Genomic DNA, 57,671 nt, shown 5'->3' with positions numbered 1-57,671 from the left:
AGCCGCTCATGTTCCAGTGGGGCCAGGGCATCAGCACCACCGACGGTGATCAGAGCTTCGTGTTCGCCCAACCCTTCGACGGGCCGTGTTGGACGGCCCAGGTCAGCGCCGCACGGCCCAACGTGCGCTCGTCGTTGTCCGTCTCGTCCCGGGCCGCGGACCAGTTCGTGATCAACCGGGACAACGCGATCGACTACCACATGCCCCTCCACTGGGTGGCGCTAGGCAAGGCCCCAGGGGCAAGCGAACAGCTCGGCGACAACGACCACGTCGACATCGGCGACGTGCGGATCCAGTGGGGCAAGGGCGTCAGCACCAGCGATGGCGACCAGAGCTTCGCGCTGGCGGGCGGGTTCGGCAGCGGGCCTGTCGCGGTCGTCGTCAACACCGACGAAGCGGGGATCCGCAGCGCCCTCGCGCTGGCATCGATCAACGCGAACCAAGGCAGCTTCGTGCTCAACCGCGACAATGACGTCGACGGGGCCATCGACTTCACCTACTTGGCGATTGGCCCGGCCCCCGGCAAGACCCTCGCCCAGGGTCTGCTCCGCGCCAACAACATCACCTTGCAGTGGGGCGAGGCCACCTCGACGAGCGACGGCGAGGAGCTGTACGAGTTCCCGGCTGCGTTCGCTTCAATGAACTTCAGCGTGGTCAGCTCTTTCGTTCAGGCCAACGTCAAGAGCTCGCTGTCGATCAGTCGGGCCATTCACGAGGGCTGCTTCACCACCAACCGCGACGGGGCCATCGACGGCGCCGTGCCCTTTACCTGGATCGCCGTCGGCTGGTGACCCCCGCAGGAGAATCAATATGACAAACGAGCGATACATCATTCAACTGGGCAGCGGCGGCCTGCACTACAACGGCTTTCGCGCCTCCGCGATCGAGGGCAACCTCATGTTCCAGTGGGGCCAGGCCGACAGCACCAGCGACGGCGCGCAGAGCTTCAGCTTTCAGCGAGCCTTTGCCAGCCGCTGCTACGCGCTGCTCACCACCTGCTCGCGCGGCGACGTGCGCAGCGCCATGCCCTTCACCAGCCGCACCGCCAGCGGCTTCACGCTCGACCGGGACAGCGAGATCGACGGCCACTACCCCTTCTATTGGTTTGCGGTCGGGGACGCGCCGGGCTCGGCCCAGGCCGATCCCCGCAGCGCAACGCTGGGCGGGGACACCACGATGTTGTGGGGAGACGCGGTCAGCACCAGCGACGGCGATCAACACTTCACAACGCCCGTCGCGCTGGGGGCTGGCCCCTCGGCTGCGTTGGTGACCGTGGCCGAGGCGAACGTCCGCTCGGCCTTGTCGATCACCAACTTCGACGGGGCCGGCCGCAAGCTGAGCCTCAACCGCCACAACGACATCAACGGCTCGATCGACTTCAACTACGTCGCAGTCGGATCACGTACGGGCAACCAAAGCACCGGCGTCAAGCAGCTTGGCGAGTGCAAGCTGCAGTGGGGCCAAGGGATCACCGACTCGGACCACGAGCAGCTGTTCGAGCTGAACCAGTCGTTCGAGGACATGGACTTCGCCGTGTTCACGACCCTCGCCGCTGGCAACTTCAAGCAGGGCCTGTCGCTGACGCGGCCGGTCAACCCGCGCAGCTTCATCGTCGACCGCGACGGCTCGATCGATGGCGCGCGGGCCTTCAACTGGCTGGCGATCGGACGCTGAATTCGCCCGCGACCCCAGCAACGCGTCCGCCGTAGGGCGTGGAGCTGACGACTGGATCGGAGCCCGCGGTGCACGCACCGTGGGCTCCGATCACACCCAGGGGCCCGGGGTGCAGCGCCTGCCAAGACGCTGCACCCCGCGCCTTCCGTTGACCATGAATGTAAAATCCATGGCGCCGCTGCCCAGAGTGCTCTAGCGTGCCAACAATTGGATCGCCCCCTCTCGTGCTCGCGCTTCGGCGGCAGGACGTTTCGGGTGAGCTGCATGCTCGCGGCGTTGGCTATGTTCGCGTGGCCACGGACCGCGCTCGCGGCTGGGATCAGCGACCAGACCTTTCAGCGGATCATCGTGCTGTTCGCCGCGGTCGGCGTTGGCTATGTGATCACCCACCTCGCGGTCGAGCGCCTGGCCCGGCGGTTCAGCTTCGCGGGTGGCATCGAGTACATCGCGCTGGGCATCGTGCTTGGGCCGCTGCTGGGCCTGCTCGACGCCGAGCTGATCCGGGACATCCGCCCAGTGCTGCTGCTTGGCGCTGGCGCCCTGGGGATGCTCGCGGGGCTCGAGCTCGGCGAGCGTGGCGGCGAGTCCCGGGTTCGCGGTGCCTGGGCGGCGGCCCTGTCGATCACCTCGTTCACGGCGTTGGTGGTCATCGCGCTGCCGCTGTCAGTCGCGTGGGCGCTCGGGTACTCGATTGACGGCGACCACGCCTGGACGGCGGCCCTGCTGTTCGCGGGGGTCGTCGCGCTTGGCAGCGACGGCGCGCTGATCGGCAGCTTGGCCTACACGCTCGGCGCCAAGGGCCCGGCGCCCGCGATCGGGATCGCGGTCGCCAACCGGGTCCGGGCCCTGGCCGTGCTCGGGTTCGGGCTGCTCTACGCGCTGATCAACGACACCACGGTCCTCGACACGCGCCCCCTGGCCGGGGCTGGGTTGGCGCTGGGTATCCAAGTGGGCGCCGGCGTCGTGCTTGGGCTGCTGTTTGGGGTCGTCATCCACCGCAAGCTCGACGAGCGGACCCTGCTGACGGTGGTCGTGGGCATGGTGTTCCTCGGCGGCGGCTTCGCCTACGCGATGGACGTCTCGGGGATCTTCGTCAACTTCATCGCGGGGCTGACCTTCGCGCGGACCAGCCCCCACGCGGACGAGGCCACGCGGACCATGCGGTCGATCAAGCAGCCCTTCGTGATCGCCCTGTACTTTTTTGCCGGGCTCGAGTGGGTGGGCGGGCAAGTCTGGGTCTACGCGATGATCCTGCCGTTCTTGGCGGTGCGCTGGGTCGGCCGCTATCTCGGCGGAGCGCTCGCAGCTCGGTTTGGGGGGGTCCCGGCCAACCTGGGCCCCGCGACTGCAGCACCGGGCGGGCTGACCCTGGCCTTCGTGCTCAGCATCGGCCTGGTCTATCGCCAGGCCCCGGGGATCGTCGACGCCTACGGCCCCCTGGTCACGGCCTTGGTCCTGCTCGAGCTGCACTCGGTCCGCGCGGTCCGGCGGTGGCTGGCCGACACCGCCGGGATCGCCACGGAGGTCTCCAAGTCCCCCGCCGGGTAACCCGCCATGCGCCAGCTCCTCGTCCTCGTCGTGCTCGTGTTGCTGATGCAGGTGGTGATCCACCACGGCGTCACGACGAGCGCGGCCGTCGACTCGCTGACCCTGCTGACGACCGGCTTCATCTTGGTCGGGGCCTACACAATGGGCGAGCTGGCCCGGCGCATGCGCTTGCCTGCCCTGCTTGGCTACCTCGCGGCCGGGGTGTTGTTTGGGCCCAAGCTGGTCGCTATGACGCTGGGCGATCCCAGCTTGGCGCCGCTCGGGGACCAGGCGATCCGCGATCTCGGCCTGGTCAACGTGTTGGCGGTTGGGGTGATCGGGACCATGGGCGGCGGCGAGATCAAGCTGCCCGAGCTACGCGAGAACCTGGGCAAGCTCGCGGCGATCTGCGGGACGGTGTTCGTGCTGGTGTTGCCCTTGGTCGCTGGCGTCGTGCTGGCGCTGACCTTCGTGGTCCCGAGCGCGGTGCCGTTCTTGGCCGCGCTGCCGCTGCCCGGACGGATCGCTGGGGCCCTGTTGTTTGGCGCGCTCGCGGTCGGCATGAGCCCCGCGGCGACCCTGGCGATCTTGCAAGAGGTCCACGCGCGCGGCCGCTTCACCTCGCTGGTGCTGGGCGTGGTCGTGATCGGGGATCTGATCTTGGTCGCGACTTTCTTGCTGGTCCTGGCCCTGGCCAAGCTGCTGATCTCGCCCGAGGGCTTGTCGCTCGAGAGCCTGGGCGCGCAGCTGCCCCACATCGCCGCGGAGTTTGGTTGGGCGCTGGCGCTTGGCGTGGTCGTGGGGATCGCGTTCATCCTGTACCTGCGCTTCGTTCAGCGCGAGGTGCTGCTGTTCTCGCTCGCGCTGGTGTTCGTCACCGCGTTCGTGGCCAGCCGGCTCCACGCCGAGACCCTGCTCGCGTTCTTGGTCGCCGGGTTCATCGTCCAGAATTTTTCGCGCTACGGGCACACCTTGGTCGAGGCCTTCGAGCGCATCGCGCTGCCGGTGTTCGTCGTGTACTTCACGGCCCAGGCCGCGAACTTGGATCTGGTCGCGGTCACGGTGTACCTGCCGCTGACCTTGATCCTGGTTGTCCTGCGCTCGGGCCTGTTCGTGGTTGGCATCGGGTTTGGGGCGCGCGTCGCCGGTGTCGACGAGGCCACGCGCCGCCGCCTGCAGGTGTCGTTCTTCTCGCAAGGCGGGGTCGACCTGGTCCTCGCTGCGATGGTCGCCGAAGCGATCCCCGGCTGGGGCGCCCAGGTCCAGACCGTGACGATGGCGACGATCCTGTTCTACGTGGTTGGCGGGCCGTTGTTCTTGGCTCGCGCCCTCGACGGAGCCGGCGAGTCGGCGGCCGCGCGCGAGCGCGGGGCCGAGCAGCTGGCGTCCAGCATCGCGCACGAACAGGTCGCGCCCACGCAGGCCGAGCGCGGCACCGAGCTGGTCGCCCCCCGGGCCAGCGATCCAGCCCTCTCGCTCCGGCTCGAGCAGCTTCACGGCGTCGTCACGAGCGCGCAGACCGGACTGATCGAAGGCGAGGTCATGGCCCGATCGCGGCGACGCTCGGCGCTCGTCGAGGCGCTCGCCTCCACGATCAGCTCGGCGCTGGAGCTGGAGCTAGAGCCCGAGCCCGCGCCCGAGCCCGCTCGATCCGAGGCGTCGCTCGGCCGCGACGCTCGCGAGGCCTGCGCGCGACTCGACGCCGCCGTCGCCGAGGCCGGGACCGAGATCGACTACGCCAGCGTCGCGCCCTTCAACGGCCGAAGCTTGGTCGCGCTGTTCGCCGCGCTCGACCGCGCCCAGGACTTCAGCCAGAACTTTCGGGTCAGCCGCGGCGCTGCGTTGTTTGAAGCGCGCGGCGGTCGGTGGGTTCGGGCGATCCGCATGGTCCGACGGGCGCGTCGCTCGGTCGTTGGCCCTGGTCATCGAACGGTCCCGCTTGGCCGCCTGTGGCGTCACGACGTCGCGCTCGCGGTCCCCGTCGCGCTGTGGCGAAGCACCCGACCGATCGAAGCGCAGCTGTGGCATGCGTTGCTCGACCACTATCGCCTGACCCGCGCCAGCCTCGAGGCGATCGCGCGCGGCACGTGGGCGACCTCTGAAGCCGACAGCCACGGGGCGGACCCCCACGCTGCATCGCCACCGGCGAGCTCGGGGACACACGCGCGGGCACCGGTCAGCGTGGCGCAGTGGCTGAGCGATCAACAAGCCGAGGCCGCCGCGCGCGAAGCCGGGATCTGCGAGAAGCTCGAACGCAGCGACCGCGACCTCGAGCGCAGCCTCCTGACCGCGCTCGCCGACAGCTGGTCGACCTTCCTCGCGTCGGTCGAGATCGCGGGCACGCTCGAGCTGCCGGCCTGGCGGACCCGACCATCGAGGCGCTACGACGCGGCCCAAGCCGCGAGCGCCGAGCTGCTCGAGCGCAGCGCTCGCGACCGCGAGGCTGGAGCCGGCCGGTTTGACGCGCTGTTGGCCCTCGCCCACGCCGAGCATGTCGCAACCAGCATTCACCTGGCGGCGCACGAGTTCGAGCACAGCTTCACGACGATCCTCGCGGCGCTCGGACACGACTTCGACGACACCCTCGCGCGGATCGCCGCGACCGCGTCGGGGCCGTCAGCGGCTCCTGGCGCCGATCCTGGCCCGGATCTCGTTTCAGCTCGGGCGAGCGCTTCTCGCCCGCTTGCGGACGTCTTCGTGGACGGGTTCACCATGGGCAGCGAAGCGTCCGCGCTCGGGCGGGATCTGTCGCGAATGGGTGAACACGTCGAACGCCTGCGCTCGGAGCTCACGGCCCTCGCCGTCGCGCAGCCGCCCGCGTTGCTGCTCGCGCTGGCCACCGCGCCGGATCAACTCGCCCCCAGCGCGGAGCTCGAGCTCGGCGATCCGCTCAACCCCGATCCGCGACGAACCAGCATCCGCCTGCGCGGCTGGCTGGCCCAGACGCTGCTGCACGACTTTGGCGTCGCCCGAGCCAGCGCCGACGACGAGCTGGGTGCGGGGCTCGACAGCCTGCGCCAGACCTTGGTCCACATCGCCCGCGTCGCCGAGTATCACCTCGCCGGACCGGGCGCGGCCACCGGGCGCGGCGTCGCCCGCCCCGAGGCCGAGCCGGTCGACGCGGGCCTGAGCGAGCGACTGACCAGCCTGCTCGAGGCCGCGCGCGCGCAGGTCGAGGCGCTGGCCAAGCTGGTCCGCGAGCACGTCGAGGACACGATCGCCGCCGCCGAGCGGACCGGGCTCGAGCCGATCCGGAGCGCGCGCTGGGACGAGCTACGCCGCCGTCAGCGTCGCCTGGAAGAGGGCCCGCGCGCGGCGATGTCCGACTGGCTGCGCGAGCATCAGGCGGCGTGGGTCGAGCGCGCCCACACCCTGAGCCGCACGCTGGGTGATGAGTTCTCGGCGCTGTCGACCGATCGTCACACAGCCGCCGCGGTCGCGGCTTGGCGGCGGGTGTTGCTGGGCCCGCGGTCGACCATGCCCGAGCCCTACCAGCGGCTGTTCACGTCGGTGCCGGCCGAGACCATTGGCCTGTTGATCCCGCGCCCCGAGCTGGCGGTCTTGAAGGCTTCGGCCGACGGTTGGGTGGGCGATCGCCTTGGCGGTCGGGGCGGCGCCATCTTGGTCCACGGCGACCGTGGCGTCGGCAAGCGCACGCTCGTTCGCCAGCTGATCCAAGCGCTGGGCGACCGCGTGGAGGTCCACTGGCTGCGACTGTCGCCGGCCCTCGAGCGCGAGGCCGATCTCGCGCGGGCGCTCGCGCCGGTGCTCGACGTCGGCACCGCCGACCCGGCGACGGACTTCGCAAGCTTGCAGCAGCAGGTTCTGGCCCTGACCTCGACCGGGCTGACCGACGCCGCCATGGAGCGCTGCCCGATGATCGTGGTCGAGAACACCGAGCGCCTGTTTCGCCGCACCAGCGACGGCCTCCAGCGGCTCCGTCGGTTCCTCGAGCTGGTCGCCGCGACCAGCAAGCAGGTGCTCTGGGTGGTGCTGATCGCCGAACCGGCGGTGCCTCTGCTCGACGCGGCGATCGAGCTCCGCGCTCGGTTCTCGACCGCGGTGTGGGTGCCGGCCATGGACGCGCCCCAGCTCGCGGCCGTGCTCGACGGTCGCCATCGACTCTCGGGCTACCCGCTGCGGATCGCCGCGGGCACGCCTTCACTGACCGAGTGGGTTCGCGGGCCGCAGACCGCGTGGCGGCTGCGGCGGGGACTCGAGCAGGCCGCGTACGAGCGGCTGGCCCAGCTCAGCGGCGGCAACGTCCGCCAAGCGCTGCGCCTGTGGCTCGCCGCCGCCCACCTCGATCCGCGTGATGGCAGCGTCGTGGTCGGTCCGCTGCCGGGGTACCCCTGCCCGCTGACCGCCGCGCTGCCGGTGTCGAGCCGGGTCTTGCTCGCCGCGCTCATGCTCCACGGTCCGCTGCGGCGCGCGGACTTAATTGGCCTGCAAGGCCCGGAGCTGCTCGACCTCGACGCCGAGCTGACCCGCCTCGCCCACGCGCGGTTGCTCGTGCTCGACGAAGGCGGCGCCCCCGACTCGCGGATCATTCAGGTCGAGACCCGCTTGGTTCAACCCCTCACCGCGGAGCTGCGCGCGTGCAATTTACTCTGAACTCGGGGTGGGCAGTGGCCGGGCTGGTCGTCGCGGCTGCGGCAGCGCTGAGCATCTTGACCGCGAGGATCGGCGCCGCCCCGGCCCTGCGCGCGTGGCAGCGGGGTCTGCATGTGCTCAGCGTGCTCGCGTGGATCGGCGCGTCGTGGCTGATCGGTGTGCGCACCCTGGCCACGGACACGCTCGCCGAGACCCTCGCACGCGCAGCGCTGCTCGGGCTCGCGGTGCTCGTTGGGCTACCTGTGCTTCGTGATGTGATCGCCGGGTTCGCGCTCGCGATCGAGGGCCGCCATCGGCTCGGCGACGACATCCGCGTCGCGGACTTCGAGGGCCGGCTCGTCGCGTATGGGCTGCGCAGCGTGGTCTTGCGTGATCGAGACGGGACCGAGACCACCCTCCCCTACCGTCGGTTTGCCGGCCGCGAGGTCGTTCGCCTGAACCTCGCCCGGCAAGACGCGCCCTGCGAATTCGAGGTCGAGCTCCCGGCCGAGGTCGATCTCGAGGACGCGTCGCGGCGGCTGCTCGAGGCCGCGATCCTCTCGGCCTACGCGGCGCCGGGTCATCGGCCCGAGGTGTTCGCCGTCACGGACGAGCGCGGCGGCGTGCGGGTTCGGGTCCGCGCGATCGTGTTCGATCGGGCGCACGAGCAGCGCTATCGAGCGGACGTGCTCGCGCGCGCGGACCTGTTGGGTCGCAACGCTCGGATCGTGCGGCCCTGATCCCGCACGAAGCTGCGCCAGCGCCTGCGGACAGCTCGATGAAGCTGTCGTGGTCGGCCGACGGGTCTCGCCTCGCGTTCCGGCTCGCCCCGGGGGTTCGGTGTCGAGGCGCGACCCGACATTCCCGAGCAGCCCCAGCCAACCCCGTGAGCGGATCCGCCGGGTTGGGTCGCCGCAATTGGGGCTACCCGGCGCTATCACCCGGCGCGACCACCCCGGCCACGCGCGCCACCGCCTCCAGCACCGCCTGGGTCGGCTCGCTCGCGTAGCACAGCCGGAAGAACCCCGGCTCGACGACTCGACACGCCGAGCCCGGCGTGAGGTTGACGTTGGCTTCGTCGACGATCCGCCGCCACAGCCGGTCTTCGCCCGCCCAGCTCGGCTCGTCGAGGAACGGCCGCATGTCGCAGATCAAGAAGAAGCCCGCCTGAGCCGGAAGGTACGTGATGCCATGGGCGTCCAGGGCCGCGCACAGCTGGGCGTAGGTCTGCCCCAGCCGCGCCTGCATGTTGCGAATGAAGGGATCGACGAAGTCCCGATCCGCGACCAGCTCACCAAGCAACCATTGTGTGTCGCCCGAACACGCTGCCCAATACGCGAGCGCGTCAACGGCCGCGAGCACGCCTGGGTTCTCGCTCATCAACACGCCGCAGCGCAGGCCGCTCGCGCCGAAGTCCTTCGAGAACGCCCAGACCACGTGCGCGCGCGGGCCAAGCGAAGCCCGCAGCGACGCGACGCTCACGAACGGCCGCTCGCCGAACACCGACAGCGCATAGACCTCGTCAAACACCACGTGGACGCCGCTGCGATCGGACCACTCGAGGATCTCGAGCAGCTCGGCCCGGCTGTAGACGGTGCCCAGCGGGTTGTTGGGGGTTGTGAACAGCAGCGCCTTGACCGGGCGTTCGGCCTGGGCGAGCGCCCGATCGAGCGCTTGCGTCGTCAGCCGAAAACCATCGTTGCTGCGGCAGTGGACGGGGATGATCTGGAGCTGATCGCGGGTCTCGAGATCCGCCCAGAACCCCGCGTAGCTCGGCGTGGGAACCAGCACCGCGTCGCCAGGATCGGCGATCACATGAAACAACAGCTCGAGCACGGCCCCAGCCCCCGCGACGGCGGCGAGCTGCTCGGCCTCGACCGTGCGCCCAAGGAATGCCCGGCCCATGAACGCGGCGAGCTTCTGCCGAAATTCCAGGTTGCCGACCATGGCGTCGTAGCCAAGCACGCGCGGCGGAATGTTGCGATAGTTGCCCAGCTGGGGGACCAGCGTGTCCCACATCGTGCGGTTCTCCGCGATGCACAGCGCGATGTAGCCGCCCGGATTGCTGGCTGGATCCCAAGCATCTTCAGCGCGCGCAAAGTGTTCGAGGATGTAGGGCGCGAGCGGAGGAGAGGCGACGAGCTGTTGGCCGCGAGCGGACAGGTGGTGTTCCACGCGTCCAGTCGTGCCACCTGCACTCGCGGGCGTCAACGTACGCGACCGTGCCGCGTTCGCTGGCGGCGCGGCCAGGCCGGCGGCACGACCCGCGCGCGCTCTCACGGCACGTCGCTGGCGTCGGCGGGGTCGCTACCCGCGATGAGCTCGTCTCCATCGCGAACGCCGTCGCCGTCACGGTCAACCCCAATCCGGAAGCCAGACCCCGGCGCGACACACGAGTAGGTCACGGGCGAGGCCTTGGCGAGGGCAGCCACATGCAGCTCGCTCAGCTGGGGGATGCCCACAAAACTGGTCGTGTACCCGGCCCCCGTGAACAACAGCCCGAGCTCGACTGGCCCAAGCCGCGTCTTCGCAATCAGCTCGCACTCGCCAGCGATGGCGCGCTCGCGCAGCAAGGCGACGCGCGGACCCACGACGCCGCCGTTGTGCCTGGTGCGGGTGATCTGCTGCCCCACGATTGGATTGAAGTTGGAGTCGATCGCAAAGATGAACTCGGCGACCTGCCGCATGGTCTCGGCGTCCTGGAACCCCTCGGGGGTGGCGGTGAAGAAGTTGAAGAAGCGCATTGGGGTGTCGATCGACCCGTCGTGAAAAAAGCCGAACGCGCGGATCTGGTCGCCCTGGTGTGACGCGTCGTAGAACGGCACGCCTGGATGATTGAAGACCGGGTTGTCGCCAGCGAAGCCGAAGGCCCCCACCTTCGTGTACAGGTTGCGCAGCTGCGGAACCTTGAAGGTCTGCGAGAATTCGCCGAGCGCGACGCGACCATCCGAGCCAAAGAAGCCGGGGTGCTCGACGCTGTACTCGGCGTTGCCAAGCGGATCAATGCGATGGCAGCTCGAACAACTGAAAGCGCTGTTGTCACCCGGGTTGGCCAGCGAGATGTTCGTGTTGAAGAAGTCCTGACCGGCTTGCTGATCTGCGTTGAGAGAGTTGTCGAGGGCGCGGATCGGGTTGGGTGGGTACATCACCTGAAGCGTGAAGTCCGTGAACGCCTGCATTTGCTCGGCGCTCAGCTCCTCGTCACGACCGAGCAGGCCCGGAAACGCGACGTTGAACGCGTTGAACGCCGCGACCTCGCTGAACGCCCCGCCGTCCGGCTGAACGCTGGGGCCTTGGCCCTCGCCGTTGCGATCCCCGCGCCAGTGCATCGGCCCGTGGTTGTCGAGCCCGCGGAGACTCTGGGTCGTCATTGGCCCCTTCATTGGGTGAAAGTCGACATCACCAACGCCGAAGTTTGTGACAGCGTTGCTGGGCGCGGGCGTAACGTCGCCGTCGGGATCGCCCAGATCCCACGCGAGCTCGTCCTTGTCCCCAAAGATATGGCACGAGGCGCAGGACTGGTCGCCGTGGCTCGAGGTCAGCGCAGCGTCATAAAGGAAGCGGCGCCCAGCGACCAACGAAGCCGGCTCGGGGTTGTGCATGGTCAGGTGGTCGAGCTCCTCGTGGGTGTCGGTGTCGATGACCGAGATGCCGTTGTCGAAGCGCGTCAGCACATACAAGCGGTCGTTCGCCTCATCGAGCACCACGCCGGTCGGGCCACCGCCGCTCACTGGGATCTGGTCGCCAGCGTCGGGGTAAAATTCATCGTCTTCGAGCTCCGCGGTGTAGTGGATCGCAACTTTGTCGTTTCCAAGCACGGCAGTATAGAGGATCTCGCCGTCGCTGGAGATCGCCATGCCAAGCGGCTGCGACATGCTGAGGCTGGCCTCGTCGTTGGGGAGCGGGTCGCAGCAGCTCTCGTAGTCGATGTGCTTGTTGAGCAGCCGAGGGTGCACGCCGTCTTCGTCGAGCACCGTGATGCGGTTGTCGACCGTGTGGCCACGCACGGTCGTGCTAGCGAACAACCCTGGACCCTCGAAGCGGACATGGTTGAGCGCTTCGGTGTTGGTGACGTAGACCTTTCCGCTGATCGGGTTGACGATCATGTTGAAGAGCGTGGTCCCCACGCCCGCGAAGAAGCCGTTGGCGCCCGGCAGCAGCTCGGGGGTGGCCGCGTCTGCGTCAATCACGAACACATCTTTGTCGGGCAGGTTGAACTTGATCTTGTCGTCCCATACGCGCCCGAGCTCGTCGACCCAGTGCGCGCCGTCAAACTTGACGATCAGGCTCATGTCCGGCTCGGGGACGCCCGAGTGGTTGACGTTTGGTAGCGGGATCCCGCCGTCCGCCTCCCCGGTGTCTGGGATCTCCAGCAAGTGCACGACGGCGGTCTGATTGCCCGAATTGAACGCTGCGGCGTAGACCCGTGAGCCGCTCGCGTCAACGGCGAGCGCCCTGGGGACATCACTAAAGAGGTTGATGATCGACAGCGGAGTTCCGCCAAGCTCCGGGCCGAGATCGTTCGCGTTGAACACCCAGACATCCGCACGGCCGACGCTGGGTGTGGTCAGCTCGGGCGCGAACGGAGCGTTCTGGCCACGATGCGCAGCCGTGATGAATGCGCGTGAGCCACCGGGCCCCGCGAACACGACATCGCGCGGTTCATCGCCGACGAGCAAAGTCTGGGCCACGTGTGGGACCGCGCCATTGACTCGGACAACACTCACACTGTCGGACAAATGGTTGACGACCCAAACCTCGTGATTGCTCCGGACCGCGACCGCGACCGGCTCGAGCCCAACCGGGACCGAAGCCTCGTGGTCGAGGGCTTGTCCGTGCTTTCGGACCCGGTAGATCTCGAGCCGATTGTCGGGTGTGTTGACGACGAACAACCGCTTGCCGTTCGGCGAGAGCGCCATTGGGCGCACGTGGCCGCTCTCGAACGCCGGATACGGCTCCGCCGCTTCGGCCGTGCTGGTCAGTCCACCAATGAGTACCGCGGCGGTCAGGATCGGAAACGACAAAGTTCGGAGTGCCATCAATGACCAATCGTGTCTCGACTCTCCAGTAATCGCTAGCGGTTTTTTCTTCTATTTTGCACACACGTGTAATCTGTTGTCCTGAAACCGAACAGCTGTGCGTAGTCGGCCGCGCAAATATCAGTCAGGGTGTGGGCCCTCCGCCTGGGAACTGTATTTATTGCGAGCTCGACTCCCAACCAGGCACATTCATTACAGTGGGGCTGTACGAGCTCGCAGGGACCGCTCGCGTCGGTGTTTCCCCACCAATACACCAGCTCTCATCGCGGCCAGCCGGCCGGCACGAAATGACTGCACTCGCGCTGTTCACGGGCGAGGCTAGTGCGCACATTACACAGTTCGATTCGGCCGGCCGGCCGGATTCATCACTGTGCGCATTTGGCTAGCCAGACCACTTGGGGCGAAACGACCCACCCACCCGCAGTCGTGACTCGATCTCGGCCTCACCTCAACCCGGCCCGAAGCGCTGAAGGTACGCGTTGAGCCGCAGCTTGCGGCGCGTCGACTCCGAGCTCATGTAGCGGACCTTTCCGAACACCGCCCGCTCGGGTCCCCAAGCCCGATCAAAGCGCCCGAGCACCCAGCCAATTCCGCTGTAGGAATTTGGATCGCGCCCGTCGAGCGCGTAGCGATCGTTGAGCGTAATCATGATCTCCAGCGCCGCGCGGGGGCTCGCCGACCAATGCAGGATTTTCTTGCCCCACAACATCCGCAGATAATTGTGCATGGCTCCGGTCGAGACAAGCTCGCGCTGCGCGGCGTTCCAGATCGGATCGTGGGTCGCTGCGGCTTCGAACTGCTCGAGCGAGTACAGCTCCGGTCGCTCGTCGCTGGCGTGGGCGCGCAGCGTCGTGCGGGCCCACGCGGGCAGTGACTCGAAGCGGGCGTAGTCGGCGTGGTGCCACACGAAGTTGTGCCCGACCTCGCGCCAGGTCAGCAGCTGATCCAAGAAGCCCTCGCGCGCGGGCGACATCCCCCACCAGCCCTCGCGCTGGCCCCGACACAGCTCCGAGATTCGCCCGGGATCCCAGTCGGGTTCAGACGCGAGCACGGCCCGCAGCACCTCGTGGGCGCCGATCTGGCCCCAGTGCAGGTACGCCGACAGGCCGCTGGTGACCTCGGCCGCGGGCTGGTTGCGCTCGGCGTAGCGCTCGAGCCCAGTCGCAACAAACGCCCGCAGCCGCGCGCGAGCGGCCTGGCTGCCACCCACGTCCGGGATCGCCGGGATCTCTCGCGCGAACGCCAGCTGGCCCAAGCGCTCGAGCGCGGTCGTGCGGTCCACGGGCGCGGCCGGCCACTTGCGCGTGTTGATCGGCGGCTCCCCGGCGGCCGACAGCTGCAGTCGCGCCAGCGGATTGACCCGCGGCGCCGGACCCAGCCACACGTTGGCGTGCTTTTGACACCAACGGCGAAAGTCGTGGGCCCGGGCAAAGCAGCGATCCGGGGCTGACATCGGGACCAAGCCAACGCCATCGACGAGCTCCATGCGCGCGCCGATCTTCGCCGCGGCCGCGCGGGTCATGTTCCTGACAAAGTACACGGGCCAGTCGTCGGTCACGACCACGCACGCCTTGCGAGCGAACGCGGCCAGCAGCCCCTTCCCGGCGTCGAGTTTTGGTTCGACGTAGGGGTAATAGCCGATCGGGCTGGCCTCGAACCGGGCCGCGTTGTCACACATGCCGCGCACCACGAACGCGTGCAGCCGCGCGCTCGCGTGTGGGTGGCCCAGCCGTAGGGCCTCGAGCACCCACAGCGGCTTGCCCAATTCGCGGGCCCACTCGATCGCACGATCCAGCGCGTAGCTCGATCGCGTGCGCCGGGCCGCGGTCATCCAATACAGCACGTGGGTGCCGGCCGGGTTGATCGGGGCTTCCTCGAGCGTGCGGACGCGAGCGTGGGCTTGCACCGACGCAGGCTAGCCGCCGGGGCTGCCTCGCGCTCGTCGATCGGCGATCAGCAGCCGCCTGCGAGCCCCTGTGTCCGCACGCTCCGCGGCGCCGCACGCTCCGCGCCGACGAGGCGCGCGCCGTCACGAGGTGCTCAGCGCAGCCCGGCGAACTCGCTCGTTGGCTTGTACTTGGGCTGAGCGCCCTTCGCCGCCACCGCACGGACCAGGTCGACGATCAGGGCCGCGTCTTTGGCCGCCCCCGCGAAGGTCCAGGTCTCGTCGAACTCATCCGCGGGCGTGTGGTAGCGCTGCCGCACGCCGGCCCGAATCGCGTCGCCGGCCTCGGTCCCGCCTTCGACCATATCCAGGCTGCTGTGAAAGTACATCGCCGGAATCCCGACCTGAGCGAAGGGGAAGTGATCGGATCGGTAGAAGCTGCCGGCCTCCGGGTGAGTGTCGGGAACGACAGTTCGCCCCTGCCCCCGCGCGAGCTCGACCAGGCGATCTTCCAGTGTGGTCTGTCCCCAGCCAACGACCTCGACAGCCCGCGTCTCCCCGTAGACATTCATGCTATCGAGGTTGACGAGCGCCACCACATTGTCGAGCGCCATGGTTGGATTGGCGACCCACGCTTGCGACCCCAACAGGCCCTGCTCCTCGGCCGTCGTTGCCAGGAACACGACGGAGCGATCCAGCGCCGAGCCGTTTGCGAGCTCGGCCGCGACGCCGAGCATGCTGGCGATGCCGCTGGCGTTGTCGATTGCGCCGTTATAGATGCCGTCCTCGCCCGCGCTGAGCTTGTCGGGGTCCGTGCCCAGGTGATCCCAGTGCGCGGTCAAGAACACCGCCTGCTCGGCCTGCACGCCGCCCGGCAGCCGACCGAGCACGTTGACGTCTTCCACCTGACGCTCACTCGTGACCAGCTTGCCGCCCAGCCGCAACCGCGTGCCGGAGGCCACAAAGTCATTGCGCATCGCCTGCGCATGCCAAGCGGCGAGGCTCTGGCCACCGCGCTTGGCCAGGTCGTCGGCCGCGGTGCTCGAGATCCACCCACGCAGGGCCATGGCAGACGGCGGCTGGCCGTCTGGTCCAAGAATGTGAAAGCGCTCGCTCGAGTAGCTGGTGGTTGGCACGTTCCACCCGTAGGAAGCCGGCGCCTCCTCGTGGATCACCAGGCACCCGGCCGCCCCAGCCGCGAGCGCGCGCTCGTACTTGTAGCTCCAGCGGCCGTAGTAGGTCATCGCGGGCCCACCAAAGCTGCCGTCTTCTGTCGGCGGATCGCCAACGAACGCGAGCACGATCTTGCCCTTCACGTCGACGCCAGCGTAGTCGTCCCATTGGTATTCGGGCGCGGTCACACCGTAGCCAACAAACACCAGCTCCGCGTCGATCGGGTGCTCGCTGCCGGCCGCGAAGCTGGTCCCGACCCAGTGCTCGCCAAACACGAAGGGCGCAGCCTGACCCGCGCCGCTGCCAAGCTCGAGCTGGCTGGCCTCGCGGTCGAGGGTCACCCCGCGCATGACCACCCGCTGGGTCCAGCCCCCGTCTTCGCCCGCCGGCTCGAGGCCGATCGCCTGCATGGCCTCGATGATCTGCGCGACGGCGAGGGCCGCCCCTTCGCTGCCCGGGAGCCGGCCGCCGAGCGCGTCGGCCGAGAACGCGCGGGTGAAGTCTCGCAGCCACGCGGCGCTGAGCTCCGGGCCACCGGTGGGCGCGGCCACGTCGGACCCGGGGGCCGTCGTGGGTGGCGTGTCGCAAGCGAGCAAGGTCGAGATGGCGAGCAACACCGCGGCGTGTGGGCGTGACATGAGCCGACCAAAGCCCAATCCTCGACTTGTTGCAAGTACGCTCGACCGAGCATCCGTCGCGCGGCTACAGGTTTCACACTGACGGGCAGCTACCACGTGTGGCTCTGCAGCTCCGCACCGCGATCGCAAAAGCCACAGTGCGGCTCGCCCCAATACTCGCGGTCGCGAATGTACTCGACCTCGTAGTCGACGTCGGCGAGCAGCGCCCCGTCGCGGGTCACCTCGATGCTCACGTGTCGCGGCCCAATCACGTTCTTACCGTCGTCCGCCATCACGCCGATGCTGAAGCCCCCTACCGGACCGCTCTGGGGCTCGTCGAGTAACCCAGGATGCAGGGACACATCGAACTGCGAGTCTTCGGCGTCGCGCCAGCGGTCGCAGTCCCCCACGGTCGACGTCGAGGTTATCTCGCACTCGAGCTCGAAGCTCGCGTTGTGCTCGACCGTGACCGTGAATCGGTAGACCCCAGGCTCGACGACTCCGCTGACCGGCTTCCCCGACCACCCAAAACCACCGTCGCAGGGATGCAGAAGACACCAACAGCCGCTCAACAAGGGAGCGAGCAGCGCCACACCGAGCAACGTCCCAGGTTCGTTCTTCGAGCCACACGCAGTTTCTACCGCGATCTCGAGCGAGCACGCAACGCCGGTTTTGATCGGAGCTCGAGCGGGGCCACGACCCTGTCGCGTCGACCGGCGCGCCCCGAAGTACGTGGTAGACCCCCACCGACTCGCCCGCGCAACCCATCATGTCCAAGCCCCCGATCGCCGCTGCGCTCGCCTACCACGAGCTCACCAAGCACCGCCTGCCCAACCGCTACGCGAAGTCGCTGGGGTTCATGGACTGGGACACCCAACCAACCCCGTTTCGGCGCTACGAGGGCTGCGAGCTCGAGCCGTTGGCGCGGAGCTTCGACGCCGAGCGCGGCCCAACCCTGGACGAGGTCTACGATCCCTCGCGCGTCGCCACGCAGCCCGTCAACGCGAACAGCGTCGCGCGTCTGTTGTTCGACTCGATGGCGCTCTCGGCCTGGAAGCAGCTCGGCGAGAATCGCTGGGCGCTGCGCTGCAACCCCTCGAGCGGCAACTTGCACCCGACCGAGGCCTACGTCGTTGGTGCGATCCCAGGCCTGAGCGAGGCCCCGGCGGTGTGGCACTACGCTCCGTTGGTCCACGCGCTCGAGCGCCGCGCCGCGCTCGAGCCCAAGCTGTGGGACACCCTGCGCGGCGACGGCGACGGCGTCATCATTGGCCTGAGCTCGATCCCATGGCGCGAGTCGTGGAAGTATGGCGAGCGGGCGTTCCGTTACTGCCAACATGATGTCGGCCACGCGATCGCGGCGCTGGCTCTATCGGCGGGCGCCTTGGGCTGGCACCTGCGAGCGCTGCCCTCGATCGACGACGCTGGCGCCGCCCGGCTGCTGGGGCTCCCCGAGCCGTCTGGCCCGGAGCCGGAGCACCCGGACTTGGTGCTGTTCGTCGGCCCGCGCCCGCCAGGTCACGCGCCAACACTGTCCGATTCGCTCACGCTCGATCTCGTCGGCACGCCAAATGTTCTGAGCGAGTCGCACCATCCGTGGCCAAGCATCAACGGCGTCGCCCATGCGTGCACGCGAAGTGGCCCCGTCGTGATCGACGAGCCATCACCAACCGCGACCCCCGAGCCCTCGCCCACGGGCGCGTCTGCCCACCACGTATTTCGAACCCGGCGCAGCGCGGTCGAGATGGACGGCGTCACCGGGCTCTCGCGCGAGGCGTGGCTGCGGATGCTCGCGCGGACCTTGGCACGACCCGGCCACGCGCCCTTCGCCAGCTTGCTCGGTCGCCCGCGGGTGCACTTGCTGTTGTTCGTGCATCGCGTGGACGGGGTCGAGCCGGGGCTGTACCTGCTGCTGCGCGATCCCAGCGTCCGCGCCACGATCGCGGAGAACATGCACACCGACTTTGATTGGGCGCCCGTCGACACCGGCCCGCTCGCGCTGCCGCTGTGGCGACTCGAGCTCGCGGACGCGCGCCCGGTCGCGGCGCTGGTCAGCTGCCGCCAAGCGATCGCAGCCGACGGCGCGTTCGCGGTTGCGATGCTCGCGGAGCTTGGGCCCGCGCTCGCGGAGCACGGGGCGTGGATGTATCGGCACTTGCACTGGGAGGCCGGCGCGATCGGGCAGGTGCTGTACCTCGAGGCCGAGGCCGCGGGGCGACGGGCGACGGGGATCGGATGCTTCTTTGACGATGGCGTCCACGAGCTGATCGGGGTCGCGGATGATTCGCTGCATACGATCTATCACTTCACCGTTGGCGGCGCGGTCGAGGATCCGCGCATTGCGACGGTTGACGCCTATCATCACCTCGAGCCGTGACCCGAGCGCCCGCTGAGCCGCTGTGCGACCGGCCCGGCGCAGCCGCTCGACACTTGGCGGCCCTCGCCAAAGAGTGAGCGGGGCTGCGCGGCGCTGCAGCTTCCTGATGCCCTGCCCCCCCGCATGGCTCGACCCAGCAAGCGCTCCGCCCTCGCCGTGCTCACGCGCTCGCGCCTGCTCGAACTCGCGGGAACCTTCGAGCTCCCGGCCAGCACCGGCGACAAGAAGGCCGTGCTGATCGACACCCTGGCCCAGTCCCGGACAACCCCGGCCTTGGAGCAGATCCTCAACGAGCTCGAGCGCACCGAGCTCGAGGATATCTGTCGCGCCCACGGCCTCGACGACGCGGGTCGAGCCAAGCAGCCGATCATTGAAAGGATCCTTGGCCGCGAAGCCAAGCCCGAGCTGTTCGGGATCTTCGAAGAACCTGACTTTCAAACCGGCAAGCCCCCCACCGAGCCCCAGCCACCCACGCTGCACTCGGTGCTCGAGCTTCTACGGCGTCCGCAGCTCCTCGCCCTGTGCGAGGACTTCCTGGTGTTCGTCGAAGCAGACGACGACAAGCCCACGATCACGACCGCGCTGTCCACCGCCAACGGCATGGTGCTCTTCGAGATCCTCGAGCTGCTTGGCGACGATGACCTCCGGCGGGTCTGTGTCGCCCACGGGCTGCCCGACGAGGGCGAGCGCGAGCACCTCGACATGCTTCGGGACGTGCGTGACGACGTCCGCCGCGAGCTCGACGGCTTCGACAACGAGGCCGTGTGGGCGACCCTGCAAAAGCTTCGGGGCGAGGGCGAGCGCGCCGAGTCTCTGCGGACCCCCGGAGTTTCAGCGCTTCCTTGGCGAGCCAGACGAGGTCGACGGCGAGCTACCGCCCGAAGGCACGGACTTTTGGGCGCGACGGGCCAAGCTCACCGGGCTGCCGCCCCAGCTCGAGCGGGTCGTGCTCGCGCGGCAATGGGGCATGGGTTTGTGGTCGGGGTCCCGCGGCCGGTCGCGGAGTGACGGCGGGCGATCTAGCTGCCGATCTCAGTCGCGCAGACGCGAAGACGTTGCGCGTTGCCGAGGTCCAGAATGGTCGCAATTTTGTCCATGTTGACCCACGCAATTCTGTCACTCGCGTTCGCTGCATCACCAACCTACCAACCGCCGCCACTAGCATGGCCGACGAGTACACCACCTCGGACGGACACCGCACACGGTGGGGGTCGGTGACGTACACACTGCCGAGCGGCGAAACGGCAGAGGTCGTCATCGTCGCCGACGACACGAACCGTGGCGACGGCTATCTGTACGTCGATGGAGAGGCCATCGCTCACTCGAGTTGGGACGCCGCGAGTGGCGTCTCGAACTGGACATCATCGGATCCTGCGGCCAGCGAGTTGGCGGCGGGAGCCCTGGTTGCGCTTGGAGGCGGGGCTGGAGCCGCGCTCTTGGATGCGTTCGCAGGCGACTCACAAGCTTTCAAGTGCAGCGCGTGGGGCAAGAAGGTGTTGCGAGCAGGGAAGTACATCTGGGTCGGCGTCGTGGCGAGCGCAACGGTGGCCTGTTGCGCTGCGGTCCCCACATGTGGTTTGTGCGCAGGGGCGGGGGCAGCAGCAGCGGGGATCGGAACGGACGCGCTGGAGGACTACTGCGATTGAACGACGACCCGAACAATGCCCGTCTGGTCTCGCCAGGTCCCGTCGGTCCCACACTGTTCCCGCTGCAAAAACGAGAATGGGACAGGGTCAAGACGATCGTTCTGGTTTGGAATTTGGCGGTCTTCTTGTTCGTTCTCTGGCTCGATCTGCGCCCACTGATCGCGGCGTTGGTCGCGGCGGGGCTCATGCTGCTTCTGAACGTGGTCATTGAAGCCACGCTGCGGCGCTGGGCCCGAGCGGGCAAGATTGCCTCCGATGACCCCCCTGAGAACCCTGAGAAGGACTAAGGCCGAATCGACGCACCTGTCAGCGAGCGACACGCATGACCACAGCTGCATGGTCTCAACTGCAGATCGCTCGACGGGGATCCGCTGGTCATTCGTCACGTGTGTTCTCCGCAATCAACTCGCCAAGCCGCAGCTCCCACTTGCTGACGCTGGCGAGCGAGGGCGTGAGCCGACGGGCGCGGCGGACATCACCAAGCAGGCGTTCGGCGGCTCGCTGCGACCAGCTATGCTCGAGCACGCGGATCTTCGCGACGACATACTCGAGCAGCTTCGAGCCGTCTTTCGGGCTCGCGTCCGCGCTTGCCTTGGCACGCTCGGCGGCGGCGCGCAGCTGCTGCGCTTCGGCGCTGGCCTTGGCCCGGAGCCGATTGTCCCGCCCGCGCGCGGTCGCGCATGCCGAGCAGTAGCCAGCTCCCGCACGGGCCCGCTTGATCGGGACGCCGCGCTGCTCGTGTACGTGCTTTTGTGCGGTGGCGGAGAACACGAAGGTGACACCGCAGCGTCCGCACTCGGTCTCGAAGCTCTCGTAGTGCGTGCGGCCAACGAGCTCGCCAAAGCCATCGATGACACGCGTGTGGTCAATCGGGGCCTCACGCCCGCCGCCTTTTCGCTTCGCCATGGGGTCGGCGGCAGGGTAGCGCGAGTCGATATCCCGCGGGCACGATGCCGAGATCAGGCCCCAAAAATACGTAGGTCAGATAACAAACGATTCAGTCCCCCCCACGGCTAAAATCGCTACCCAGGCCCGCCCGACCCGTTATCATCCGGCCATGCAACCTGGACTACGACGGACGCTGATCGCCTCGGGCCTGCTGCTTGGTGCCTGTGGCGGCGAAGAAGGCCGACCGCTGGGCAGCACCACGGGCGTGTTCACCGTTGGCGATGGCGACGGCGACACGACCGGCGACGGCGACGGCGACTCGAGCAGCTCTGGCCCGCTGCTCGACATGCAGCAGGGCGACGGCGACGGCGACACCGGGGACGAGTGCGCGGCGGTCAGCGAGCAGGCCCAAAACCAGTTCGCGCCGGTCGACATCGTGTTCGTCATCGACACGTCGGGCTCGATGTCCGACGAGAAGAACTTCGTGCAGCAGAACATGAACATGTTCTCCACGCAGATCTTCTTGGCCAACATTGATCACCACGTCGTGATGATCGCCGAGTCGTCTCCAGATGGGCCCTGCATTGGCGTGCCGCTAGGCAGCGGTTCATGTCCCGCAGACACCAAGCTGCCCGAGTACCTGCACGTCGTCGAGACCGTCGGCAGCACCAACGCGCTCGAGAAGATCCTCTCGACCGAGCAGCTGTGGTCCACCTCGATCCGGCCCAACTCCGTCAAGCACTTGGTCGTCGTCAGCGACGACAACTCGAGCATGAACGCCGCCAACTTCGACATGGCGTTCAAGGCGCTCAACCCCGACTACGCCAACTACTTCTTCCACGCGATCGTGGCGTTCGAGGCCCCGGACCCGCTCGACTGCGCGCTGGGGGCCAGCTGCTGCCTCTCGTTCATCCCGCTGTCGGAAGAGGCCGGCGACGTGTACCTGGACCTCGTGTCGCTCACGGGCGGCGTCGCCGGTGATCTGTGTGACCAGCAGTTTGGCCCGGTGTTCAACCAGATCGCGCAGTCGGTTCAGCAGAACCTGCCGCTCGCGTGCGAGTGGGAGATCCCCGAGCCGCCCGAGGGCGACACCTTCGACGCCAACAAGGTCAACGTCGAGCTGCTCCTCGATGGCCAGCCCGAGAGCGTCTACTACGTCGAGAACGAGGCCGCGTGCAACGGCGGCGATGGGTGGTTCTATCTGCCCGACGCGATCAACCCGCAGTCGATCCGCATCTGCCCCGAGACCTGCACGCGCACCCAGAACGCGACGCAGGCGTCGGTCGACATCCTGTTCGGCTGCGACACCGTCCCGGTCGAGTAGCCCTCGCGCTGCTGTCGACTACGCCAAGCTGCGACGGCTCGCCAGCAATTGACCTCAATCGTTCGCTATGGTCGGGACATAGTCGGCGTTGCTGGTCAGCAGCACCCGCGCGATCCCGGCCGCGCCCTGAAAGGTGGATGATTCGCGGTTGCGAACGCGAAGAATGTGCACACCCGGATTCAACACCCAGCTCACGGACTCGAGCATGCACGTGTTCTCGCCCGCGTTGTGGCTCACCTGCTGGTAGCTCCAACCCGAGTCGACATTCTCCGTCTGGCAGCCAAACACCCACTTGCGCTCGGGGTCCTCGCCGTCCATGCGGACCCAGAAGGAGTCGGCGTCGTCGGGCAAGAAGCCCGGCTTTTGATCCCAGACCACGGCCCACATGACGACCTCGACGGGACACTCGACATCGAAGCCCCACGTGATCGTGCCCTCTTCGTCGACCTCCGACTGCGCCCACACGCCGGGCGGCGGCGAGTTCTCGTTGCCATACAGCGCCATCGGCAGCGCTGGCTGGCCGTCCGAAGCGAGCATGATCTCGTGGAACGAGTAGCCGGCGCAGGGATCTGGATCGCCATCGCCATCGCCAGATTCGCCGTCTCCATCGCCAGTGTCTCCGTCGCCATCGCCCGAGTCGCCGTCCCCGTCTCCGCTGTCTCCGTCGCCATCCCCATCGCCGCTGTCTCCGTCGCCATCCCCGTCGCCGCTGTCGCCATCCCCGTCGCCCGGATCGCCGTCGCCATCCCCGTCGCCCGGGTCACCGTCCCCGTCTCCGTTTCCGTCGGTATCCGCCTCACCGGACGAATCTCCGGCGCCGGTCGAGTCGAAACCACAACCCACACCCAGAACCAAAAAGACAGACGCGATCGATGACGGCAAGCGCAGGCGCATGGGCAGTAGCGTACACAGTTCGCTGCCCACGGTGAACCAGTCTACGAAGGCGTCCGCAAGCGGGCGAGAAGCCCTCGCCCGAGCTGAAAACACCTCGCTGCCCACGGTGAACCAGTCTACGAAGGCGTCCGCAAGCGGGCGAGAAGCCCTCGCCCGAGCTGAAAACACCTCGCTGCCCTCGGTGAACCAGTCTACGAAGGCGTCCGCAAGCGGGCGAGAAGCCCTCGCCCGAGCTGAAAACACCTCGCTGCCCACGGTGAACCTGTCTACGAAGGCGTCCGCAAGCGGGCGAGAAGCCCTCGCCCGAGCTGAAACACCTCGCTGCCCACGGTGAACCTGTCTACGATCAGCACCCGCGTCGGCTCCCCCTCGGTGTGGCTGTCGACGAAGCCGATCGACGTGGGGGAGCTTGTCAGCATGGGCTTCACACCGGACGCTTTAGCGAATCTTCCAGGCAGTCACCCGGAGACAACAAGATGCTAGAGAGCAACTTGACCGGCGTCAACGCTATAGCGTATGGGTGTCGCCACGAGATGGTCGATCCTTCGAGCAACATCGGACCCAACATCCGGCGTCGTCGCCAGGCGCTTGGGCTCAGCCTCGACGCGCTCGCGCAGACCAGTGGGGTCAGCAGCACGATGCTCTCGGAGGTCGAGCGCGGGCGCAAGAACCCCACGGTCAAGTTGGCCTATCAGATCGCGCTGTCGCTGGGTTGCTCGCTGACCGAGCTGCTCGACAACAGCGAACCGGCGAGCGTGTCGCTGGTCCGCGCGAGCGAGCGCCGGACCTTGCTCGACCCCGACACCGAAGTCGTTCGGCATGGCCTGCGACCGGGCCTGCTCGATCTAGAGGTCGCCTGGTACGAGCTGCCGCCCGGCCAGTCCTCGGGCCAGATCGGGCCGAATCGCGCCGGGGTGGTCGAGCTGATCACCGTGCTCGAAGGTCGCGCGCAGGTGGTGCTTGGCGGCGAGGTCCACACCCTCGAGGCCGGCGACTCGATCTCGTATGGGCCCGTGTCTACGACGGAGTACATCAATCCGAGTGACGGGCCGACCCGGCTGTTCTTGATCGTCGATCGAACCAAAGCCCGGTAGCGCAGGTATCTGGGTGCGTCAGCGGGCAGACCAAAAGTCCGAAGACCACGCGAGCGTGCGCGCGCCTGTCTGCGGATCGAACACGTCGAGCGCGACGCCGTGGCTCTCGGCCGTGAACACGGCGACCCCGGTGACCGCGGCGGCCTGGCCTGGCAGCGTGCGCGAGTCTGGGCTTGGCGGGGGCGACTCGACAACGAGGATCTCCACGCTGAGGTAGCCGAGCCCACCGAGCACCTTGCGATCTGGCCCGCAGACCTGCGCTTCCCAGCGCAGGCTCCCGTTCGAGTCGACGGCGCGCAGTGGAAACCGAAACCCGCCGGAGCCGGGGCTGAAGGTCGAGTAGTAGATCGTCGTGCCCGCCCGTGCCCGCGCGACCTCGATCGCGCTGCCTGGGTCGGTTGGCAGCGGGCCCAGTTGGACGCGGCCCATGCTCAGATCGAAGCTCAGCGTGCCGTTCGCGGCGGACAAAACCATGGCCGCGCCTGGCCGAACCCGCAGACCACCCGGCCCCAACTCCCACGCGCCCCGGCGATCCGCCTGATCTCGCAAGCCAACGTCGTAGTAAGGCGGGCCGGTCTCGTCGCCCGCGCGCTGCCGGCCGCTAGCGAGCTGCTCGAGCCACCACTTCGGCGCCGCGAGCCCCAGCGCCACCTCGATCTGCTTCGCCAGACGATCGACGCTGGCCGGCGCGAGCACGCCCTCCGCGTCGAAGCCACGCCCGCGCTCCCAAGCGGCGAGCATCGCCAGGCTCGGCGGCCCAGCGCTGGCGAGGGCGTCGAGCTGAGCCGGCGTGCGGGCAGCGAATTGCTCGCGCAGCGCCGCGCCGTCGCAAGCCAGCGCGAGCGCGTCGAGCTGCGCCTCGTCATTCACGGCCCCGACCTCCGGCTCCACCGTGAGCTCGGTCGCGGGCGCGGTCGCGGGGATCGGCGCGAGCCCCGGCGCCTCGGGGGTGGCTCGCTCGCACCCGAGCACCGTGCCGGCGCACACGCCGAGGATCAAGATGGCTTTCAGCTCGCGACTCACGCTGCCCTCGCCACGCTACCATCGCTGCAGCGATCGATGCACACTCGCGCCATGCCCGAGGACGAGGACACCGAACTCGACGCCCTGCGCGAGCAGGTGGAGCTGCACGAGCGCCGCATCACCGAGCTCGAGATCGACGCCGCGTTTCGCCGCCAGACCAGCGACGACCTCGACGAGGTCTTGCGCGATCAGGGGCGCCGCCTGGCCATGCTCGAGCAGCGCGTCGCCGAGCTCGTGGGCCAGCTCGGTCTCGTCGAGGACGATTGATGTTACAACCGGCCGCATGGCCCAGCGCGGCATCCCGTTTGGCAAGCGCCCACCCGGTGGGCAGGGAGATCCGCCAGGCGGTCCCGGTCATCCGGGTCATCCAGGTCATCCAGGTCATCCGGGTCATCCAGGTCATGGCCGACAGGCGCCCCAGCGGCCGCGCGTGCTCAGCGTCCGCGAGGCGGTCGAGCTCGCCAACCGGGTGATCGAGCGGGGCGTCCCCGCGATCTGGGTCGAGGGCGAGGTCTCCAACCTGGTCGTCGCCCGCAGCGGCCACGTCTACTTCACGCTCAAGGACGGCACCGCGGCGCTGCCCCTGGCGATGTGGGCGACGAGCGTCAGGCGCCTGCGGTTTCGGATCGACGAGGGCCAGCGCCTGCGCGTGTTCGGGCGCATGGGCATCTACACGGCGCAGGGTCGGTTTCAGTTCTACGCCGAGCGTGCCGAGCCAGCGGGCCTCGGCGAGATGACCCTCGCGCTCGAGCAGCTCAAGCAAAAGCTCGCCGCAGAGGGTTTGTTTGCGAACGAGCGCAAGCGGCCGCTGCCAAGCTGGCCGCGCGTCGTCGGGGTCGTGACCAGCCCGACCGGCGCCGCGGTCCACGACATCATCAAGGTCATTCGTCGCCGCATGCCCACGCACGTGTTGCTGTCGCCGGCCAAGGTTCAAGGCCCAGAGGCGCCCCATGAGCTGACCGTCGCGCTGCGGCGGCTGCAGCGGGCGCCTGGGGTCGACGTGATCATCATTGGCCGCGGCGGGGGCTCGCTCGAGGATCTATGGGCGTTCAACCACGAGGGGCTGACCCGGGCGATCGCGGCGTGCCCGGTGCCGATCGTGTCGGCCGTTGGCCACGAGGTTGACGTCACGCTGTGTGATCTCGTCGCCGATCGCCGGGCCGCGACCCCCTCGCAAGCGGGCGAGCTGGTCGTGCCGGATCGCGCGGCGCTGCTCGAGCGCTTCGCCGATCGCGAGCGCCGACTGCTGCGCAACCTCGAGCGCCGGACCCTGGACGTGGGCGCCCGCTTGCACGGGATGTCGAGCCGGCTCGAGCGCTGGGGCCAGACCTGGGTCCGGCGCGAGCGCGAGCAATTAGGCGGGGCCCAGCGGCGGCTGCTGGTGAGCATGCGTGGGTCGCTTGGCGTCTCGCGTCGGCGCCACCGCGAGCTCGCCGAGCGGCTGCGCGCCGTCCACCCGCACACGCGGATCGCCGCCGAGCGCAAGCGCCTCAACGAGCTCGAGCGCCGGCTGATGCGAGCTGGCAAGGGGCTGACCGCCGGGCTCCGGCCTCGGCTCGCGCGGGCGGCCGGCAAGCTCGACGCGCTCTCGCCGTTGGCCGTGCTTGGGCGTGGCTACGCGCTGGTTCGTGATCCCAACGGCGCGTTGATCCGCGACGCGGCCCAGGTCGAGCTTGGCGAGGAGCTGCGCCTGCAGCTGCAGCGTGGTGAGCTCGGGGTCGCGGTCACGAGCAAGAAGGACCCCGCTTGAGCTCGCCGCAGCCGCTGGCTCGCTGCTTTGGCGTATTTGGTGATCCGATCGGCCACTCGCGCTCGCCGGTCATGCACGCCGCCGCGTTTGCTGCGCTGGGGTTGCCACATTGCTATCTGCCGTTCCACGTGAGCAGCGGCAGCCTCGGCGAGGCCGTGCGGGGTGCTGCGGCGCTGGGTCTTGGCGGCGTGAACCTCACGGTTCCGCACAAGCAGGCCGCGCTGGAATTGTGTGACCGGCGATCGGACACCGTGCAGCGGGTCGGCGCCGTCAATACGCTGTGCTTCGTGCAAGACGCGGCCACGGGCGCCACGCAGATCCACGGCCACAACACCGACGCGCGCGGGTTCCTCGACGCGCTCGACGAGCTCCCGGGGGCCTCGCTGCGCCACGCGACGATCTTGGGCGCTGGCGGGGCCTCGGTGGCGATCGCCGACGCGCTGCTCGGCGCGTTCGCGGACGTGGAGCTGACGTGGGTCAGCCGCGCGCCCGAGCGGATCGTGCTGCCGCGCGACGCAGAGGCGCGGGCGCGGGTGCGGCCGCTGAGCTGGGAGCAGCTCGGGGCGCCAACCGGCGAGCTGTTGATCAACACGACGATCGTCGGGCTCGCTGGTGGGCCGCGCGCGTTCCCGGTGGCGCTCGAGCTTGGCAAGCTCGAAGCGGGGGCGCGGGTGGTCGACATCGTGTATCCGCGCCCGGCCGGCGGGCTGCTCGAGCGCGCGGCTGCGGCGGGGTTTGCCGTGCAGGATGGGCTGCCGATGCTGCTGTGGCAGGGGGTCCGGGCGCTGGAGCTGTGGCTGGACTTGGCGCTGCCGGATCACGCGATCGAGCGGATGCGGGGGGCGTTGGGGCTCGCGGCGACGCCGTGATGGCCCCACGGCGAGCGCAGCTCGGCAGGTGACTTCACCCCGCGAGTCACCGCGTCCACGCCATCACTGCGGGGTCTGGCAGCGTCGACTCGCACTCGGTCAGCGGCCCGGTCAGCCCGCTCCAACCTGCCGGGTGGTCACCAACGGCCGCCGGCCCCCCGTCAGTTCCAGACTCGCTCGAGCCGTCCCCGGTGCTGCTGTCCCCGCACGCGGCCACGAGCAACAGGAGCACCGTCAGCGTGACATCGCGTCGCATCCCGCGAGTCTGGCACGCATTGGCCCAGCTCGAAACGCCAGCGCGAGCCTGGCTGACACCCGGAGCCACGGCCTGTACCCTGTGGTCATGGGGATCGTAAACGAGCACGCCCTCACCGCTTTGCTGGTCCTGAGCGTCGCCACGCTCGGCTGCGCGGACCAGCGCGCTCCGGGGCAGGGATCGGACACGGGGACCAGCGAGTCCAGCGACGCGACCGGCACCACCGCGACCTCCAGCGAGTCCGACGAGTCCGAGACCGAGACCGAGACCGAGGGCGAGTCCGAGACCGGCGACCCCAGCAGCTGCCTCGGCGCCCCCGGCCCGTGGGACCTTGGCTGGGAGATCCCGGCGCCGCCCGAGCTCAACGGCGACCCCGACGCTGGCGAGTGGGCGCTGCTCCACGAAGACTACGTCAATTGCGGCGTCCCCTACGACGTGTTCATGCTCGGCAAGGGCCTGCTTGGTACCTACGCCGACGGCCAAGCCCTGCCATGGCGCGACGGCAAGGCGGCGAACTTGCCCTACAACTGGAACTTGGTCGTGTCCGAGGGCGGCACCGAACTCGCGGCGATGAACTGTCTGACCTGCCACGCGGGCGAGTTCAACGGCGAGCTGGTGATCGGCCTGGGTCGCCACGACGCCGACTTCACCCAAGATCTCGGCGCGCTGATGAGCGTGCTTCCGCCGCTGCCCGAATGGACCGACGCCGGGCACGAGATCAACAAGTTCATCGGCCGCTATCAAGCGCTGGGGCCCCACATCAAGACCTACACGATCGGCTCCAACCCGGCCGACGACGTCGCGGTGATCCTCGCTTCGCACCGCAACCCGTTCACGCTCGAGTGGTCCGACGAGCAGCTGTTCCCGATCGATCCGCCCCTGGTCCCCGTCGACACGCCGCCGTGGTGGCGCGTCAGCAAGAAGGCCGGGCACTTCTACAATGGCATGTCGCGCGGTGACCACCGCGGGACCATGATGTTCGCGTCTTCGCTGTGCATCGACACGGCCGCCCAGGCCACGCAGATGTTCGACTACTTCGCGGACATCGTGGCCTACCTCGAGACCATCGAGCCACCCGCGTACCCGTGGACGATCGACCAAGCCCTCGCGGACGAGGGCGCCGCGCTGTTCGAGTGCAGCTGCGCTGGCTGCCACGGCACCTATGACCCAGATCCCGACGCCGAGACCTTTCCCAATCTATTGATCCCGATCGAGGTGGTTGACACGGATCCCCTGCTTGGCACCGTCGCGCTCGGTGAGATCGGCGCGATGATCGATTGGTACAACGCCTCTTGGTACGGCACGGTCACCCAATTGACCGCGACGGATCCCTTCATTGGCTATACGGCCCCGCCGCTCGACGGGATCTGGGCGACCGCGCCGTTCTTGCACAACGGTTCGGTCCCGACCCTGGAGCTGCTGCTCAATTCCAGCAAGCGGCCCACCTACTGGCGGCGCGTCAACTACGACAGCAGCAACTTCGACCAGGACCAGCTCGGCTGGCGGTGGGCCGAGCTCGATCAGGGCCAAGCCGGCGCAGACCCGGCGGAGGCCAAGCACATCTTCGACACGACGATCCTCGGTCACGGCAACGGTGGTCACACCTTCGGCGATCACTTCAGCGACGCCGAGCGAGCCGCCGTGCTCGAGTATCTCAAGACGCTGTAGCCCGCGCTTTACCTTGACCGTGCGCGGGCGTGCGGCTAGGTTCGCGCCGTGCCGCGCCAGTCATGGATATTCGTGTGTAGCTTGTCGTTCGCCGCCGCTTGCAGCAGCGAGTCGGACAACCCCATCACCGACACCGTGGGCGACACGCAGAGCGCCAGCACGGGTACGTCGGACACCACGTCCGACGACTCGGGCTCCGACGACTCGACCGGGTCGACGGACACGACCGACACCACGGACACGGACACGGACACAGACACGGACACCACAGACACCGGCGACGCGTGTGAGACCGGCCCCTTGGTCCTCAGCAAGCTCAAGGCGTTCCCGACCGCGTATGGCGCGGGTTCGATCGCCAGCGGCGGCCGGGGTGGCGCCGTGATTCACGTGACCAACCTCGACGACGACGGCCCCGGCAGCTTCCGCGCCGCGCTCAACCAAGCGGGCCCGCGCACGGTCGTGTTCGACGTGTCGGGCCGGATCGATCTCGCCTCGCGGATCGAGCTGATCGACGTCCACAGCGATCTGACGATCGCCGGCGAGACCGCCCCCGAAGGCGGGATCACGATCTCCGGAAGCACGCTGTTGTTCTCGGGCGGCTACAACCTGCCCACCCTGCCCACCAACAACCTGATCATCCGGCACACCCGGTTCCGAAACGGCAGCTACACCGGCGAGCCCGACGTGTTCGACCACAACGCGATCATCAGCGGCGGCACGGAGCGCTTCATCTTCGACCATCTGTCGTTTAGCTTCAACGACGACCAGGCGATCTCGATGGCCCCGTTCTTCGCGCCGCTGCTCGATGGCACGATCCAGACCAGCATCTTCTCCGAGAACGCAACGGGGATCATCCTTGGGGTCACCGCCCCCTTCGAGATCGACCGGTTGAGCACGCTGAACAACCTGTTCGTGCATCAATCCCACCGAACCCCAAACATCTCGGGCGACGGCAGGTTCGACGTCATCAACAATGTCGCGTTCAACTGGGGCGCGCGGCTGACCACCGTCAAGAACGGCGCGCCAGGGGTCAACTACATTGGCAATCACCTGATCGTTGGCGAAGACACCTCCAACGCTGAAGCCAACAACAAGGTCCAGCTCGGCGGAGACGGGTTTGACCCGGTCATCTACACCGCCAACAACTACCACAGCGCCAAGTACCCTGTGCCCGAGCTCGACGACCGTGGCATTTGGTCGGATTTCTTCACCAGCGATCCGGTCGAGGACATGTACTTCACCACCACCCAGCTGCCGCTGCTCGCCGAGACCTTCGTCCAGACTGCCGAGGCCGCTAAGGACGCGGTGCTCGACGACGTCGGAGCCAACGCCTTCATCAGCGACGACGGCGTCCCCGGCCGCTATCTGGACTCCTACGACACCGAGCGGATCAACGACGTGATCGACGGCGTCAGCCGGTCCCCGGCCAACACGTCATGGACGCAGCCGGTCCTCCCGCTCAACGCCCGCCCCGACGGCTACTACGTCACGCTCCCAGACATCCCCGAGTTCTTCGTGCAAGACCACGCGATCAGCTCGAACGCCGACATCATCCCGGTGTATGAATTCGGCGACTGCGAGATCCACAATGACGCAGGCTACACCGCATTCGAGATGTACCTGTTCTACGCGGCCGGCGACTGGGACCGACTTCTGTAGCCTGTCAGCTCGTTCTAGCAGCCCGTGGTGCTAGCCCGCGGCCGGGGTCAATCCGCGTGCATGATCACGCGCTCCCACTGGTTGTTGAACGGGAATTGCGACCCGCACCGATAGCCGGTCGTAATCTGATTGTTCCCGGTATGCCAGCACATGCGCAGGGTCGGGCTGACGTTGCCCGTGTCACAGGAATTGCGCTGCACGCCAGTCCCGAGATCCGCGAACCCCATGGACCACGACCCGTTGTAGTACCAAGACACCCCGTTGGCGTCGTGGGTGACGTTGCCCTGGCCAGTCTCGAACAAGACATCCTCGCGGTCGCCCATGGCCAGCAGCGTGAACACCGTGGAGTTGACGGGGCGACAGCCAACCAACAGCTTGCTGCCCGTGCACTGCTGACCCAGGATCGTTCCGGTCAGGTTGGGGTAGGTGGTGCCATAAAACCCGGTCCAGCACTCCTCCCAGCCCCCAAGATCGGCCTCGTCCACGTTGGTCTGCGGACCCTCGACGAAGTACAGCAGCGAGGTGCAGTCGTTCGTGCAGTAGTCGTCGTCAACGTCGTTGCCGTCGTCGCACTCCTCCACGCCAGCCTGCTTGACCCCGTCTCCGCAGAACGCCACGGTGCAGGCCAGCGTGCACGCGTCGCCGTTGACGTCGTTGCCGTCGTCGCACTCCTCCACGCCCTCGTAGAGGATCCCGTCGCCGCACTGGGCGTGCTCGCACAGCGGCGAGGTGCAGCCGTCGTTGCTGTCGAGGTTGCCGTCGTCGCAGGCCTCGACCCCGTTTTGCACGTAGCCATCGCCGCAAAACGCAAACTGACAGGCGGGGCAGTCGTCGCTGGTGTCGACGTTGCCGTCGTCACACTGCTCGCCCTCTTGCAGGATCCCGTCGCTGCACGTGCCGGGCAGGCACATCGTGGTGCAGCCGTCGGCGTTGTCGAGGTTGCCGTCGTCGCACGCCTCTACGCCAGCGTGCAAGAACCCGTCGCCGCAGGTGGCGAGCTTGCAGCCGGTCACGCAGTCGTCGGCGTTGGTCGCGTTGCCGTCGTCGCACTCTTCGAAGCCTTGGTAGACGTAGCCGTCACCGCATGCCGCGATGTGGCAGGTGGGCGTGCACTGGCTCGACTCACCGTTTTGCGAGCCCAGGTCGCACTCTTCCCCGACCTGCACGACGCCGTCACCACAGTTGGGGTTGGCATCGCCGTCGCCGTCGCCAGGGTCGCCGTCGCCGTCGCCCTCGGTCCCGTCACCCTTGGTCATCGTGAACGGGCTGCTCTCTTCAGGGGTGCACCCGACCGAGGTCGCCCCCGCCAGCACTACGGCCACCGTCAGCGTCGTCCGTCCAAGCTTGCCCGTCATCCTCGGGATGATGGCGAAGCGCGCGACGCTCGTCCAGCGACAAGGCGCCCGGCCCGGTGGGCTGCTATGGTGCCGGCCCGTGTCGACGATCACATTGGCGACCCTCAACGCCAAGTACCCACACGCAGCCTTCGGCTTGCGCTATCTGCTTGCGAACATGGGCCCGCTGCGCGAGCAGACCCGGCTGCTCGAGTTCACGATTCACGAGCGCCCGCTCGACATCGCGGAAGCAATCCTGGCCACCGGGCCGAGCATCGTTGGACTGGGCGTGTACATCTGGAACGTCGAGCCAACCCGGCAGCTGGTCGAGCTGCTGCGACGGCTGGCCCCAAGCGTGACGCTGGTCGTTGGCGGGCCCGAGGTCAGCTACGAGATCGATGACCAGGCCTGGCTCGCCGAGGTCGACTACGTGATCACGGGCGAGGGCGAGCGGGCCTTCGCCCAGCTGTGCGCGCGCCTGATCGCCGGCCAACATCCGCTGACCCGCGTCATCGATGGCGGGCTGCCCGAGTTGGCCGAGCTCGAGCTGCCCTATGCGCTGTATGACGATCACGATCTGCGCGACCGGGTGCTGTATGTCGAAGCCTCGCGCGGGTGCCCCTACCGCTGCGAGTTTTGCCTGTCCTCGCTCGACAAGCGGGTCCGCGCGTTCCCGCTGCCGGCCCTGCTCGCGGCCTTCGACGAGCTGATCGAACGCGGCGCCCGCCAGTTCAAGTTTGTCGACCGGACCTTCAACCTGGACCTCGAGCGCAGCGCCGCGATCCTGGAGTTTTTCTTGGCCCGGATCCGGCCCGGCCTGTTCCTGCACTTCGAGATGGTGCCCGACCGCCTGCCGGAGGGCCTGCGCGAGCTGATCGCCGCGTTCCCGGCTGGCAGCTTGCAGTTCGAGGTTGGCGTGCAGACCTTGGATGACGAGGTCGGCAAGCGGATCTCTCGCCGTCAGAACGTGGCCCGGATGTTCGACAACCTGAACTTCCTGCGCGAGCACACGGGCGTGCACCTGCACACGGATCTGATCATCGGGCTGCCCGGCGAGTCGGCGCAGAGCTTTGGTCGCGGGCTCGATCGGCTGGTCGCCGCCGATGTCCAAGAGGTGCAAGTTGGCCTGCTCAAGCGGCTGCGCGGCACCCCGATCTCCCGTCACGCGGACGAGTTTGGCATGGTGTTCGAGCCGCGGCCGCCCTACGGGATCTTGCAGAGCCACGCGATCGACTTTGCGACCATGCAGCGGCTGCGCCGGTTCGCGCAGGTCTGGGACAGCTTCTGGAACCGCGGTGATCTGGCCAAGGGCATGCGGCTGCTGTGGGCCGGCGGCTCGCCCTTCGAGCGAACCTTGGCGTTCGCGGACTGGCTGTTCGGGCAGGCTGGGCGCGTGCACTCGGTCTCGCTCGAGAACCGCGCGCGCTACCTGGCGCAGCACCTGATCGAGGTCCGCGGCGAGTCGCACGATCACGTGTGCGAGCTGATCGAAGCCGACTTTGCCGACAACGGCCGTCGCGCCCCAAGGCTCGCGCGGCAGCTGCAGCGGGCCGAGCAGGCCACCGCCGTGCAAGCCACGAAGCTCCTGCCGGATCGGCAGCGACGGCACCTTGGCCATGCGTGAGCCATGACGTGCGCCGGGTCTGCCCCCGCGGCTTCGCGACGCGTGCAGCGCCTCCGAGCGGAGGTGCGTACCCGCGGCCAGCCCCCAAGCCCAAGCCCAAGCGAGGCGGCGCGATGACCCGGAACCAGCGACGCCCCCGCCGCTGGCCAAGCCCGCAGCGAGCGGGTAGCGTCGCGCTCGAGGCCGCTGCTTGAAACACGTCACCACCACGATCGCCCGCTCGTCCAACTGTCGCATCGATCGCTGCAGCTGCGGCGCCGTTCACATCTCCGTAGGCGGCACCACCGTTCGCGTTCAAGACGGCACCGCGCGGGAGCTCCGCGACATCTTGGGCCTGGCGATCGGCGAGATCGACAAGCAGACCAGCACCGCCCCGGCCCCGCCTAGCTTCCACCTGGTGAGCTCGCTCGGCGACGACGACGGCGATCCCGAGCTTCACTGAGCGCTCGGGAGCTTCACTGAGCGCTTCCGCTGTCGGGCTGATCCGGTCTACGTCTCGGGCGGCGTCGGCTCGGTGGTTGCCGGCTCGTCCGCAGCGTCAGTACCGGTGATGAACCGATCCCGCAGCCACGGATCGATCCACAGCAGCGCCCCCAAGATCACAAAGTACCCCGCGAACGCGGCGCTCGAGGCGGTGTTGTAGTGATACGGCACGCTCGAGGTCGCCGCGGCGGTCTTGGTCAAGAACGCGGCGGTCAGACACAACAGCGCCGTCAGCAGCATCTGCTTGCGATCCTCGAACAGGTTCCGATCAACGAGGATGAACAGCACCATCACCGAGTAGTAGTACCGGGTGGCGATCGTCAGCGTGAAGAACCCGGCCGCGCAAAACAGCGCGGCGAAGGTGACCGCGTCGAGCTTGCGGACCGCGAGCACCAGCGGCCCAAACAGCGCCGCCATCGTCAATAGATAGTAGTGATCCCGGGTGTGAAACGCCTTGGTCTTGCTGGCCCAGCCCATGAACCGATGCCTCTCGGTCACGTTGCCGTCCATCATGAACATGTGCTTGAACCCGACCCGAAACCCGCGGGTGTGCTCGGTGTGGACCTTCATGTTGGCCCACCAGTCGCGCCAGTTGTCGACGCCGCCGCCGATCGTGTCGCTCATGGACAGGCTCAGCCCAACCAGGACCAGCAGCCCAAGCACGAAGCCAAGCCCAAAGTGCAGGTACTCGCGGCGGAGCTTGCGGGTGGCCAGCAGCTCGACGCCGGCCTTGAACCCCAGGCCAGCGGCGAACACGGCGGGGAACACCCGCTCGGCGGTTGCCCACGCCACGCACGCGCCAGCGATCGCAAACCGATCTTTCTTCATCAGCGCGAGCGCGATGATCAGCATTGCGATGTAGTCGAAGCGCAAGATCGACCCACCCATGTGAATGTAGCGATTGGGGAAGTTCGCGCAGAAGAACAGCATCGCGATCGCGGCCGTCTTCACGTCCCACGCCCACGCGACGCAGCCAAACGCGAACATCATTAAGAACACGTCGAGCAGGCCCAGCCAGATCAGCTCCTTCTCCACGATGTCCACGTGGGCGGTGAGCTTGGACAAGATCCACGCGTGGAAGGGCGTGCCGTTGAAGCCCTTGTCAGAGAACAGCTTGTTCCACATGCCGTGGCCGCCGAGCTCGTGGATGTCGTTGACGTCCTTGGCGAATTGCTCGAGCCGGGCCTCGTCGGTGAACAGCTCCGCGCAGTCCATCTCGCCGACGGCCTCGGCGGTCGGGAGGATCTTCAGGGTCTCGATGTCGCGCATCTTGGCCACCCGCCTAAAGTGGCGCTCGTGCGTGGCGTCGATCTCCCAGGTGCACTCGTAGATGCGGAAATACCCGACTTCAGAGAAGTACTTGGCGCCGATGACCTGGTGATACAGATCCCATCGGTGCAGCCAGCTGTCGTTGTTGCGCGAGCCGTAGAAGTACTGGGTGGCCGAGCCCAGCGCGGCGACCAGCAGCGCCGCGCTGATCATGCGATCGCCCCAGCGCAGCCACTTGCTGGGCGTGGCGGGATCCGTGGACTGGCGCCGGTGCAATTGCAGCGTGCGCCAGGCGACCCCCGCGAGCAGCACGGCGATCGCCAAGACCGCGAAGCCAAACTGCATGTCGGAGGTCTCGGTCCGCGAGGTCAGGTAAAACCACAGCTGCTCGCCCAGCCCTGGCTCCCGCGTGATGACCTCGGGCGGCGCGATCATGACGCACCTCCGGGCTGCTCGTCGCGCGCCGGTTCCGGTTCATCTTTGATCACGGCCGTGATCGCGGAGGCGGCGTCAAAGGCCGCGGCGGCGGCGACCTGCTCGGGCGTGAGCGCCTCGCTGGCGTCCGCGGCCGGCTTGGGGGTGCGCCCCGACGTTGCCAGCAGCACGGGGATCGAGGCTGGCGCCCCCGGCGGATCACCGTGCTCGCGCAAGCCTGGCAGCAACAACAAGGCGACGCCAAGCCCGAGCATGAGCGTGGTCAACAGGTGCGAGTACACCATGTTGAACAACCATGGCTCGAAGGGCTGGATCCGAAAGATGCCATGCATGCCCACGCACAGGGCCAGGCAACCGGCGATCAACACCGTGGAAGGCCGGCCCACGAGCAGCGCCGAAGGCTTGTGGTGCTTGGCGATCGCGGCGGCCGCCAGCGCCAACATGGGCAGCGCGATCCCCCACGCGGTGGCCTCGGTCGAGAACATCGCGAAGGTGGCCGTGACCCCAGCGATCCCCGCGAACGCGAGCGGCGGCAGCCGACGCACCGCCAACAAAGAGGGCACCAGCAGCAACACGCCGCACAGCAAGATCCACGCGTGGCGGTCGGCGAGGCGCTGGGCCTTCTCGGGGTACGCAAGCGCCTTGTTGCCGCCCAGCCAGCTGCCGTCGGGGACGAACAGCCAGCGCAGGCCGACCTGGCGCGAGCCGTCGGCGTAGCGGTGCACGGCCACGCGATCCGCCCACGCCGACCAATTGCCAAATCCGCCCGGGAGCGTCGCGCTGAGCAGCAGCAGCGCGACCGCCGTCGCGCCTGCCCCGATCGCAAGCCGGGTCAGCTCGCGCTTGCGTGGATGGCCCGCGAGCCAGTCGGCGCCAAGCTTGGCGACCAGCGCGAGCACGACCAGGCTTGGCCACACCAGCTCGACGCTGGCGAACGCGAGCAGGCCACCCGCGAGCGCCCAGCGGTCGAGTTCGGCGGCGGCGAAGCCCGCGAGCACGGTCGCCAGCGCGAGCGAGGCCGCGACCCCAGCACCGCTGGCGATCGGGCTGACCGCCAGCTCGGCGAAGCACACGATCCCGACCAACGCCGCGGCGCGCAGACCATAGGCGCGCCAGACCAGCCCCAGCGCGCCAATGCTCAGCAGCCCACCAAGCAGCGAGAGCACGAACAAGCTGCCGCCCGAGACCGGGAGGATCGAGAACCATAGCCGCAAGCGGGCCAAGCGAGCCGGCGTCGCGGTGCTGCCGTAGCTCTCGAACACGGGGGCCAGCTTGAACGAGCGCGCGTCCTTGTTGCGGCCCTCGTACCCATCCTTTGGCCACATCGCGGCGGCCGTGGCCACGTCGGCTTTGAACTCGTCCCAGCGGCCGTCGGCGAAGCGCGGCTCACACTCGGCTTGATCCGCGAGCGCGCGGGTGGGCACCAGCTTGCCGCCAACGTTGGCGGGCGGGCGCTCAACCTCGACGGGGACCTCGGGCCTGACGGTGACCTTGCGGAGCTTGCCCTCCCGCCTCTCGTCGAACTCGAGCTTGGTCTCCGGCTTGGGCCTGGCCTGTAGCGTGGGCGCGGGGCCAAGCTCGAGCGCGCGGGCTTTCTCGATCCACGAGAACGCCCGCTCGCCGTCGTGATCCGCGGCCCATGAGCACGCGTAGATGCGATCCCAGCCAAGCTCGGCGTGATACTTGGCCTGGATGACCTCGTGGAACACCCGTTCGCGATCGAGGCGGCTGCCGTCGACTCGGCCCGCGGTCATGGCGAACAACGCGAGCACCAGCGCGAGCGCGGCCAAGCCACCGTCGAGCAGCAGCCGCCCGCGCGCGCGCCACTTGCTGTCGACGTCGCGGCTGGGCCACAAGCGGTCCTTTAGCCACGCCGGAATCACCAGATCTGGCGCGGGCGGCCGCCCAAACACGTTGCGCCACGCGAGGGCGGTCAAGCACACCAGCAATGCCAGGAGGCCCAAGCTAAACTGGACCTGAGCGTGACGGGCGACGTCGAGCATCCGAGCGGAGGGTGCCACGAACCGCTGCGTCGATCGACTGGAACACGAACACGGCGTGGCGGCAGCCGCGATGCGAGCCCGCAGCGGCTGGGGTATACGGGCACGGCGCGCTAGCGACCGAGATCGGCGGGACCTTGTCGCACGGGGCTGTCGTCGCGCGAGAGCTCGGGCTGCCCGCCGTCGTCGACCTGCCCGACGCGACCCGGATCTTCACGACCGGTCAGCGCGTGCGCCTAAACGCCGACGCCGGCACCCTCGAAGCGCTCGACTGAGCGGCCCGCGGGCTCCCGCGGGATCGCATAGACTGTCCCCGCTGATGTCGCGCCAGGTCATCCGTGTGCTCGCGCTGCCGGGCTTGCTGAGCGCGTGCGTGCCCTCCAGGCCGCCCGACCCAAGCGACGCCGCCACCACCGAGTCGAGCACCAGCACCCACGCCGACACCCAGTCCGACAGCGAGTCGGGCTCGGCGTGGACAGCCGGGGAAGACAGCGGCACCACGGGCCCCGCGATCGACCTCGACGAGCAGCTCGCCGCGTTGCTCGAGGCCCAGCCAGTCCCGGTTGAACCGCTCGAGCCCCCTGCCCCCGACGACCCCGCCCTCGTCGCGCTTGGCGGCGCGCTGTTCTTCGATCCGATCCTCTCGGGCCCCAAGGACACGGCCTGCGCGACCTGTCACCACCCTTCGCTCGGCACCAGCGACGGCCTGTCGCTCACGCTTGGCACCGGCGCGGTCGGGCTTGGCCCGATGCGCGCCGAGGGCCCGCACCCACCGTTTGGCCCGCGCCACTCGCAGGCGCTGTTCAACCTGGGCCAGCCCGGGTTCACGCACATGTTCTGGGATGGCCGGGTCCAGCTCGACGCCCGCGGCCAGCTGCAGACCCCGGCCGGGCCCGATCTGCTGCCGGGCCTGCACGGTCCGCTCGCCGCCCAAGCGATGTTTCCCGTGCTCGATCGCCAAGAGATGCGCGGCGAGGCCGACCAGCTCACGGTGCTCGGCGAACCCAACGAGCTCGGCGCCCTCGCAGACGATGACCCGCAGGCGATCTGGGCGGCGCTGATGGTCCGGCTTGGCGCGATCGATGGCTACGTGGCCCTGTTCGCCGCCGCCTACCCGGACCAGAGCTTTGACGAGCTGACCTTCGTCGCGGCCGCCAACGCGATCGCGGCCTACGAGCGACAAGCCTTCTCGTTTCCAGACGCGCCGTGGGACGCCTACTTGCGCGATGACATCAGCGCGATCTCGGACGCCGCCAAGCTCGGCGCGATCTTGTTCTACGGCGCGGCCGGCTGCGGTGCATGTCACGTGGGCCCGCTGCTCACCGATCACCTGTTTCACAGCACCGGCGTCCCGCAGCTTGGACCTGGCAACCCGGCGAGCGCCCCGTTCGACCACGGGCGCGAGTTGGACAGCCATGATCCGGCCGATCGCTTCGCGTTTCGAACCCCGTCGCTGCGCAACGTCGCGATCTCGCCGCCCTACATGCACGACGGCGCGCTGCTCGAGCTGCAGCAGGTGCTGGTGCACTACGGATCCCCAACAACCAGCATCGTCGACTTCGATCCCGCTGGCCTGCTCCCCGAGTTAATCGGCACCGTGCAACAGGGCCCCGATCACATCGCAGAGATCGTCGCCACTCTCTCCGAGCTGCTCGAGCTCGATCCCAACTTCGTCGGGCTCTCCAACCTTCGTGAATTTCTGAAGACGCTCACCGATCCAAGCGTGGCGACGCTGCCCGAGCTGCGACCGGACACGGTCCCCAGCGGCTTGGCCCCACCTTGAACCCCCGGTCGCGTTCTCGCTCGCTCGCAGGCAGTGCCAGCCGCGCCCGGGTCACCGGCCCGCCTGAGCCCCACGGCGATCCCTGGCCTCTGGGCCTGATTTGCCCACGTTTAGCCGGCGAACCCCGCGCCGCGTGTATGCAATGGTACACATGGCATTAGGCTCGAGTGGGCCTCAACTCCATCAAAGCCGCCGAATCCCGTCGAACATGCGATCCCGAATCCTCCCACTCCTGGCTCTACCGCTCCTCGCACTTGGTGCCTGCTCCGAAGCCAGCGACGACGGCGTGGCGAGCCTGAGCGCCACCACGGTCGACACCGCGGAGACGGGCGAGACCACCGGTGAGGATGGGACCGAGACCGACGGCGAGCCGGCGTTGGTCGGGCTCCCGATCCTTGGCGACACCACCCACGACCTCGCCAACCTCGACGTCACCGTGATCTCGTCGCCGGCCGACGGCTTGAAATTTCCGACCGACGTCGAGTTCAAGCCCGGCGTCGAGGGCGAGCTGTGGGTCACCAACCGCGAGGACTTCTCGATCGTCGTCTACCAAGACGCGGGGCTTGCGAACCAGCTGGCGCTCAAGCTGCAAAACGAGTTCGACAACGGCGCGCACTTTCTGGCCAAGCCGGCCGCGCTCGCGTTTGGGGCCCCGGGCACCTTCGCCACCGCCCAACAAGAGAATGGCGTGACCCAGCCTGGCGATCCAGCCGACGGCAGCTTCATGGGCCCAACCCTGTGGACCTCGGATCTCAACATCTTCACGGGCGGGCACACCAGCCACCTCGACATGCTGCACAACAGCCCGCTGTCGTCGGGCATCGACTGGGAGGACGAGAACACCTACTGGGTCTACGACGGCACCCACGGCTCGCTGACCCGCTACAAGTTCAACGACGACCACGGGCTTGGCGGCACCGACCACACCGACGGCGAGATCTACCGCTACGCCAACGGTGAGCTTGGATATGAGCACTCGATCCCCTCGCACGTGGTGTTCGACCGCGACACCGCCTACGTGTACGCCGCCGACACGGAGAACGGCCGCATCGTTCGCCTGGATCCCACGACCGCGAGCATGGGCACGCAGATCAACCCCAACTACGACGGTTGCAAGATGAACCGCATGGACAACGCGGAGCTGATCACCCTCGTTGACGGCGCCGATCTTCCGGTCGAGATGAGCAGCCCATCGGGGCTCGAGCTTGTCGACGGCGTGCTGTTCGTGAGCGACCCGATCCAGGGCCGGGTGTTTGGCTTCGACCTCGACGGTGTGCTGCTCGACTGGCTCGACACCGGTTACCCCCCGGGCAGCTTGATGGGCATGGCCTTCGACGCGCAGGGTGACATGTGGATCGCCGACGCGGCCGCGAATCAAGTCCGTAGGTTCTCGGTCCCCGACTGATGCGATCCCCCCATTCGCCGTGTTCGTGGGCGTGGCTTGGCCCGGCGGTCGTGCTCGCGCTCGCGCCGGGCCAGGTTCTCGCCCACCCGCCCGCGAGCGTGCGGACGCCCGTCGACTGGAGCGACGCGCCCTGCGTGACGATCGTCGATCGCAGCCAAGACCCCGTCGCCCTGCTCGACTACGACATCCCGCAAGAGGACGTCCCGGATCTCGTCGACGAGCCGCTCGACAGCCACACCCACCAGTTCTTCGGGTTCTGCCGCGATCACGATCTCGACGAGCGCCTGCCCAACTGGATCAACTTGCTCGATGTCGAGACCGCCGAGATGTTCGGCCTGGGCACGCAAGACGCCGTTGATCCAAGCCGCGACATCCTCGACAGCGCCGCGCAGTGGGCTGGCTGCTTCACGCGGATCACCCCCGACGACCCACGCATCCCGATCAGCTTCGAGGCCGCCGCCGAGCCGGTTGTGTGGGACACCAGCGCGCTCGCGGCCGGGACCTGGGTGGTCGAGGGCTACACCTACGAGCCCTGGTTCAACCTGTGGTCCCCGCATCCGGGGGTGTTCAAGATCGTCGACGATCCCGACCCCGCCGCGAGTCCCCCGGCGGCGGCGCTGTTGTTTGAAGAGCAGACCGTGTTTGTCGGGGCGCCGGTAGAGATCAGCGGCTGCGTCGACGCAATGGACGGGTCGACGATGAGCCTCTCGTGGGTCGAGGCCAGCACCGGCGATCCACAGTGGCAGGTGTTCGAGGCTGACCTGCCCGCGCGAAACGGCAGCTTCGAGCTGACGTGGGAAGCGCCACAGGCCGCCGCGTCGCGCTCGATGCTGATCAAACTGGACGTCACGGATCCGCTTGGGCGCGAATGGACGGCCCACGGCTTCGCGCGAATCGGGGTGATCGCCGGGATCGGTGGGGACGGCGACGGTGACGAGGACACCGGGGACGAGGGCAACGGGACCGACGAGACCGGAGCCGAGACTGGGCCCGGTCTGGCGGATGACGCCGGCGCGAGCGGCTGCGGTTGCACGAGCGAGCCTCGCGGCGGAGCGCCGATGCTGTGGCCATTCGCGGGCTTGTTGCTGCTCGGCTGGCGACGGCGCCCCGCGCTCGCACGTGGGGCGCCCGTTGGCTCGGATGCCGCGCCGTCTGGGCTCAGCTGATCGTCCAGCTCACCGCGGCCGGGTTCTCGCGTGTCTTCGCCGGGTCCACGACCGCGCCATACTTGCCCGTAGGGGTCACCGCGACCTGAAACTTGTTGGCCTGGGCGCCATGGTGCATGTCCCCGCTGCAGTTGATCTGCGTGCCTTCTGCGTCCTTGCAGATGATCGAGAAGTCGAGGTTGACGGGCTTTTGGACCTCGAAGGTGGCGGTTTCACCCGCGAGCAGCGGTGTCTTGGGCTTGGTGATCCAGTCGCCGTCAGTGGTGCAGGTCAAGTCGAACTTCGTGCTCGAGCCATTGATGATCACGCCGTTACAAGTGAGTTTTTCAGCCATCGTTGTTCCTTTCTGGGCGCCGAGTCATTCGACGCTTCGAAGGGGGAGTCCGTATTGAGCGAAGATCGTTTAAACAAACCCCGCTACGCCCCGCGAACGGGCAGCAGCGGGGATCTGGCGCGACAAGTACGCCGCAGGCGCAAGGATGACCTGTCCGGCTGTCTCCCTTTGGTTCCTGCTAATCCTGGTCCTCCCGGTAGTCGTACAGACCTAGGGAAAACGCCGTATTCAATGCGACCATTTTCCGCATACTCTCGACAGAGAGTGTTCATCGCTTCTTCACGAGGTCGGATTGCGCGAGTGTTCGTGGCCGTGGAGTTCGTCGGCTACCATGAACCCCAGCTGTGGTACACGGCGTAGGAGGCCACGCAATCGAGCCAGAATTTGACCGACACGAGCACGAGCACGAGCACGGTCACTTGGTACAGCTGGTAGGCGACGAGCATCGCCGCCAATCGACGACGCTGCGTTGGGTACCTGCGGTCCAAGAGCTCCGGCGGGTCCTCCCGGGTCTCCAGCGGTAGGCGGCCCTCGATGCTGACGATGAAGCTACCGATCGCAATCCAGAACACGAGCGCGGCGAACTGCATCGGTCCGACCATCACCAGCGGCGCGTCGGCAACCATCAACGCGCCTCCGCCGACGAGCGCCGTGGCGAGCCCGATCTGCCACGCCAACCTGGCGAGGCAGCCCAACGGACCGGATAGACGTAGGTAGCGCACGCGAGAGAGCATAGCGTGCAACTGCTCTGGCGCCGCTTGCTGCCGGCAATGTGGCGAGTCGCTCCCCGCCGCGTACTCGTGCAAGCAGCGAGGGTTCTGCCCGCCATGCACGGGCCGGCGCACGGCTGACGTACTCGGACAACCTCGTCGACGAGGTTGTCCGAGTACGTCCTCGGCGTTGTCGCACACCTCGGTCTGCACGAAGTGAGGCACCGCATGTCCGAGTCGGCCGAACACGCCCCGCCGGTTTACCTGCGCGAGCAGTTTTCACAGTAACCTCCGACGCTTGGCGATCCTCCGTGGGATCCTACAAAGGACGCGCGAGGCTCCGATGACCGACACCGCGTTCGTGCTGCACCTCGCCCATCCGGCCGAGCTTCGGCTGTGGTTGGACCTGACTGCGACCGAAGAGCTGCCCCACATCGAGCTCGAGGTCGACCGGTGGTGGCCGGACACCGACGCCTTCCTCGCTCTCGTGCTGCCAAGCCACACGCCAGCGCTGAACCATCTGAAGCTGCACAGCGACGCATGCGTGCCAACGAAGGTGATCGCGGCAATTGCCCAGCGGGAGCTCCAGGCGCTCGAGCTCTCCGGCCGGGGCATTGGCGATGTTCAGGTCGAAGCGCTGTGTGCCAGCACGAGCCTAAACGGACTCGAGCAGCTGGTGCTGTCCTCGCCCGATCGACTGAGCCTTCAGGGCTGGAGCCGTCTAACCGAGGCGCCGTGGGTCCAGGGTCTGCGGAGCTTGAAGATCTGCCTCGCGGCTCTCGATGATCTCGCGCTCGAGCGCCTGGCTGCCGTGCCCTGGCGGCGACTCGAGCGGCTGGCCGTGATCATGAACGTCGGCCGGGCGTCAGAGGCTGGAGTCGCGGCCTGTGCCAAGGCGCTCGGTGAGCGATTCTCCTTTGATCGGGTCGCCGAGGCCATAAATCCGGCTCCGCTTCCGCCCCCCGAGTCAGCTCGCTGGACCGAGGCGCGAACGCTCGCCCGCGAGCTCGCCGAGGCGTCCACCGGACGCTGGCAGACACTATCGAGCTTGCTTCAGATCGCCGACGATGACGGCTGGGCATCCGAGACCGCGAGCGAGATCCTGAGCGCGACTGCAGCCTGGCCCCTCGATGCCTGCGCCGCCGACGAGCTGTGGACGACCCAGGAAGCCGAGCGTCCGTGGATTCAGCTCCCGCGCCGCCTGCGAGCCCGCGGCGGCACCCCCTTCGAGCTGCTCGCTGCGATCTCCGCCTCGCAGTGGACGAACCGAATCGAGTGGCTCGACATCCTGGTCGTGAGCTGGCAGCCGCCGATCGAGTCCACGTGGATCGGGGGCTGGCCCGCGCTCCGAAGCCTGCGCTTGGCGTTTCATGGCGATGGGCGACACTGGCGAACGCTCGCCCAGATGCCGCTGCCGCCAAGCGTCGTGCACGTCGACCTCAGTCAGATCGCCGCAACCTGGCTCGATGAGGATCACGACGTGGGCTCGCTGCGCGCTGTCACCCATGCCTGGCCGCAGGTCCGGACCCTCGATCTCGGCCGAGGCTGGTGGAGCACGGGTGCGTACAGCCGGGACTTCGCCGGGTGGGTGGAGCCCGACAAAGACGGGATCCTGCGTCTGACCTGAAGTCGCCGACACGAGGAAGGCTTCATGCCGTGGTGGCGTGCCCTGCCAGGTGGTGCGCAGCGGCTCGCTCACGAAGGTCACCTGTCCACTCGATTGGCCAGACACCGGCAGCCTCGATGTTGTGCGCGAGCGTGGTCGCTCTGGACCCGCGCTACCATCGTGCCGGTGAGCAGGGTCAAACAGTTCTACGCAGCCCACGGTCTCCGCTTTGACGCCGAGCGAGCGCGCGAGTTGAACGAGCGCAGCTATCTGGAGCGCGTCCGAGCTGCCGTGCCAGCGCCGGCGAGGGTGCTCGACCTGGGCTGCGGGGGTGGGGAGCCGATTGGGCGTTGGTTCCTCGAGAGCGGCTATCGGGTCACCGGTATTGACGCCGAGCCATCCTTGCTGGCGCTCGCGCGCGAACGCTTCCCGGAGGTCGAATGGCGGTTGGGCGATATGCGGGAGGTGGCGCTGGGTGGTGCGTTCGAAGTGGTCGTGGCATGGGACAGCTTCTTCCACCTCGATCCAGACGACCAGCGCGCAATGTTCCCGCGCTTCGCTGAACACACGGCGCTCGGAGGGCTGCTGCTGTTCACATCAGGCACTCACCACGGCACGGCCATCAGCCCTTTGTTTGGGACGCCCCTCTACCATGCCAGTTTGGCCTCGGAGGAATACCGAGAGCTGCTCCATCAACATGGCTTTGTCGTGCTCGTGCACCGAGTGAGTGATCCGGATTGCGGCGGACACACCGTCTGGTTGACACGCCGAGAACGCGACCCTCGCTAGCCAAATTTGGCGAGGGCCACGAGCAGCCCCTCATCCGAACCGACTCGACCGCACGGGGCCGTCAAACCAGCGATCGGACGGCTCGAGACCCCGACTGCCCAGCGCGAGCACGGGTTCGATCGGATCAAATTCCGGCTCTTCCTCCGGCTCGACCACGGCGGCCGTGATCCGCTCGGCCCAGACGTCGGGAGGTTCGTCCGAGGCCGGAGCCTCGACCATCTTTTTCCCGTCGGGCCCAGGGCGAAGCGACGCGTCCCAGGGGCCCACGAGGTGCTGGTGCAGCAAGCCGACGATGTCCGGCACTCGGAACGGCGGATCGGTCCAGCAGGCCGCCCGAGCGAACAGCCGCGCGTCCGTTGCAGCCGCGAGCGCCTCCGCCACCTCTGGCGTGAGGGTTGCCAGGTCGTAGGCGACGACCAACCCACAACGGCCATGCGCGAACGGCAAGACAGGCGTCCCGGTCAAAGCTCCGAGCGCGCGCGCAACGGCCTGGCTGCCCTGCTCGGGCAGCTCGAGGAACGCCGCGGGCGCCCACTCGAGCACGTCGAGCAGCGCGATCAGTCGCTCCAGCTCACGTCGAATCGCGCTGGGGCTGTCTTGGGTATAAGCGTAGCGGCCCTGCATGCCCTCATTGAAGCCGTAGGGCGAGATATGAAGCAGCAAGCCACCGTTGATCACATAATGCCAGCCGCGCAGATCGGAGGCATCGAGCGCGCACAGCCCCTCCGCGCGAGCCGCCCGATTGAGCATCTGCGTGATGCGTTCGGCGGCGCTGTTGTGGTCCAACTCGGTTGGGACCAAGGCCGTCGAGTGAGCCCTCGCCGTGTCCACATCGCCCGCCGCGATCGCGTTGAAGCACAGCAAGTACCTGGGCCAGAACGCCTCCAGCAACGCGGGATTGGCGAGCAACAGATCGCGCGCCTCACCGTTGCGATTCGCCTGTTCCAACGCCGCGGCCAGCTCCTGAACCACCGCTGCTTCTCCGGGCACGTCGGCGTTCAGCCGCCGCAGCAGCGGCACGGCGATGAGGGGAAGACCGACCTCCAGCAGTTGATAGCCAAGGTCGTACAACGCTTGTGGCTCGCGACTCGAGGCAGCAGACGCCGCCTCCAGCAGTTCGTCCAGGCCCATCTGCTCGCCGATCTCCACCAACAACGCACACACCGTAGTCAGTCTGCGGTCGTCGGCATCCAAACCGGAGGCCTGAGCGGCAAAGCGCAGCTGGCGTGCCGCTAGTTTCGGCTCGTTGCCGACAAGATGCTCACGGGCCTTGGCGGCGTAGGTATCGAATTCGGTCAGGTCCACGGCGCTCCTTGGGGGCGGAGCATACTACGCCTCCGATCGTGTCGGAAGTAGATCGGTGAACGTCAGCGCTCGCCTGGTCCGTCACAGACCAAGTCGAGCGTGGCCAGATCGGCAGCGCGCGAGGATCGGCAGCGCGATCTCGGGGTCGAAGTCGCCAGCACACAGGGCAGCGGTCAGCGGGTCCACCTCGACATGCTGGGCCCCAACGGCCGGCGCTGTCGAGCCTCATCATCAGTCACGACCAACAAGCCAGATCAGTCGGCGCGCGACGCCGCGCTCGCGGCCCAGGAGCTCGGCTACCCTCAGTCTCAGTGAAACACGATCAGCGTGCGGTGCTCGATGCTGATCGTCGCGGCCTCGAACAGCGTGTACCAGACCAAGCGCTCGCGCCACAGCCGGCCGCTGTCCTCGATCACGCGCAGCTGTGCCTCACAGGCGGGCGTGGGGCGACCACCCTCGAGCGTCACGTCGATGTGCGGCGCGACCTCGATCAGCTCGCGCAGCAACGCTTGGCTCGAGCCGAGCATGCCCCCGACGAGTTCGTCATCGAAGATCACGTCGCTGAAGTCGATCGGCACATAGTGGCCTTCGGCGTCGGAGTGGCACAGCAAGTGCGAGTCCATCATCATCGCGGCGTCCTCGATCACGCTGTCGTGCTCGGGCCGCATTTCGTTGTCGTCGGGCACGGGCTGGCCCTCACGCATATGCGCGTAGGCCCGACGCAAGTAGTGCAGAAAGCTGTAGGGGAAGCTCGTGCACCCGTGACACAGCTCGTGCAGCGGCGTCGCAAAGCTCTCGGGCTCGTCGTGTTGCGGCAGCTCGTTGGCCTCGAGGGCCTGGTTGACCCCCTCGATCGAAGTTCGCATCCAGTCGGCCCCCTCGGCGTCGTGGATGATGAGATCTGCGAGAACACCAACGCCGATTGCGAGGCCCATGCGGGCCCCAGTGTCGCACGCTTTGTCGCGCGTTCTAGCGGCGAGGACCGACGATCAGGGCGTGACCGAACAGCACACCGCGCCCTCGGTCGCTATCGGCTCATCGCCTCGGGCTGGATCCAGGGCGAAGCCTGCGAGCCGCCACCCATGGGCGTGGCTGCTGCAACGGGTGTTTGCGGTCGACATCATGGTCTGCCCGCGTTATCGTGGCTCGACAAAGCTGGTTGAGATCGCCAACGAGCGCGACGCGATCGCGCGGGTTCTCGCTACACTCGGGCTCGGGCCGCGGCCACCACCGCGACCGAGGCCACCACTCCCTCGAGGCCGACACGCACCGGTAGGGAGCGAGAGATGCCGAGGCCCGAGCGCGGACCGTCGCGGCGGATCTTTGTGCGACGCATCAGGTCGGGTTCTCCTGTGCGTAGATGATGTCACGCGCGTAGTGTTCGGCGAGTTGTTGCAGCTGAGCCCAGGACTCGTGTCAGACTGATCCTCCGATGTCGAAGGCACGCGCACGCTTGCATCTGCCGATCTTCGCGCTCGCACTCGCGTGCTCTCGGCCAGGGCCGCCGTCGTCTCCAGAGGTCGAGCCGGCTGCGCCAGCGCGACCCGTCTTCTTGTGGCAGCACGAGTTCGAGAGCGCCGCGGAGGCTGGTAGCTTCGCCATCTTGCCCCAGAGCGCGGGCATCTGGACTTCGCCCTACGACGCTGAGCCAGCGTGGATCTACGCCAACACTCGCGACGGGGTCGTGAAGGTGATCGGAGTCGAGGGTGAGTTCGTCGAGGTTCTGCTCGGCTGGGAGCCGGGGCCGGTCACGCACTGTCACGAGGCTCCGATCCTCGACCTTGGGTTGCGGGTGTTCGTGCGCGAGGCCGAACTCGCCGACGTCGTCACCCGAGCCGCCCTCATCGATCATGGTGATGGCACGGGAATCGTTGTCGCTCCCGGCGCCCGGGTGTCGCTGTCCGGGACCACCGCGACAGTTAGCACGTCGACATCCGGGGGTGCATATTTTTATGGTGACCACAACCACTTCGAGGTCGCGCTGGATGCCGGGCGACTGGACATCGGCAAGTTCTATGGTCCAGCGAAAGCTGATGAACTCGCGCGGCATCGTGCCCCCTTCGAGGGCGGTTGGTTGAGCGTCGGTCCTCGGATGCGCCTGCGCCTGAGCGCGCGCCTGAGCTTGTTCGCGCGGTCCGAGCACGACTCCGATTACGTGGTGGTTGGCACGAACTGTCTGCGCATCGCCGGTTTCTACCAACCGCTCGAGTCGGACCACGAGGGCCACGGAGGCCTGCTCTGCACCGGTACGCTGGCTCCCGAGGGCACCGAGCGCTGGCAGGTCCCGGTTGGAGCCGAGCTGACTTGGCCCAATGGCGAGCACGCCGGGACCAGCTTCCGCGAGGTGGTGTTCGAACAGTCGCCCATTCGCCGAGGTTCGCGTCTGTGCTTTGTTCCCCGCGTGCGCTGCGAGTGGGTGACCGGTCTGTCGACCTGCATCGCCGCTGATACCTTGATTCCCCTGCCCCCGACTGCCCCGGGCCCGGAGGTCAAGGTCGATTCGCCCTGGCCCGAACTCAGGGAGAAGCGAACACCACATAGTGCCTTTTATGTCGAATACTGCATAAGCGACATAGTTTCGCCTCGCACGCAGTGATGCGTGGGATCCCGATGCGCCAGATCCAGAGTGGCTCGGCCGCGGCAGCATCGTCGTGACGATGCGCTACGCCCGCCTCGCCGATGGCATCGGCGACGAGCTGATCCGGCACCTCGCTCCGGCCCGCGATGCTGCAGAGTTGCAGCACAAGAGCGGACCACAAAGTCGGCCGACTTCCAAATCGGCCACCCACACTCATGTAAGCGACCGATCCTGAAGTAACCCAACAGTCTGTTAGGCTTCGCCCGCCCCGCGATCCGCACCGACGACCCATGACCCCACCCGACACCAACAAGCCCGCGTCGGCGTTGGTCCCGACCCGCGCCGCCACGCAGCTCGCAACCGTCGAGCTGCCCGCGCTCCCCAACCAGGCTGCCCGTCAACTTCGAACCCTCGCGCTCAGTGGTGGTCTCGTCAGCCTGGTGTTGGTGACCTACGTGATCGCGTTCTCGATCGGCATCCCGCTGCTCGTGTACGTGATCGGGATTGGCGGTGTGCTCTTGGCGATCAAAGAGCGCCGCAGGGTCGAGCACGGCAACCGCATCTATGAGGCCGCCCGCGAGGACATGCGCAGCGGAGACATCGCCGCCGCCACGCAGGCCGTTGACGAGGTGCTGCTCCACTCGGGAACCAGCCTGCGCTACGCGGCAGTCTACGTGCGGCTCGCGTTGTTGCGGGGGGTCTTGGCGCTGCGCCGGGGCCAGCTGCAAGAGGCGCGCGCCCGGTTGCTCGCCGTCGAAGCGACCGGATGGTTGGGGAGCTTTCGGATCTCGCGACAAGCCACGGGTGAGGCCTACGCCAGCTTGTCGATCTGCGGGTCCGTGCTTGGCGAGGTCGACGACGCGCGCGCGTGGCTCGAGCGCGGCCGCGAGGTGCTCGACCCTTCGCGCGAGCACGCGATCACCCCGCACAAAGACGACGAGCTCGACAGCTCGAGCTTGAGCATCGAGCTCGCCGAAGCCACGCTGCTGGCCCGGGAGGATCAGCATCAGCAGCTGTTCGCGCTGCTGCAACGACTTGGCCACGACAAAGACAACCTGCTTGGCCGCGCCCTGCAGCTGCTGCAGGCGTATACGCTGCATCGCCTGTCGGAGGGCGAAGACGAGTACCGCGGGGTGTTCTCGAGCATGCCGATCGAGCCGCTGCTCGCCAACCTCCGCCCGGGCGAGCTCGACTTCATGGCCGTTCACTGGCCCGAGCTGCACGCGTTCATGCAGGCCCGCCGGCTGCTGGCGCGGGACTGATTAGTTTGATCAGGGCAGATCAGGGCAGCGTGCACACGCCCGTGTCCCACACGCCAGGCCCCGGGGGACCCGCGCCCTCCTCGAACATCGGCGAGCAAGCAGTCCCCGGCAGATCTTCACACGGCCCGTCACCCTGGGCGAGATCGCAAAATGGGGAGCAGCAACTGTCGCCCTCGCAGTTGGGCAGGACTTCGCTCGCCAGACAGGCGAGCCCCGCCGCGCACTGGTCAAACCTGCCGCATGGATCGCCCGCGAGCCCTACGGTGAGCGTCATCGTGCACACGAAGTCTTGCGTGGCCCAATAGCAGCCCAAGCCTTCGCCACAGTCTTGGATCAGCGGATCACAGCTCGGCGCGCACACGGTGACCGAGCCTTCGTTTGCGATCAGACAAGCGGTCCCCGGGCTGCAGATCGAATCGTCGTAGGTTCCCCCGCAAAACGAGTGGCAGCTGCCGGCCCACGCGCCCTGGCTCTCGAGCACGGCCCAGCAGGCGCTGTCCGCATCACAGTCATCGGTGGCCTCGAAGGGTCCCCCATAGGTGCATGGCTCGCCCGCGGCCTGGCTGCCCGTCACGGGCACGCACTTGTTGGCGTCCCAATGTCCACCGGTCGACGCATAGGCCACACACTTCTCACCATCGGGGCAGTCCTGCGCGAATGGATCGCACTCGCAGCCAATCAGGTCGTAGCCCAACGGCACGAAGGTGAGCGAGCCAGAGCTCTCGTCCCCGTCAGTTGGGTCGTCGGTTGGGTCGTCGGTTGGGTCGTCGGGCGGATCATCGGGCGGCTCGGCCGTATCCGTCGAGCTCTCGGTCGTGTCCGCCACGCCCGTCGTGCTGGCCCCGGTGTCGTCGGCGAGAGGCCCCGGTCCAGGCGGACCGCAGGCCACCCCGATCCACGCCGACATACCCATGCCGAGCAGAGTCGGGAGACGGATCCGCGATTCGGTCATGCCGAGGCAGCGTAGACCAAACACCCTAATATAGCTAACTTAAATCATTAAATTCTACGCAGATCACCAAAATTACGTAACAATAATTACCAAAAAAATCACTTCGAAGACATGCGCGAGATCGACCACCCTGATGGTCACCTCAGCTTGGGCTTGTTCTTGGGCTTGGCCTGCTTCGGCGGAAGACTGTCGACAAACTCCAAGGCCGGCGTCAGCCAACCTTGCAGCTGCGCCTTGGTCTTGGTGCCCTGCTTGCCCACGTAGACCATTCCCTTCGACGGCCGCCCGGTGAAGTCCATGGGCCGCGCGTGTTTGCGCGCCAGCGTGGACTCGAAGCGCTCGGGCCCGACCCGCAGCATCAGGTCGTCGTTGATCACGCCCGCGCACATGTGCCCGGCGAACATGAAGCACAGCCCGCCAAACATCTTGCGCTCCGAGTAGCTCGGATGATCCGCCAGGAGGTCGCGGATCCGCTGGGCGAGCTCTTCGTCGTAGGCCATGCTTGGATCCGAGGGTCCCACAACCACGGCAGCGCGACAACGCCGTAGCCCAGCGAGCGCGACGAGCCCCACACCCACGGGCTGGACCAGCAGGAGGCCCAGCGCGACCACAATCCCGATGGTGTCGGCGACCAACCCGATCAGCAGCGGCGCGAGCAAGCTGATCGGGGCAAACAATTGATCGATCGCCGCGACCAACCCTGCCTGACCTGGCCGCGCCGCGTAGGCTCGGGCCGCGCAGATCGGGTACAGCGGCGCGACGCAGAACCCCACGAAGAACAGCGCGGCCACGCTCGCCGGGATTGACCGCATCTGCAGCCAGATCACGAACGCTGCCGCGCATGCGAGCGACGCCAAGACCAACAGCCGCAGTCCGTCGATCCGCGGCAGCAGCCGCTCGGTCACGGCCAGCCCCACCACGCCTCCGACGGCGCACGCAGCAAACGCGATCGCTTGGGTGTCGATCGGCGCGCCTAGTTCATCGCGCATGAACAGCACCCCAAACGCGACGAGGATCTCATCGAGCAAACAACACAGCGAGCAAGCGCCAAGCCACATCAACAAGTCGCGGTCGCGCAGCCCCGCGCGCAGACGCTCGAGCAAAGGAGCGTCTCGCTCGGATTCATCGTCGTGCTCGCACTCGTCCGTCCCGGCCGGCTGCACGCGCACGCGGGCAAGGACCACCGCGTGGAGCAAGTGCAGCGCCCCAGCCAAACCCAGACCGGCGCGCCAGCCCAACCCCAAGCTCGCGACCGCGAGGATCAACAGCGGCGTCGCCATGTCCCCGATCGCGCCCATCAGCGTCCAGCGTGTCATCCACCGCTCGCGCGCCTCGGGGTAGGCGTCCATCAACAAGCCCTGGCTCAGGCCGCAGGCGAGGCCGCTCGCGCTGCCCCACGCACCAAACGCCAGCGCCAGCGTCCACGCCGAGCTCGTGCACGCGGCCGCGATCATGAACCCACCCATCAGGCCGACGCAGAGCGCGGCCACACGGTCGCGTCGCCAGCGATCCGAAAGCAACAGCAACGGGCCCTCGACCAGCATCGAGAGCAACAACGGCGCGACCAGCAAGACCAGCGCGATGCCGCCGTACGCGACGCCTAGATCATCACGAATGTCCGCTGCGCTGAGCGGCGCGACCCCGGAGCCAAGCTCGTCGAGGAAGTCGACGTACACCAGCGCCAGCGCGGCCGCGGTTCCCCGCAAGGTCGCACCACGCCAACCTCGTCGCGTCGGCGCCGAGGCCGATTCAGCCTTCGAGGCTGGAGATCAAATCGGTTCGGTCAAGCGATCACGCATGGCTTGGCGATCCTCCCACCACACCATCGCGCTGACAAGCTCAATCCGTGCTCGCGACGCGGGCCAGGATCCACTCGTGGACCTTGGCGATCACCGGGGCGCGCAGCTCGGTCGGCTCATTGTGCAGCTCATGGAAATAGCCCGGCCAGACCTCGATCGATTGGTCGCGCGCCGCCGCCTCCGACAACGTAGCGAAGGTCTGCTCGGTCACCGTGGAGTTCACGATCTGGTCACCCGTGCCGACATACCAGTGCATGGGCAGCGTCACATTGCGGGCGCCTTGCTGCACGCGATCGCTCGCCGCCTCCATGGCCATGACCCAGCCGGTCGTGACCTTGCGGGTCCGGCGAGAGTCCAAGTCGTAGCGCTGAACCTGCTCCGGGTCGCGACAGATCGTGTTGGGATCGATCGCCACGGGCACGGCCATGCGCGGGAACAGCTTGGCCAGCGCGCGCACGATGAACTCTTTGACCGGGCCGATCTCGATCGCAACCTTCAACAGCGGGGCGCTGATCACCGCGCCGCGCAGCGCCACGTCGTGCTCGTGGTCGAGCAGGTACGTCAGCGCGATCAGGCCGCCCATCGAGTGCGCCCACAAGAACCAAGGCACCCGGTCGGGCCCGCGCGCCTCGCCAAGGTGGACCTGGTAGTCGCGCAGGACATCGAGCAGATCCTCTGCGTACTGCTCGAAGCGATCCGCGTGGCCCGGGATCCCGCCGCTGCGGCCCTCACCGCGATGGTCGGGCCCGAACACCAGCCCGCCAAGTTCGTTGAGCTCGGCCGCGACTTGATCGTAGCGCGACACGTGCTCGCTCTGGCCGTGCACCATGCACACGACAAATTTGACCTCACCCTCGGGCTCCCACAGCTCGGTGTGGAGCTTGGTGCCGTCGCGCGCCTCGAGCTTGCGGGTCTGACTGGTCTGGCTCACCGCGGCAGTATGCCGTCAGCACCTACGCAGGTCGAGGACCAGCCCCCCGCGTGGCAGCGGCGTCGGGATCTCCGTGAAGCTCAGGTCCTGGTCGGGCCCCAGCGTCCACGTGAACTCGCGCAGGATCATCGCGAGCACAATGTGCATCTCGAGCTCCGCGAAGTGCTGACCGATGCACATCCGCGGCCCGCCGCCGAACGGAATATAGGCGAAGGGTGGACGCTCGGCCGGCACCAGCCAGCGCTCGGGATCGAAGCGCTCGGGCGCGGGGTAGTACTGCGGATCCGAATGGACCAGGCGCGGGCACACGGCGATCCGCCAGCCCGCCGGAATCCGAAACCCGCCAAACTCGCCCTCGCGCGTCATCACCCGAAACGCCGCGCCGATCGGCGGGATCATTCGCATGCTCTCTTTGATGACCGCGCTGAGGTACGGCATCCCCCGCACCGACTCGAGCGTGAAGCTGCCAGCTTGCAGCTGGTCTTGCTCCGCCCGCGCCTTCAGGGCGACCTGCGGGTGCATGGCCAGGTGATAGATCACGTTCGACATCGCGGTGACCGTGGTGTCGTGACCGGCAAACAAGAACAGCTGCAGCTCGTCGACGATCGTGTCACGCGGGAGCATCTCCCCCGCCTCGTCCCGGACCTCGAGCAGCGTCGACAACACGTCCGCCCCGCGCCGGCTCCCGGCGTCCCGCCGCATCACCAGATCATCGAGGATCGTGGCCATCCGCCGCCGCGCGTCCATGGCCCGGGCAAACTTGGTGCCCGGCAGCTCGACCGCCAGCGCCGTGAACATACCGGCCGTGAACGCCTTGAAGTCGCCGCTGAACTCCCCCAGCGGCACCCCGAGATCCCCCACTTCCCCGACCAGGTAGGTCGCCGCGATCTCGAACGCCAGCGCCCGGATCCGCGGCACCATGGCCATCGGCCCCAGCCGCGCGTCCGTGTCCCAGCGCCGCAGGTGCTTGCGCGCCACCGAGAGGATCGAGGGCACCGAAGCATCCATCCCGACCCGCCGAAAGTGCGGCGCCAACAGCTTGCGCCGGCCCCGGTGCTCGTCCCCGCTGATCAACGCCAAGCAGTCGTCACCAAGCAGCTCGCGGATCGCCGGCGACCACTCGTTCTTCAGGTACTTGTCTTCCCCAGCGTAGACCCAGTGATTCGCCTCGGCCCCGCTCAAGTACACCGTTGGCTTGCCAAGGATCCGCGAGAAAAACACCGGCCCATACTTGGCCCGCCGCGCATCCACAAACGCCCCCGGCGATCGCAAGAACTCCAGCGTCTCCCCCACGACCGGCAGCCCCATCTTCCCCGGAGGCGTCGGCAGCGATCGCTCGGAGAACCCGTTCACGGCCCCGAGGATAAACCAACGAGCTCACGAGGGGGCCACACATGCGCCAGCAAACAACCAGCCCGTCAGGAGCGCCCTAGAAAGCCCGAAACCCTCCATGCGGAACCCAGAAGCAAGAATGGAGCGCCCTCGTCTGGCCGTAGCTGCCCAGACGAGAGCCCCCTCCCAGCCCTCACAGGGGGCCACACATCCGACCAAGAACAACCAGCCCGTCGGGAGCGAGCGAAGCGAGTGACCTGCGAACTCCGAACCCTCCATGCGAAACCCAGAAGCAAGAATGGAGCGCCCTCGTCTGGCCGTAGGTGCCCAGACAAGAGCCCCCTCCCAGGAGGCCACACATCCGACCGAAAACAACCAGCCCGTCGGGAGCGAGCGAAGCGAGTGACCTGCGAACTCCGAACCCTCCATGCGAAACCCAGAAGCAAGAATGGAGCGCCCTCGTCTGGCCGTAGGTGCCCAGACAAGAGCCCCCTCCCAGGGGGCCACACATGCGACCGAGAACAACCAGCCCGTCGGGAGCGAGCGAAGCGAGTGACCTGCGAACTCCGAACCCTCCATGCGAAACCCAGAAGCAAGAATGGAGCGCCCTCGTCTGGC

46 protein-coding genes (1 of these 46 running past the window's edge) are annotated in these 57,671 nt (G+C 67.7%); 26 read left to right on the top strand and 20 right to left on the bottom strand.

The genetic code is table 11. The annotated features are described in order from the left end of the window. From DB30_RS09305 to DB30_RS09285, 5 genes are all read left to right on the top strand, one after another. Window positions 1–791, top strand: the 3' end of a protein-coding gene (locus DB30_RS09305) for a gp53-like domain-containing protein (protein WP_052547969.1). It extends 886 nt beyond the left edge of the window; the window shows 791 of its 1,677 coding nt (coding positions 887–1,677); its start codon lies beyond the left edge, outside the window; its stop codon occupies window positions 789–791. A gap of 19 nt (window positions 792–810) precedes the next feature. Next, window positions 811–1,674, top strand: a complete 864-nt coding sequence (locus DB30_RS09300) for a gp53-like domain-containing protein (protein WP_052547968.1) — start codon at window positions 811–813, stop codon at window positions 1,672–1,674. A gap of 207 nt (window positions 1,675–1,881) precedes the next feature. Then, entirely contained in the window at window positions 1,882–3,222 is a 1,341-nt protein-coding gene (locus tag DB30_RS09295) for a cation:proton antiporter (protein WP_146658359.1), read from the top strand. Window positions 3,223–3,228: 6 nt separating this feature from the next. Next, on the top strand, window positions 3,229–7,815 hold the full coding sequence (locus tag DB30_RS09290; protein ID WP_052547964.1) for a cation:proton antiporter domain-containing protein: 4,587 nt from the start codon (window positions 3,229–3,231) through the stop codon (window positions 7,813–7,815). Next, on the top strand, window positions 7,800–8,534 hold the full coding sequence (locus tag DB30_RS09285) for a mechanosensitive ion channel domain-containing protein (RefSeq protein ID WP_165703679.1): 735 nt from the start codon (window positions 7,800–7,802) through the stop codon (window positions 8,532–8,534). The genes DB30_RS09290 and DB30_RS09285 overlap by 16 nt, the downstream gene beginning before the upstream one ends. A 184-nt stretch (window positions 8,535–8,718) precedes the next feature. Here DB30_RS09285 and DB30_RS09280 read toward each other — a convergent pair whose 3' ends face one another. The 5 genes from DB30_RS09280 to DB30_RS09260 all read right to left on the bottom strand — a co-directional run bounded on the left by DB30_RS09280 (window position 8,719) and on the right by DB30_RS09260 (window position 17,101). Next, window positions 8,719–9,969, bottom strand: a complete 1,251-nt coding sequence (locus tag DB30_RS09280; RefSeq protein WP_052547960.1) for an aminotransferase class I/II-fold pyridoxal phosphate-dependent enzyme — start codon at window positions 9,967–9,969, stop codon at window positions 8,719–8,721. A gap of 101 nt (window positions 9,970–10,070) precedes the next feature. Further along, window positions 10,071–12,833: a hypothetical protein gene (locus tag DB30_RS09275; RefSeq protein WP_052547958.1), complete on the bottom strand. Its 2,763-nt coding sequence runs from the start codon at window positions 12,831–12,833 to the stop codon at window positions 10,071–10,073. A gap of 448 nt (window positions 12,834–13,281) precedes the next feature. Further along, window positions 13,282–14,739 carry a cryptochrome/DNA photolyase family protein gene (locus DB30_RS09270; RefSeq protein ID WP_052547956.1) on the bottom strand — a complete coding sequence of 486 codons (1,458 nt, stop codon included), beginning with the start codon at window positions 14,737–14,739 and terminating at the stop codon, window positions 13,282–13,284. 134 nt (window positions 14,740–14,873) lie between these two features. Further along, on the bottom strand, window positions 14,874–16,529 hold the full coding sequence (locus DB30_RS09265; RefSeq protein ID WP_146658357.1) for a M20/M25/M40 family metallo-hydrolase: 1,656 nt from the start codon (window positions 16,527–16,529) through the stop codon (window positions 14,874–14,876). Between the two features lie 89 nt (window positions 16,530–16,618). Next, window positions 16,619–17,101 carry a Rossmann-fold NAD(P)-binding domain-containing protein gene (locus DB30_RS09260; RefSeq protein WP_052547951.1) on the bottom strand — a complete coding sequence of 161 codons (483 nt, stop codon included), beginning with the start codon at window positions 17,099–17,101 and terminating at the stop codon, window positions 16,619–16,621. 176 nt (window positions 17,102–17,277) lie between these two features. Between DB30_RS09260 and DB30_RS09255 the strand changes: the two genes are divergently transcribed. The 4 genes from DB30_RS09255 to DB30_RS09240 all read left to right on the top strand — a co-directional run bounded on the left by DB30_RS09255 (window position 17,278) and on the right by DB30_RS09240 (window position 20,818). Then, window positions 17,278–18,885: a SagB/ThcOx family dehydrogenase gene (locus DB30_RS09255; RefSeq protein ID WP_052547949.1), complete on the top strand. Its 1,608-nt coding sequence runs from the start codon at window positions 17,278–17,280 to the stop codon at window positions 18,883–18,885. A gap of 123 nt (window positions 18,886–19,008) precedes the next feature. Further along, the gene (locus DB30_RS09250) at window positions 19,009–19,893 is read left to right on the top strand and encodes a hypothetical protein (RefSeq protein ID WP_052547947.1); all 885 of its coding nucleotides are present in this window, start codon (window positions 19,009–19,011) and stop codon (window positions 19,891–19,893) included. A 155-nt stretch (window positions 19,894–20,048) separates the two neighbouring features. Then, a complete protein-coding gene (locus DB30_RS09245; protein WP_052547944.1) occupies window positions 20,049–20,531 on the top strand; it encodes a hypothetical protein in 483 nt (160 codons plus the stop codon). After that, window positions 20,528–20,818, top strand: coding sequence for a hypothetical protein (locus DB30_RS09240; RefSeq protein ID WP_146658356.1), 291 nt, complete (start codon window positions 20,528–20,530; stop codon window positions 20,816–20,818). The genes DB30_RS09245 and DB30_RS09240 overlap by 4 nt, the downstream gene beginning before the upstream one ends. A gap of 88 nt (window positions 20,819–20,906) precedes the next feature. Here the strand turns inward: DB30_RS09240 and DB30_RS09235 are convergent, their stop codons facing one another. After that, on the bottom strand, window positions 20,907–21,437 hold the full coding sequence (locus DB30_RS09235) for a hypothetical protein (RefSeq protein WP_052547942.1): 531 nt from the start codon (window positions 21,435–21,437) through the stop codon (window positions 20,907–20,909). A 151-nt stretch (window positions 21,438–21,588) separates the two neighbouring features. Between DB30_RS09235 and DB30_RS09230 the strand changes: the two genes are divergently transcribed. Beyond that, the gene (locus DB30_RS09230) at window positions 21,589–22,743 is read left to right on the top strand and encodes a vWA domain-containing protein (protein ID WP_052547940.1); all 1,155 of its coding nucleotides are present in this window, start codon (window positions 21,589–21,591) and stop codon (window positions 22,741–22,743) included. A 54-nt stretch (window positions 22,744–22,797) separates the two neighbouring features. On the opposite strand, the gene DB30_RS41320 is transcribed toward DB30_RS09230, so the two are convergent. After that, window positions 22,798–23,637, bottom strand: a complete 840-nt coding sequence (locus DB30_RS41320) for a hypothetical protein (RefSeq protein WP_205632945.1) — start codon at window positions 23,635–23,637, stop codon at window positions 22,798–22,800. Between the two features lie 533 nt (window positions 23,638–24,170). On the opposite strand from DB30_RS41320, the gene DB30_RS09215 reads away from it, so the two are divergent. Next, window positions 24,171–24,731, top strand: a complete 561-nt coding sequence (locus DB30_RS09215) for a helix-turn-helix domain-containing protein (RefSeq protein WP_052547936.1) — start codon at window positions 24,171–24,173, stop codon at window positions 24,729–24,731. An 18-nt stretch (window positions 24,732–24,749) separates the two neighbouring features. On the opposite strand, the gene DB30_RS09210 is transcribed toward DB30_RS09215, so the two are convergent. Beyond that, window positions 24,750–25,754: a hypothetical protein gene (locus tag DB30_RS09210; RefSeq protein WP_052547933.1), complete on the bottom strand. Its 1,005-nt coding sequence runs from the start codon at window positions 25,752–25,754 to the stop codon at window positions 24,750–24,752. Between the two features lie 51 nt (window positions 25,755–25,805). On the opposite strand from DB30_RS09210, the gene DB30_RS09205 reads away from it, so the two are divergent. The 3 genes from DB30_RS09205 (at window position 25,806) to DB30_RS09195 (ending at window position 28,373) form a co-directional block, all read left to right on the top strand. Further along, a complete protein-coding gene (locus tag DB30_RS09205; RefSeq protein WP_052547931.1) occupies window positions 25,806–26,021 on the top strand; it encodes a SlyX family protein in 216 nt (71 codons plus the stop codon). Window positions 26,022–26,184: 163 nt separating this feature from the next. Continuing rightward, window positions 26,185–27,504: an exodeoxyribonuclease VII large subunit gene (gene xseA, locus DB30_RS09200; RefSeq protein WP_052547925.1), complete on the top strand. Its 1,320-nt coding sequence runs from the start codon at window positions 26,185–26,187 to the stop codon at window positions 27,502–27,504. After that, window positions 27,501–28,373 carry a shikimate dehydrogenase family protein gene (locus DB30_RS09195; RefSeq protein WP_052547923.1) on the top strand — a complete coding sequence of 291 codons (873 nt, stop codon included), beginning with the start codon at window positions 27,501–27,503 and terminating at the stop codon, window positions 28,371–28,373. The genes xseA and DB30_RS09195 overlap by 4 nt, the downstream gene beginning before the upstream one ends. Before the next feature lie 46 nt (window positions 28,374–28,419). Here DB30_RS09195 and DB30_RS09190 read toward each other — a convergent pair whose 3' ends face one another. Continuing rightward, the gene (locus tag DB30_RS09190) at window positions 28,420–28,629 is read right to left on the bottom strand and encodes a hypothetical protein (protein WP_052547920.1); all 210 of its coding nucleotides are present in this window, start codon (window positions 28,627–28,629) and stop codon (window positions 28,420–28,422) included. Between the two features lie 87 nt (window positions 28,630–28,716). On the opposite strand from DB30_RS09190, the gene DB30_RS09185 reads away from it, so the two are divergent. Both DB30_RS09185 and DB30_RS09180 read left to right on the top strand, forming a co-directional pair. Next, entirely contained in the window at window positions 28,717–30,297 is a 1,581-nt protein-coding gene (locus tag DB30_RS09185; RefSeq protein ID WP_153258260.1) for a c-type cytochrome, read from the top strand. A 48-nt stretch (window positions 30,298–30,345) separates the two neighbouring features. Then, window positions 30,346–31,956: a hypothetical protein gene (locus DB30_RS09180; RefSeq protein WP_146658351.1), complete on the top strand. Its 1,611-nt coding sequence runs from the start codon at window positions 30,346–30,348 to the stop codon at window positions 31,954–31,956. Window positions 31,957–32,003: 47 nt separating this feature from the next. Here DB30_RS09180 and DB30_RS09175 read toward each other — a convergent pair whose 3' ends face one another. After that, the gene (locus DB30_RS09175; RefSeq protein ID WP_052547911.1) at window positions 32,004–33,311 is read right to left on the bottom strand and encodes a DUF4215 domain-containing protein; all 1,308 of its coding nucleotides are present in this window, start codon (window positions 33,309–33,311) and stop codon (window positions 32,004–32,006) included. Window positions 33,312–33,390: 79 nt separating this feature from the next. Here DB30_RS09175 and DB30_RS09170 point away from each other — a divergent pair, with 79 nt between their 5' ends. Both DB30_RS09170 and DB30_RS09165 read left to right on the top strand, forming a co-directional pair. Next, window positions 33,391–34,914, top strand: a complete 1,524-nt coding sequence (locus tag DB30_RS09170) for a B12-binding domain-containing radical SAM protein (protein WP_052548032.1) — start codon at window positions 33,391–33,393, stop codon at window positions 34,912–34,914. Between the two features lie 190 nt (window positions 34,915–35,104). Continuing rightward, window positions 35,105–35,356: a hypothetical protein gene (locus DB30_RS09165; RefSeq protein ID WP_052547909.1), complete on the top strand. Its 252-nt coding sequence runs from the start codon at window positions 35,105–35,107 to the stop codon at window positions 35,354–35,356. A gap of 47 nt (window positions 35,357–35,403) precedes the next feature. On the opposite strand, the gene DB30_RS09160 is transcribed toward DB30_RS09165, so the two are convergent. Then, complete coding sequence (locus tag DB30_RS09160; RefSeq protein ID WP_052547907.1) at window positions 35,404–37,101, bottom strand: hypothetical protein; 1,698 nt, start codon at window positions 37,099–37,101, stop codon at window positions 35,404–35,406. Beyond that, window positions 37,098–39,104 carry a hypothetical protein gene (locus DB30_RS09155; RefSeq protein ID WP_052547906.1) on the bottom strand — a complete coding sequence of 669 codons (2,007 nt, stop codon included), beginning with the start codon at window positions 39,102–39,104 and terminating at the stop codon, window positions 37,098–37,100. Before DB30_RS09155 ends, DB30_RS09160 begins: the two co-directional genes overlap by 4 nt. An 11-nt stretch (window positions 39,105–39,115) precedes the next feature. Between DB30_RS09155 and DB30_RS09150 the strand changes: the two genes are divergently transcribed. The 4 genes from DB30_RS09150 (at window position 39,116) to DB30_RS09135 (ending at window position 43,455) form a co-directional block, all read left to right on the top strand. Then, window positions 39,116–39,376, top strand: a complete 261-nt coding sequence (locus DB30_RS09150; RefSeq protein ID WP_052547904.1) for a PEP-utilizing enzyme — start codon at window positions 39,116–39,118, stop codon at window positions 39,374–39,376. Window positions 39,377–39,420: 44 nt separating this feature from the next. Further along, on the top strand, window positions 39,421–40,884 hold the full coding sequence (locus DB30_RS09145; RefSeq protein ID WP_052547902.1) for a cytochrome-c peroxidase: 1,464 nt from the start codon (window positions 39,421–39,423) through the stop codon (window positions 40,882–40,884). A 286-nt stretch (window positions 40,885–41,170) separates the two neighbouring features. Then, the gene (locus tag DB30_RS09140; protein WP_052547900.1) at window positions 41,171–42,289 is read left to right on the top strand and encodes an NHL repeat-containing protein; all 1,119 of its coding nucleotides are present in this window, start codon (window positions 41,171–41,173) and stop codon (window positions 42,287–42,289) included. Next, a complete protein-coding gene (locus DB30_RS09135; RefSeq protein WP_146658349.1) occupies window positions 42,289–43,455 on the top strand; it encodes an MYXO-CTERM sorting domain-containing protein in 1,167 nt (388 codons plus the stop codon). The genes DB30_RS09140 and DB30_RS09135 overlap by 1 nt, the downstream gene beginning before the upstream one ends. On the opposite strand, the gene DB30_RS09130 is transcribed toward DB30_RS09135, so the two are convergent. Continuing rightward, window positions 43,448–43,789 carry a hypothetical protein gene (locus tag DB30_RS09130; RefSeq protein ID WP_146658348.1) on the bottom strand — a complete coding sequence of 114 codons (342 nt, stop codon included), beginning with the start codon at window positions 43,787–43,789 and terminating at the stop codon, window positions 43,448–43,450. The genes DB30_RS09135 and DB30_RS09130 overlap by 8 nt on opposite strands. A gap of 326 nt (window positions 43,790–44,115) precedes the next feature. Further along, window positions 44,116–44,511: a hypothetical protein gene (locus DB30_RS09125; RefSeq protein WP_146658347.1), complete on the bottom strand. Its 396-nt coding sequence runs from the start codon at window positions 44,509–44,511 to the stop codon at window positions 44,116–44,118. Between the two features lie 286 nt (window positions 44,512–44,797). Between DB30_RS09125 and DB30_RS09120 the strand changes: the two genes are divergently transcribed. Further along, complete coding sequence (locus DB30_RS09120) at window positions 44,798–46,126, top strand: NACHT domain-containing protein (RefSeq protein ID WP_146658346.1); 1,329 nt, start codon at window positions 44,798–44,800, stop codon at window positions 46,124–46,126. Window positions 46,127–46,291: 165 nt separating this feature from the next. Further along, window positions 46,292–46,894, top strand: a complete 603-nt coding sequence (locus DB30_RS09115; protein WP_205632944.1) for a class I SAM-dependent methyltransferase — start codon at window positions 46,292–46,294, stop codon at window positions 46,892–46,894. Between the two features lie 30 nt (window positions 46,895–46,924). Here the strand turns inward: DB30_RS09115 and DB30_RS09110 are convergent, their stop codons facing one another. Continuing rightward, window positions 46,925–48,199, bottom strand: a complete 1,275-nt coding sequence (locus DB30_RS09110) for a tetratricopeptide repeat protein (RefSeq protein ID WP_052547889.1) — start codon at window positions 48,197–48,199, stop codon at window positions 46,925–46,927. A 308-nt stretch (window positions 48,200–48,507) separates the two neighbouring features. Beyond that, the gene (locus tag DB30_RS09105) at window positions 48,508–49,134 is read right to left on the bottom strand and encodes a hypothetical protein (protein ID WP_052547883.1); all 627 of its coding nucleotides are present in this window, start codon (window positions 49,132–49,134) and stop codon (window positions 48,508–48,510) included. 497 nt (window positions 49,135–49,631) lie between these two features. On the opposite strand from DB30_RS09105, the gene DB30_RS09100 reads away from it, so the two are divergent. Beyond that, window positions 49,632–50,795, top strand: coding sequence for a hypothetical protein (locus tag DB30_RS09100; RefSeq protein ID WP_146658345.1), 1,164 nt, complete (start codon window positions 49,632–49,634; stop codon window positions 50,793–50,795). 272 nt (window positions 50,796–51,067) lie between these two features. Then, window positions 51,068–52,039, top strand: coding sequence for a hypothetical protein (locus DB30_RS09095; protein ID WP_052547878.1), 972 nt, complete (start codon window positions 51,068–51,070; stop codon window positions 52,037–52,039). A 19-nt stretch (window positions 52,040–52,058) separates the two neighbouring features. On the opposite strand, the gene DB30_RS09090 is transcribed toward DB30_RS09095, so the two are convergent. The 4 genes from DB30_RS09090 to DB30_RS09075 form a co-directional block, all read right to left on the bottom strand. Beyond that, window positions 52,059–52,991, bottom strand: coding sequence for a ribulose phosphate epimerase (locus DB30_RS09090; protein ID WP_240480196.1), 933 nt, complete (start codon window positions 52,989–52,991; stop codon window positions 52,059–52,061). A 137-nt stretch (window positions 52,992–53,128) separates the two neighbouring features. Then, window positions 53,129–54,697: an MFS transporter gene (locus tag DB30_RS09085; RefSeq protein ID WP_146658344.1), complete on the bottom strand. Its 1,569-nt coding sequence runs from the start codon at window positions 54,695–54,697 to the stop codon at window positions 53,129–53,131. Window positions 54,698–54,830: 133 nt separating this feature from the next. Next, window positions 54,831–55,721: an alpha/beta hydrolase gene (locus DB30_RS09080; RefSeq protein ID WP_052547873.1), complete on the bottom strand. Its 891-nt coding sequence runs from the start codon at window positions 55,719–55,721 to the stop codon at window positions 54,831–54,833. A gap of 15 nt (window positions 55,722–55,736) precedes the next feature. Continuing rightward, window positions 55,737–57,074, bottom strand: coding sequence for a cytochrome P450 (locus DB30_RS09075; protein WP_165703675.1), 1,338 nt, complete (start codon window positions 57,072–57,074; stop codon window positions 55,737–55,739). Window positions 57,075–57,671 lie beyond the last annotated feature (597 nt).

The organism is Enhygromyxa salina (assembly GCF_000737335.2).
GTDB lineage: Bacteria > Myxococcota_A > Polyangia > Nannocystales > Nannocystaceae > Plesiocystis > Plesiocystis salina_C.
The sequence above is the reverse complement of the archived record's forward strand: the minus strand, read 5'-3'. Positions and strand labels throughout refer to the sequence as shown.

Bases quoted from the DNA above. Each gene is read 5' to 3' on its own strand.
- DB30_RS09300 (WP_052547968.1), top strand. From the start codon at position 811: ATGACAAACGAGCGATACATCATTCAACTGGGCAGCGGCGGCCTGCAC.
- DB30_RS09290 (WP_052547964.1), top strand. From the start codon at position 3,229: ATGCGCCAGCTCCTCGTCCTCGTCGTGCTCGTGTTGCTGATGCAGGTG.
- DB30_RS09275 (WP_052547958.1), bottom strand. From the start codon at position 12,833: ATGGCACTCCGAACTTTGTCGTTTCCGATCCTGACCGCCGCGGTACTC.
- DB30_RS09265 (WP_146658357.1), bottom strand. From the start codon at position 16,529: ATGTCACGCCCACACGCCGCGGTGTTGCTCGCCATCTCGACCTTGCTC.
- DB30_RS09255 (WP_052547949.1), top strand. From the start codon at position 17,278: ATGTCCAAGCCCCCGATCGCCGCTGCGCTCGCCTACCACGAGCTCACC.
- DB30_RS09250 (WP_052547947.1), top strand. From the start codon at position 19,009: ATGGCTCGACCCAGCAAGCGCTCCGCCCTCGCCGTGCTCACGCGCTCG.
- DB30_RS09245 (WP_052547944.1), top strand. From the start codon at position 20,049: ATGGCCGACGAGTACACCACCTCGGACGGACACCGCACACGGTGGGGG.
- DB30_RS09235 (WP_052547942.1), bottom strand. From the start codon at position 21,437: ATGGCGAAGCGAAAAGGCGGCGGGCGTGAGGCCCCGATTGACCACACG.
- DB30_RS09230 (WP_052547940.1), top strand. From the start codon at position 21,589: ATGCAACCTGGACTACGACGGACGCTGATCGCCTCGGGCCTGCTGCTT.
- DB30_RS41320 (WP_205632945.1), bottom strand. From the start codon at position 23,637: ATGCGCCTGCGCTTGCCGTCATCGATCGCGTCTGTCTTTTTGGTTCTG.
- DB30_RS09215 (WP_052547936.1), top strand. From the start codon at position 24,171: ATGGTCGATCCTTCGAGCAACATCGGACCCAACATCCGGCGTCGTCGC.
- DB30_RS09205 (WP_052547931.1), top strand. From the start codon at position 25,806: ATGCCCGAGGACGAGGACACCGAACTCGACGCCCTGCGCGAGCAGGTG.
- DB30_RS09190 (WP_052547920.1), bottom strand. From the start codon at position 28,629: ATGCGACGCGATGTCACGCTGACGGTGCTCCTGTTGCTCGTGGCCGCG.
- DB30_RS09185 (WP_153258260.1), top strand. From the start codon at position 28,717: ATGGGGATCGTAAACGAGCACGCCCTCACCGCTTTGCTGGTCCTGAGC.
- DB30_RS09175 (WP_052547911.1), bottom strand. From the start codon at position 33,311: ATGACGGGCAAGCTTGGACGGACGACGCTGACGGTGGCCGTAGTGCTG.
- DB30_RS09160 (WP_052547907.1), bottom strand. From the start codon at position 37,101: ATGATCGCGCCGCCCGAGGTCATCACGCGGGAGCCAGGGCTGGGCGAG.
- DB30_RS09155 (WP_052547906.1), bottom strand. From the start codon at position 39,104: ATGCTCGACGTCGCCCGTCACGCTCAGGTCCAGTTTAGCTTGGGCCTC.
- DB30_RS09145 (WP_052547902.1), top strand. From the start codon at position 39,421: ATGTCGCGCCAGGTCATCCGTGTGCTCGCGCTGCCGGGCTTGCTGAGC.
- DB30_RS09135 (WP_146658349.1), top strand. From the start codon at position 42,289: ATGCGATCCCCCCATTCGCCGTGTTCGTGGGCGTGGCTTGGCCCGGCG.
- DB30_RS09130 (WP_146658348.1), bottom strand. From the start codon at position 43,789: ATGGCTGAAAAACTCACTTGTAACGGCGTGATCATCAATGGCTCGAGC.
- DB30_RS09105 (WP_052547883.1), bottom strand. From the start codon at position 49,134: ATGGGCCTCGCAATCGGCGTTGGTGTTCTCGCAGATCTCATCATCCAC.
- DB30_RS09100 (WP_146658345.1), top strand. From the start codon at position 49,632: ATGTCGAAGGCACGCGCACGCTTGCATCTGCCGATCTTCGCGCTCGCA.
- DB30_RS09095 (WP_052547878.1), top strand. From the start codon at position 51,068: ATGACCCCACCCGACACCAACAAGCCCGCGTCGGCGTTGGTCCCGACC.
- DB30_RS09090 (WP_240480196.1), bottom strand. From the start codon at position 52,991: ATGACCGAATCGCGGATCCGTCTCCCGACTCTGCTCGGCATGGGTATG.